Source organism: Paenalcaligenes hominis, assembly GCF_041359055.1.
Classification (GTDB): domain Bacteria; phylum Pseudomonadota; class Gammaproteobacteria; order Burkholderiales; family Burkholderiaceae_B; genus Paenalcaligenes; species Paenalcaligenes hominis_A.
In genome coordinates, this window is record NZ_JBGJKZ010000002.1 from 403,157 (window position 1) to 460,827 (window position 57,671).

General features: G+C 46.6%; 60 protein-coding genes (2 of these 60 running past the window's edge). 19 read left to right on the forward strand and 41 right to left on the reverse strand.

Annotated elements, in window-relative coordinates; genetic code table 11:
• Positions 1-7: the start of a cytochrome b gene (locus ACBP46_RS05815; protein WP_371015793.1), read on the reverse strand. Its footprint begins 515 nt before the window's first position; 7 of the gene's 522 nt are visible here — the first part of the coding sequence; the start codon lies at positions 5-7; its stop codon lies beyond the left edge, outside the window.
• A 100-nt stretch (positions 8-107) separates the two neighbouring features.
• Here ACBP46_RS05815 and ACBP46_RS05820 point away from each other — a divergent pair, with 100 nt between their 5' ends.
• Complete coding sequence (locus ACBP46_RS05820; protein WP_371015794.1) at positions 108-1,010, forward strand: LysR family transcriptional regulator; 903 nt, start codon at positions 108-110, stop codon at positions 1,008-1,010.
• Between the two features lie 9 nt (positions 1,011-1,019).
• Here the strand turns inward: ACBP46_RS05820 and ACBP46_RS05825 are convergent, their stop codons facing one another.
• Entirely contained in the window at positions 1,020-2,009 is a 990-nt protein-coding gene (locus ACBP46_RS05825; protein ID WP_371015795.1) for a DNA-binding protein, read from the reverse strand.
• A gap of 298 nt (positions 2,010-2,307) precedes the next feature.
• Here ACBP46_RS05825 and ACBP46_RS05830 point away from each other — a divergent pair, with 298 nt between their 5' ends.
• The 4 genes from ACBP46_RS05830 to modD all read left to right on the forward strand — a co-directional run bounded on the left by ACBP46_RS05830 (position 2,308) and on the right by modD (position 5,857).
• Positions 2,308-3,486, forward strand: a complete 1,179-nt coding sequence (locus ACBP46_RS05830; RefSeq protein ID WP_371015796.1) for a tyrosine-type recombinase/integrase — start codon at positions 2,308-2,310, stop codon at positions 3,484-3,486.
• 140 nt (positions 3,487-3,626) lie between these two features.
• Entirely contained in the window at positions 3,627-4,340 is a 714-nt protein-coding gene (modA, locus tag ACBP46_RS05835; RefSeq protein ID WP_371015797.1) for a molybdate ABC transporter substrate-binding protein, read from the forward strand.
• Complete coding sequence (modB, locus tag ACBP46_RS05840) at positions 4,341-5,003, forward strand: molybdate ABC transporter permease subunit (protein ID WP_371015798.1); 663 nt, start codon at positions 4,341-4,343, stop codon at positions 5,001-5,003.
• Positions 5,000-5,857: a ModD protein gene (gene modD, locus ACBP46_RS05845; RefSeq protein ID WP_371015799.1), complete on the forward strand. Its 858-nt coding sequence runs from the start codon at positions 5,000-5,002 to the stop codon at positions 5,855-5,857. The genes modB and modD overlap by 4 nt, the downstream gene beginning before the upstream one ends.
• A gap of 50 nt (positions 5,858-5,907) precedes the next feature.
• Here the strand turns inward: modD and ACBP46_RS05850 are convergent, their stop codons facing one another.
• Positions 5,908-6,243, reverse strand: a complete 336-nt coding sequence (locus ACBP46_RS05850) for a c-type cytochrome (protein ID WP_371015800.1) — start codon at positions 6,241-6,243, stop codon at positions 5,908-5,910.
• A gap of 120 nt (positions 6,244-6,363) precedes the next feature.
• Between ACBP46_RS05850 and ACBP46_RS05855 the strand changes: the two genes are divergently transcribed.
• Positions 6,364-6,792 carry a universal stress protein gene (locus tag ACBP46_RS05855; protein ID WP_371015801.1) on the forward strand — a complete coding sequence of 143 codons (429 nt, stop codon included), beginning with the start codon at positions 6,364-6,366 and terminating at the stop codon, positions 6,790-6,792.
• A gap of 1 nt (position 6,793) precedes the next feature.
• Here ACBP46_RS05855 and fumC read toward each other — a convergent pair whose 3' ends face one another.
• The 3 genes from fumC to ACBP46_RS05870 are packed head-to-tail and all read right to left on the reverse strand — an operon-like array spanning position 6,794 to position 10,065.
• A complete protein-coding gene (fumC, locus tag ACBP46_RS05860; protein ID WP_371015802.1) occupies positions 6,794-8,197 on the reverse strand; it encodes a class II fumarate hydratase in 1,404 nt (467 codons plus the stop codon).
• A gap of 49 nt (positions 8,198-8,246) precedes the next feature.
• Positions 8,247-9,278 carry a type I glyceraldehyde-3-phosphate dehydrogenase gene (locus ACBP46_RS05865; protein ID WP_371015803.1) on the reverse strand — a complete coding sequence of 344 codons (1,032 nt, stop codon included), beginning with the start codon at positions 9,276-9,278 and terminating at the stop codon, positions 8,247-8,249.
• Positions 9,279-9,288: 10 nt separating this feature from the next.
• Positions 9,289-10,065: an SDR family oxidoreductase gene (locus ACBP46_RS05870; RefSeq protein ID WP_371015804.1), complete on the reverse strand. Its 777-nt coding sequence runs from the start codon at positions 10,063-10,065 to the stop codon at positions 9,289-9,291.
• Positions 10,066-10,439: 374 nt separating this feature from the next.
• Between ACBP46_RS05870 and ACBP46_RS05875 the strand changes: the two genes are divergently transcribed.
• Positions 10,440-12,335, forward strand: coding sequence for a S9 family peptidase (locus tag ACBP46_RS05875; RefSeq protein WP_371015805.1), 1,896 nt, complete (start codon positions 10,440-10,442; stop codon positions 12,333-12,335).
• Complete coding sequence (locus tag ACBP46_RS05880) at positions 12,332-12,934, forward strand: glutathione S-transferase family protein (RefSeq protein ID WP_371015806.1); 603 nt, start codon at positions 12,332-12,334, stop codon at positions 12,932-12,934. The genes ACBP46_RS05875 and ACBP46_RS05880 overlap by 4 nt, the downstream gene beginning before the upstream one ends.
• A 47-nt stretch (positions 12,935-12,981) precedes the next feature.
• Here ACBP46_RS05880 and ACBP46_RS05885 read toward each other — a convergent pair whose 3' ends face one another.
• The 6 genes from ACBP46_RS05885 to proC form a co-directional block, all read right to left on the reverse strand.
• The gene (locus tag ACBP46_RS05885) at positions 12,982-13,683 is read right to left on the reverse strand and encodes an ABC transporter ATP-binding protein (RefSeq protein ID WP_371015807.1); all 702 of its coding nucleotides are present in this window, start codon (positions 13,681-13,683) and stop codon (positions 12,982-12,984) included.
• Complete coding sequence (gene livG, locus ACBP46_RS05890) at positions 13,684-14,451, reverse strand: high-affinity branched-chain amino acid ABC transporter ATP-binding protein LivG (protein WP_371015808.1); 768 nt, start codon at positions 14,449-14,451, stop codon at positions 13,684-13,686.
• Positions 14,452-15,672, reverse strand: coding sequence for a high-affinity branched-chain amino acid ABC transporter permease LivM (gene livM / locus ACBP46_RS05895; RefSeq protein ID WP_371015809.1), 1,221 nt, complete (start codon positions 15,670-15,672; stop codon positions 14,452-14,454).
• Positions 15,672-16,598: an ABC transporter permease subunit gene (locus tag ACBP46_RS05900; protein ID WP_077733162.1), complete on the reverse strand. Its 927-nt coding sequence runs from the start codon at positions 16,596-16,598 to the stop codon at positions 15,672-15,674. Before ACBP46_RS05900 ends, livM begins: the two co-directional genes overlap by 1 nt.
• Before the next feature lie 186 nt (positions 16,599-16,784).
• Complete coding sequence (locus tag ACBP46_RS05905; RefSeq protein ID WP_371015810.1) at positions 16,785-17,333, reverse strand: queuosine precursor transporter; 549 nt, start codon at positions 17,331-17,333, stop codon at positions 16,785-16,787.
• An 11-nt stretch (positions 17,334-17,344) separates the two neighbouring features.
• Positions 17,345-18,184, reverse strand: a complete 840-nt coding sequence (proC, locus tag ACBP46_RS05910; protein ID WP_371015811.1) for a pyrroline-5-carboxylate reductase — start codon at positions 18,182-18,184, stop codon at positions 17,345-17,347.
• A gap of 170 nt (positions 18,185-18,354) precedes the next feature.
• Here proC and ugpB point away from each other — a divergent pair, with 170 nt between their 5' ends.
• The 4 genes from ugpB to ACBP46_RS05930 all read left to right on the forward strand — a co-directional run bounded on the left by ugpB (position 18,355) and on the right by ACBP46_RS05930 (position 22,646).
• Positions 18,355-19,662, forward strand: coding sequence for a sn-glycerol-3-phosphate ABC transporter substrate-binding protein UgpB (gene ugpB, locus ACBP46_RS05915; RefSeq protein ID WP_371015812.1), 1,308 nt, complete (start codon positions 18,355-18,357; stop codon positions 19,660-19,662).
• Positions 19,663-19,800: 138 nt separating this feature from the next.
• Positions 19,801-20,682 carry a sn-glycerol-3-phosphate ABC transporter permease UgpA gene (ugpA, locus tag ACBP46_RS05920; protein WP_371015813.1) on the forward strand — a complete coding sequence of 294 codons (882 nt, stop codon included), beginning with the start codon at positions 19,801-19,803 and terminating at the stop codon, positions 20,680-20,682.
• Positions 20,683-20,690: 8 nt separating this feature from the next.
• On the forward strand, positions 20,691-21,536 hold the full coding sequence (gene ugpE, locus ACBP46_RS05925; protein ID WP_371015814.1) for a sn-glycerol-3-phosphate ABC transporter permease UgpE: 846 nt from the start codon (positions 20,691-20,693) through the stop codon (positions 21,534-21,536).
• A 24-nt stretch (positions 21,537-21,560) separates the two neighbouring features.
• Positions 21,561-22,646: a sn-glycerol-3-phosphate import ATP-binding protein UgpC gene (locus tag ACBP46_RS05930; RefSeq protein ID WP_371015815.1), complete on the forward strand. Its 1,086-nt coding sequence runs from the start codon at positions 21,561-21,563 to the stop codon at positions 22,644-22,646.
• Positions 22,647-22,706: 60 nt separating this feature from the next.
• Here ACBP46_RS05930 and ACBP46_RS05935 read toward each other — a convergent pair whose 3' ends face one another.
• From ACBP46_RS05935 to mltG, 5 genes are read right to left on the reverse strand one after another with little or no spacing between them, the layout of a single operon-like run.
• Positions 22,707-23,480 carry an ankyrin repeat domain-containing protein gene (locus tag ACBP46_RS05935; RefSeq protein ID WP_371015816.1) on the reverse strand — a complete coding sequence of 258 codons (774 nt, stop codon included), beginning with the start codon at positions 23,478-23,480 and terminating at the stop codon, positions 22,707-22,709.
• An 11-nt stretch (positions 23,481-23,491) separates the two neighbouring features.
• A complete protein-coding gene (locus ACBP46_RS05940; RefSeq protein WP_371015817.1) occupies positions 23,492-24,262 on the reverse strand; it encodes a TatD family hydrolase in 771 nt (256 codons plus the stop codon).
• A gap of 13 nt (positions 24,263-24,275) precedes the next feature.
• A complete protein-coding gene (holB, locus tag ACBP46_RS05945; RefSeq protein ID WP_371015818.1) occupies positions 24,276-25,292 on the reverse strand; it encodes a DNA polymerase III subunit delta' in 1,017 nt (338 codons plus the stop codon).
• A gap of 7 nt (positions 25,293-25,299) precedes the next feature.
• Entirely contained in the window at positions 25,300-25,923 is a 624-nt protein-coding gene (gene tmk / locus ACBP46_RS05950) for a dTMP kinase (protein WP_371015819.1), read from the reverse strand.
• Between the two features lie 4 nt (positions 25,924-25,927).
• Complete coding sequence (gene mltG / locus ACBP46_RS05955; protein WP_371015820.1) at positions 25,928-26,929, reverse strand: endolytic transglycosylase MltG; 1,002 nt, start codon at positions 26,927-26,929, stop codon at positions 25,928-25,930.
• A 121-nt stretch (positions 26,930-27,050) separates the two neighbouring features.
• On the opposite strand from mltG, the gene ygfZ reads away from it, so the two are divergent.
• A complete protein-coding gene (ygfZ, locus tag ACBP46_RS05960; protein ID WP_371015821.1) occupies positions 27,051-27,989 on the forward strand; it encodes a CAF17-like 4Fe-4S cluster assembly/insertion protein YgfZ in 939 nt (312 codons plus the stop codon).
• Positions 27,990-27,991: 2 nt separating this feature from the next.
• Here ygfZ and ACBP46_RS05965 read toward each other — a convergent pair whose 3' ends face one another.
• Positions 27,992-28,330, reverse strand: coding sequence for an RnfH family protein (locus tag ACBP46_RS05965; RefSeq protein WP_371015822.1), 339 nt, complete (start codon positions 28,328-28,330; stop codon positions 27,992-27,994).
• 26 nt (positions 28,331-28,356) lie between these two features.
• The gene (locus ACBP46_RS05970; RefSeq protein WP_371015823.1) at positions 28,357-28,788 is read right to left on the reverse strand and encodes a type II toxin-antitoxin system RatA family toxin; all 432 of its coding nucleotides are present in this window, start codon (positions 28,786-28,788) and stop codon (positions 28,357-28,359) included.
• 56 nt (positions 28,789-28,844) lie between these two features.
• On the opposite strand from ACBP46_RS05970, the gene smpB reads away from it, so the two are divergent.
• Positions 28,845-29,303, forward strand: a complete 459-nt coding sequence (gene smpB / locus ACBP46_RS05975) for an SsrA-binding protein SmpB (protein ID WP_371015824.1) — start codon at positions 28,845-28,847, stop codon at positions 29,301-29,303.
• Here smpB and ACBP46_RS05980 read toward each other — a convergent pair whose 3' ends face one another.
• Both ACBP46_RS05980 and ppsA read right to left on the reverse strand, forming a co-directional pair.
• Positions 29,304-30,608, reverse strand: coding sequence for an NAD(P)/FAD-dependent oxidoreductase (locus tag ACBP46_RS05980; protein ID WP_371015825.1), 1,305 nt, complete (start codon positions 30,606-30,608; stop codon positions 29,304-29,306). It lies immediately after the preceding gene.
• 128 nt (positions 30,609-30,736) lie between these two features.
• Entirely contained in the window at positions 30,737-33,100 is a 2,364-nt protein-coding gene (gene ppsA / locus ACBP46_RS05985; RefSeq protein WP_371015826.1) for a phosphoenolpyruvate synthase, read from the reverse strand.
• Between the two features lie 143 nt (positions 33,101-33,243).
• Between ppsA and ppsR the strand changes: the two genes are divergently transcribed.
• Entirely contained in the window at positions 33,244-34,077 is an 834-nt protein-coding gene (ppsR, locus tag ACBP46_RS05990) for a posphoenolpyruvate synthetase regulatory kinase/phosphorylase PpsR (protein WP_371015827.1), read from the forward strand.
• Here ppsR and ACBP46_RS05995 read toward each other — a convergent pair.
• From ACBP46_RS05995 to rpsB, 16 genes are all read right to left on the reverse strand, one after another.
• On the reverse strand, positions 34,074-34,862 hold the full coding sequence (locus tag ACBP46_RS05995; RefSeq protein WP_371015828.1) for a TrmH family RNA methyltransferase: 789 nt from the start codon (positions 34,860-34,862) through the stop codon (positions 34,074-34,076). The two genes, ppsR and ACBP46_RS05995, sit on opposite strands and share 4 nt — an antisense overlap.
• Positions 34,862-35,467 (reverse strand): ribonuclease HII, encoded by a 606-nt coding sequence (rnhB, locus tag ACBP46_RS06000; protein WP_371015829.1) that lies wholly within the window; start codon positions 35,465-35,467, stop codon positions 34,862-34,864. Before rnhB ends, ACBP46_RS05995 begins: the two co-directional genes overlap by 1 nt.
• On the reverse strand, positions 35,457-36,635 hold the full coding sequence (lpxB, locus tag ACBP46_RS06005; protein ID WP_371015830.1) for a lipid-A-disaccharide synthase: 1,179 nt from the start codon (positions 36,633-36,635) through the stop codon (positions 35,457-35,459). Before lpxB ends, rnhB begins: the two co-directional genes overlap by 11 nt.
• Complete coding sequence (gene lpxA / locus ACBP46_RS06010) at positions 36,632-37,420, reverse strand: acyl-ACP--UDP-N-acetylglucosamine O-acyltransferase (RefSeq protein ID WP_371015831.1); 789 nt, start codon at positions 37,418-37,420, stop codon at positions 36,632-36,634. Before lpxA ends, lpxB begins: the two co-directional genes overlap by 4 nt.
• Before the next feature lie 3 nt (positions 37,421-37,423).
• Positions 37,424-37,876, reverse strand: a complete 453-nt coding sequence (gene fabZ, locus ACBP46_RS06015; protein WP_371015832.1) for a 3-hydroxyacyl-ACP dehydratase FabZ — start codon at positions 37,874-37,876, stop codon at positions 37,424-37,426.
• A 2-nt stretch (positions 37,877-37,878) separates the two neighbouring features.
• Positions 37,879-38,979, reverse strand: coding sequence for a UDP-3-O-(3-hydroxymyristoyl)glucosamine N-acyltransferase (lpxD, locus tag ACBP46_RS06020; RefSeq protein WP_371015833.1), 1,101 nt, complete (start codon positions 38,977-38,979; stop codon positions 37,879-37,881).
• 3 nt (positions 38,980-38,982) lie between these two features.
• Positions 38,983-39,534, reverse strand: coding sequence for an OmpH family outer membrane protein (locus tag ACBP46_RS06025; protein ID WP_371015834.1), 552 nt, complete (start codon positions 39,532-39,534; stop codon positions 38,983-38,985).
• 44 nt (positions 39,535-39,578) lie between these two features.
• Positions 39,579-41,918, reverse strand: a complete 2,340-nt coding sequence (bamA, locus tag ACBP46_RS06030; RefSeq protein ID WP_371015835.1) for an outer membrane protein assembly factor BamA — start codon at positions 41,916-41,918, stop codon at positions 39,579-39,581.
• Between the two features lie 50 nt (positions 41,919-41,968).
• Complete coding sequence (gene rseP / locus ACBP46_RS06035) at positions 41,969-43,300, reverse strand: RIP metalloprotease RseP (protein ID WP_371015836.1); 1,332 nt, start codon at positions 43,298-43,300, stop codon at positions 41,969-41,971.
• Positions 43,301-43,303: 3 nt separating this feature from the next.
• Positions 43,304-44,509 carry a 1-deoxy-D-xylulose-5-phosphate reductoisomerase gene (gene ispC / locus ACBP46_RS06040; protein WP_371015837.1) on the reverse strand — a complete coding sequence of 402 codons (1,206 nt, stop codon included), beginning with the start codon at positions 44,507-44,509 and terminating at the stop codon, positions 43,304-43,306.
• 24 nt (positions 44,510-44,533) lie between these two features.
• Positions 44,534-45,397, reverse strand: coding sequence for a phosphatidate cytidylyltransferase (locus tag ACBP46_RS06045; protein ID WP_371015838.1), 864 nt, complete (start codon positions 45,395-45,397; stop codon positions 44,534-44,536).
• A gap of 18 nt (positions 45,398-45,415) precedes the next feature.
• Positions 45,416-46,162, reverse strand: a complete 747-nt coding sequence (locus tag ACBP46_RS06050; protein ID WP_371015839.1) for an isoprenyl transferase — start codon at positions 46,160-46,162, stop codon at positions 45,416-45,418.
• 19 nt (positions 46,163-46,181) lie between these two features.
• Positions 46,182-46,742 carry a ribosome recycling factor gene (frr, locus tag ACBP46_RS06055; protein ID WP_371015840.1) on the reverse strand — a complete coding sequence of 187 codons (561 nt, stop codon included), beginning with the start codon at positions 46,740-46,742 and terminating at the stop codon, positions 46,182-46,184.
• 13 nt (positions 46,743-46,755) lie between these two features.
• Positions 46,756-47,472, reverse strand: coding sequence for a UMP kinase (pyrH, locus tag ACBP46_RS06060; RefSeq protein WP_371015841.1), 717 nt, complete (start codon positions 47,470-47,472; stop codon positions 46,756-46,758).
• 102 nt (positions 47,473-47,574) lie between these two features.
• Entirely contained in the window at positions 47,575-48,447 is an 873-nt protein-coding gene (tsf, locus tag ACBP46_RS06065; protein ID WP_371015842.1) for a translation elongation factor Ts, read from the reverse strand.
• Positions 48,448-48,549: 102 nt separating this feature from the next.
• Positions 48,550-49,314: a 30S ribosomal protein S2 gene (gene rpsB / locus ACBP46_RS06070; RefSeq protein ID WP_371015843.1), complete on the reverse strand. Its 765-nt coding sequence runs from the start codon at positions 49,312-49,314 to the stop codon at positions 48,550-48,552.
• Positions 49,315-49,686: 372 nt separating this feature from the next.
• Here rpsB and map point away from each other — a divergent pair, with 372 nt between their 5' ends.
• Genes map through ACBP46_RS06090 form a run of 4 tightly spaced genes read left to right on the forward strand, consistent with a single transcriptional unit; the run spans position 49,687 to position 54,281 of the window.
• Complete coding sequence (gene map, locus ACBP46_RS06075) at positions 49,687-50,502, forward strand: type I methionyl aminopeptidase (RefSeq protein ID WP_371015844.1); 816 nt, start codon at positions 49,687-49,689, stop codon at positions 50,500-50,502.
• Between the two features lie 2 nt (positions 50,503-50,504).
• Positions 50,505-53,066 carry a [protein-PII] uridylyltransferase gene (locus tag ACBP46_RS06080; RefSeq protein WP_371015845.1) on the forward strand — a complete coding sequence of 854 codons (2,562 nt, stop codon included), beginning with the start codon at positions 50,505-50,507 and terminating at the stop codon, positions 53,064-53,066.
• Positions 53,067-53,085: 19 nt separating this feature from the next.
• The gene (locus tag ACBP46_RS06085) at positions 53,086-53,799 is read left to right on the forward strand and encodes a MarC family protein (protein ID WP_371015846.1); all 714 of its coding nucleotides are present in this window, start codon (positions 53,086-53,088) and stop codon (positions 53,797-53,799) included.
• Between the two features lie 5 nt (positions 53,800-53,804).
• Positions 53,805-54,281, forward strand: coding sequence for a disulfide bond formation protein B (locus tag ACBP46_RS06090; protein ID WP_371015847.1), 477 nt, complete (start codon positions 53,805-53,807; stop codon positions 54,279-54,281).
• Positions 54,282-54,347: 66 nt separating this feature from the next.
• On the opposite strand, the gene purF is transcribed toward ACBP46_RS06090, so the two are convergent.
• The 4 genes from purF to folC form a co-directional block, all read right to left on the reverse strand.
• Positions 54,348-55,787: an amidophosphoribosyltransferase gene (purF, locus tag ACBP46_RS06095; RefSeq protein WP_371015848.1), complete on the reverse strand. Its 1,440-nt coding sequence runs from the start codon at positions 55,785-55,787 to the stop codon at positions 54,348-54,350.
• Between the two features lie 20 nt (positions 55,788-55,807).
• A complete protein-coding gene (locus tag ACBP46_RS06100; RefSeq protein ID WP_371015849.1) occupies positions 55,808-56,296 on the reverse strand; it encodes a CvpA family protein in 489 nt (162 codons plus the stop codon).
• Positions 56,293-57,093: an SPOR domain-containing protein gene (locus ACBP46_RS06105; RefSeq protein WP_371015850.1), complete on the reverse strand. Its 801-nt coding sequence runs from the start codon at positions 57,091-57,093 to the stop codon at positions 56,293-56,295. The genes ACBP46_RS06100 and ACBP46_RS06105 overlap by 4 nt, the downstream gene beginning before the upstream one ends.
• 66 nt (positions 57,094-57,159) lie before the next feature.
• On the reverse strand, positions 57,160-57,671 hold the 3' portion of the coding sequence (gene folC / locus ACBP46_RS06110; protein ID WP_371015851.1) for a bifunctional tetrahydrofolate synthase/dihydrofolate synthase. Its footprint extends 859 nt past the window's final position; only the last 512 of its 1,371 coding nucleotides appear in the window; the start codon falls outside the window, past its right edge — the gene reads right to left on this strand; its stop codon occupies positions 57,160-57,162.

Genomic DNA, 57,671 nt, shown 5'->3' on the forward strand with positions numbered 1-57,671 from the left:
GCGACATAAAAAATCTTGCTCAAGTCCAAATAAGTTATTACTGTACCCATTTTAACTGGTGCTAAATAGATCTAGGTAAGCAATTAACTATTGTTAAAAAAAGAACAATGAATCAATTTGAAATGATGTCACTTTTTATTCTCGTAGCCGAACTAGGTAGTTTTGCGGCTGCGGCACATCAACGTGGTGTAGCGCGCTCGGTGGTTACACGTCAAATTGCAGCACTAGAAGAACACCTAGGCGTACAGCTCATAGCTCGCAGTACACGCCGCCAGGCCTTGACCTCGGCGGGAAAAAAATACCTTGAGCACAGCAAAGCTATTATCGATTTAGTGCAACGCAGCGAGGCCGAGCTTAACGAAGAGCAAATTAAACCCACCGGAAATTTGCGTATTAGCTTACCTTTAAGTTTTGGCTTGCGCCATCTTTCTGACTTATTGATGCAATTTGCTCAACGCTACCCAGAGATCCATCTCGATCTAGAGTACAGCGATCGCATGGTTGACGTTGCTGCCGAGGGCTTTGATATAGCGGTGCGCATTGCAAGCGAATTAGCATTAAGCGATATTGTGCGCAAAATAGGTGAGTGCCAATTAGTGTTTGTGGCATCACCTAGTTATATTGCGCGCGCAGGCGAACCCACATGCCTTGAAGACTTATCAGAGCATGAATGCTTGCAGTATTCGCATTACAGCCGTTGGATGTTTTCTGAAAATGGTAGAAATATCAGCATTCAATTAAAAGGGCGCATTAAAGCCAATAATGGCGATGCTTTAGCCAAAGCCGCTGCTGCGGGCATGGGCATCAGCCTAATGCCTCTTTTTATTGCTAGAGACTACCTATTAGCCAATACCTTGGTTGAACTCAAACACCTTGAGCCTCAGCCACCGGTGGGGGTGTATGTGGCTTTACCTAGCAACAGCTACATTCCTGAACGTGTTCGTTTATTGGTAGAGTTTCTCTCTAAACAGCTTCCCGACTACTTACAAAACAAGCCCGCTAACCCATAACATTCACTTTTACTGCGATCGCATGGCTTTTCGTTGACGTGCTAGACGGCTAGGTACGGACCGGCGCTCTATAGATTGGTGCGCACCACGTAACTCACGCTCTAAGTGTTGTAGCAATTGATGCAAGTCATGATTTTGTTGCTCGAGCTGCTCTATACGTTTTAGATCTTCATTGCGCTGAGCGCTTTCAAACTGCTGCTTGTGCTGTAGGGCCAAATAAGTCGTTTGCAGCGCGGCATAGTCTTCTTGTAAACGTTGATGCAAAGCCTGCTGTTGTTGTAGACGATTTTGCTCCTGAAGCAAATTTTTCTGTGTTTCTTGACGCACACGCTCAATTTCTAGTCTTGCGTATTTTTCCATATCTGCCGCTCGTTGCTCGCTAAGCTGCAACTGGTCTTTATGATGCTGTGCCGTGCGCTCAAGCTCATTTTCTAACCATTTTTTTTCAGTAGACAGGGCATCGATTCGCTTTTCTAGCTGCTCATAGTCTGTTTTTTGCTTTTGAATAATTTCATCTTTGTGCGCTAAATCTTGCGTTAAAGCTTCGATTTGAAGCAGGGCGTGTTCGTAAGATTCGCTTAGCGTGCGTAATTGGTTTGCTTGCTGCTGTGACTCCTGCTGAATAAGGGCAATCTGGGCATAAATGGCTTGATTATTTTGCTCAGTCAGTTGTTTGGCGTGCTGCAGTGATTCTTCCCACATTTGAGCGAAAAGAGTGCCTGCAGTCTGTTTTAACCCCAAAGGGATATCGGCTTCCTCCATACGGACTTGGCTACGGTCTCTGAGTTCTTGCCAAAACAGTCGCAGTGCCTCGGCAGGCGCGCTCATACTGCCTTTACGAACTAACTGGTACATGCGGTTAGTGGTAGGCGTGCTGTCGTATTGAAAAAACAGCAAAGCAGCGACGGCTTTGTATAAATCGAGTGTATTGCTGTGCTCGGAGCGTAGCTTTTCTACAGCCACATAGAGCTCTGATTCCGTTAAGACCGTTTGATTCATTATCTATCCATTTCATTGCAATAAAGCTAAGCATAACCGCTAACTGAGCGATAGCTAAGTGTAAAACCGTATTATGCCCACAACAAACCAAACAAATCAATATTTTTACGTATTACGTAAAAAAACAAACAAACCTATACTGTCAATTTGACATTACTGACATAATGTCAACTTTATGTATAATGTCGCAATAGTAAATCGCCCTAGGGTTTAATACGTAATTTATTCACTACTAGACAGACATACAGTCTTTAGTGAAAATGACTGCACCGTTATTGTTTTCTTTTTTCTACTGCCTATGTCTATTCCTGTACCAGCCGCGCTCGAGTTTTATGTGCCTTATTCCATTGAGATCGATGGCTCGCATGGCACTAATCGTGCGCAAACACCTTCAACGCTTTTACACGCTGACAATGACGTAGATGCTTTACAAGCATGGTTGGCTCAATACATAGACAGCCCAAATACGTTTAATAGCTATCGCAAAGAATCCGAACGCTTATTACTTTGGGCAAACTTAGAATGCAATAAAGCCATTTCATCGCTTACACACGAAGACCTATTGCTGTACCAACAGTTTTTACGTGATCCGGCACCCAGATCTCGTTGGGTTTTAAAAAAAGGCGCAAAAGTCGCTCGCTCACACGAAGATTGGCGCCCTTTTGCTGGTCCGTTATCTGCCAGTAGCATTCGACAAGCATTAACCGTGCTAAACAGCATGTACAGCTGGTTAGTTTCAGCTGGGTATTTAGCTGCCAACCCATTGGCTGTATTGCGTGGCGCTCGTACGGCACCCGCCAAGCGTATGCAACGTTATCTCGATATGGATCTCTGGGATCAAGTTAAACAATGTATCGAACACCTACCCCAAGAAACCCAGCGTGAAAAAGAGCATTATTATCGCTACCGTTGGCTGTTTTCTTTGCTGTATATGTGTGGTTTACGCGTTTCCGAACTCAGCCAAAACCGCATGAACTCGCTTTTTTCTCGTCGTGATCGCCACGGCACTTTACGCTGGTGGATGGATATCGAAGGCAAAGGCCAAAAAAGCCGCACCATTCCTATTACTGAAGAGCTTATGGATGAGCTTATCCGCTATAGAAGCTTTAAAGGCTTACCACCCTATCCAACAGCTAACGAAGATTACCCACTGGTGCTGCCTATTGGATACAAACAATCAAAACCGCTAACACGCGCTGCTATTCACACTATTGTGAAGCGTATTTTTACGGATACTGCTGCCTATTTACGTAGTTTGGGTGACGATTACGAAAGCGAGGCTTTGCATGTAGAACAAGCTTCTACTCATTGGCTACGTCATACCGCTGGCACACATATGATTGAGCAAGATATGGATTTACTGCATGTGCGTGATACCTTAGGCCACTCATCCATCAATACGACCAACCGTTACTTGCATACCGCCGATGATGCACGACATGACGCTACCCAAGATAAACACAAACTAAAATGGTAAAAACACAGCCACTATCATAGTGGCGCGTTGGTTTACAGCACTTAACCCCAACACTATTCATCTTCTTATGGATAGCAATTTGCCATAGAACTCGCTACACTTATCGCTATAAATATACCTACCTATATAAAGAGTTCATCATGAAAAAAACAATAGTTGGTTTATTGGCCAGTGTGTTATGTGTGCCTGTACTGGCAGCAAACCTTACTGTCGCTACGGCAGCGGGTTATCGCAAACCATTAAATGATGTTTTTGAGGCGTTTACTACATCCACGGGGATTAAAGTAGACAGCGCGTTTGGCAACATTAAACAAATTGAAGCTCAAGCACGGCAAAACCCTGAAATCCAAATCCTCATCGGCGATTGGTTCTTTATCGAACCTATGCAACTAGCACAAGAACATCTAGTCATAGGTCAAGGCAAATTAGTATTAGTCAGCCCTAAGGACAAACCTCTTGGCTCGTTAAATGAATTAACAAACAGCTCAGTCAAAAAAATAGCAATTGCTGATAGAAAAAACGCTATTTATGGCAAAGCGGCCATCGAATGCTTTACTGCTCAGGGCTTACTAGAAAAAATGGAACCCAAGTTGATCGAGGTCACCACATTACCTCAAGTCAGCACCTATGTAATCACTAACGAAGTCGATGCTGGCTTTGTTAATCTTAGCGAAGCACAAGCGCATCAAGATAAATTTGCCACCCCTATAGAAATGCCACAAACCTGCTATCGCCCCATTGAACTAAGCGCTGCCCCATTAACCGGTCATAGCCAAATCAACGAGGTTCAAGCCTTTTTAGATTTTTTAAATACCGAGCAAGCGCGTTCTATTTTGAAACAACATGGCTTGTAAATGCATTTAGATTGCAGTTTTTCTTCACTGTGGCTCAGTATAGAAGTACTGTTTTGGTCATTACTCTGGCAGTGCATCATCGGCACCGCCTTGGCTTGGCTTTTAGCTCGTAAAGATTTTTGGGGTAAAGGGGCTCTAGATGGTGTTGTTACCTTGCCTTTGATCTTTCCTCCGATTGTGATCGGCTATGGCTTGCTTTTAACTTGGGGGCAAAATGGTTGGCTCAGCACCCTTCTGCCAGAGCTATTACGCCCTGCCCTTATTTTTACGACCAAAGGTTTGATCGTTGCCGCATTTATTGCAGGTTTACCACTGATGGTTAAACCTCTACAAACAGCATTCAGTAATGTACCCAGGCGCTTACACGAGGCTGCTGCCACATTGGGCTATTCCAAATGGCGTATTTTTTTGTTTGTTGATTTGCCTTTAATACGCAAGGGTTTAGCTGCTGGTTTAATTTTGGCTGGTGGTCGTGCTTTAGGGGAAGTGGGTATCTCATTGATGCTAGGCGGTAATATTGCGGGGCGTACTGAAACCTTATCGTTAGCAATTTTTAATCACGTAATGGATGCTAATTTTGCTTGTGCAAATACCTTATCTTTATTGCTAGCGGCTTTTGCGGGTTTATCTTTTTACGTATTACGACGTTTTGGTGCTTTATGATGAGTTCTGTTTTTTTTGATAATGCTACGATTGATCGGTGGATTAACGAGGATGCACCCCTACTGGATCTAACCAGTCATATGCTTGGGCTTGGGGCTGCCCATGCTCATATTGAGTTTAAAATTCGACACGAAGGTGTGGCTGCATGCACAGAAGAGGTAAGCAGAGTTCTGGCTCATTGTGGCGCTGGCACATTGGAAATCAAAGCCTCCGGCACGCCTGTACAAGCAGGTGAATTACTTATCCGCGGTGAAGGGCCAGCGCATTCTGTACTACGTGCTTGGAAGCTAAGCCAAAATATATTGGAGTACAGTTGTGGCGTAGCACGTCAAGCTGCCCGCATGTACCAAACAATACAACAACACAATCCAAATATGGCTTTACTCACTACACGTAAACATGCTCCCGGCTTACGCGCCTTAGCGCTTAAATCCACTTTATGTGTGGGGGCGCTACCTCACCGACTAGGCCTAAGCGAAACCATATTAATTTTCCCTCAGCATATTGAGTTACTAGGAGGCTGGGAAGCACTAAAGAACAAAATCACAGCGCAAAAAGCCGGATTTGCAGAAAAGAAAATAGTCATTGAAGCGGAAAACCAAACACAAGCACTCTTAGCTATAGAAGCTGGTGCAGATGTAGTGCAATTTGATAAAGCCACCCCAAATCAATTACGTGAATGGCTACCTATGCTGCGTCAACATTGGCCAAAAGCTATATTTTTAGCAGCAGGCGGTATTAAACCAGAGAATGTGGAAGATTACGCCCAAACTGGGGTTAATGCATTGGTCACTAGCGCGTTGCATTATGCCCCACCTGCAGATATTGGTGTAAACATTTACCCAAGTCTGTAATCATTATGTATAAAAAAAGCGCTATAAAACAGCGCTTTTTTTATACATAATTAGTTGGGCGCACCAGCCATTAGCCAGTCAACCACAACTGTTAGATCTTCGTCAGTAATACCAACGTTTGGTGGCATTGGAATAGCACCCCATATGCCTTGACTACCTTCTTTGATGTGTTTTGTTAATAGCTCTGCATTGGCTGGGTCACCTTTGTATTTTTCTGCCACTTCCTTGTAAGCAGGGCCAACGACTTTGTTATCAACTTGGTGACAGGCTAAACAGGCATTTTTTTGCAAGATATCTTGCACTTTCTCAAAAGAAGGTGCTTCTGCTTTTGCTACACTTGCCCCAAACACAAGTGGTAAGCATAAAGCTAAATGTTTGATTTTCATAAAAACTCCAAAAACATATACTATGCTAGTAGTATATTTTACTAATGTCAGACCCTATTTGAGTTACTTGCCTGCACAAAATACATGTGTGACCAATACACTACCAATATAGAGAAACGTATGAGAAATATTTTAGTCCCAACCGACGGTTCAAAGCCAGCACTAAGAGCACTTGAGCTTGCTATCTCTATGGCTAAACAACAATCTGAAGCTTGTACCGTACACGTAGTTAACGTACAAAGCCCTATTGTTTCCAACAACGTAAGCCGCTTTTTTAGCGCAGAAGTACTAAATAGTTATTACGATGACGAGGGCAAAGCTATCTTAGATACTCTAGAGCCCACCCTTTCTAATGCTGGCGTGCCCTACCAAACACATGTTGTTGTAGGAGCCATTGATGAAGTGGTGAAACGCTTTATTAATGAAAATCAGTGTGACCATCTTATTATGGGAACACGAGGCCTAAGCCCCGTTCCCGGTTTGTTATTAGGCTCTTCGGCCACAAAAATTATTCATGCTGTTGATGTGCCTGTTACTTTAGTTAAATAGATTATTCTTTTAATGGTGCTGTCATTGCCAAAGGATCAATCCATGTATCGTATTGGTCCTCTGTTAAATGGCCCAACTCAATAGCAGCTTCTTTCAGATTTAACTGATTTTTATGGGCATGCTTGGCAATTGCAGCCGCATTATCATACCCTATGTGTCGATTTAATGCTGTAACTAACATCAAATTTTGCTCTAGGTAGAAATCTATTTTCTCTAGATCGGGCACAATGCCCACGGCGCAGTGCTCATTAAATGCTGCGCAAGCATCACCCAACAATTGAATGCTCTCGAGCACGTTATGCACCATAACAGGCTTGTAGACATTCAACTGAAAATTGCCTTGGCTACCTGCGAATGCCACGGCTGCATCATTGCCAAAAACTTGTACACATACCATGGTTAAGGCTTCTGCCTGTGTTGGGTTCACTTTACCTGGCATAATCGACGAGCCAGGTTCGTTTTCGGGAATATGAATTTCACCTATACCGCAACGAGGGCCACTAGCTAACCAACGCACATCATTGGCCATTTTAAAAAGCCCACCCGCCAAAGTACGTAAGGTAGCTGAAAAATTCACTAATGCATCGTGGGCAGATAAAGCAAAGAATTTATTTTCAGCGCTTTTAAACGGCATGCCAGTGTGCTGCGCAATATAGGAAGCGGTTAAGTCACCAAATTTAGGGTGTGCATTTAAACCCGTGCCAACCGCAGTACCACCAATAGCCAAATCATAAATACCAGGCAACTGATTACGTACGCTGTCTAGACCAAAGTCAATCTGAGCTACCCAGCTACCTATTTCCTGACCAAGCGTAATAGGCGTTGCATCTTGCAAGTGAGTACGACCGGTTTTTACAATTGCACTGTATTTTTTTGCCAAACCCGCCAACGTATCACGTAACGCCTCAACATGAGGGAAAAGATGTCGATGCGCTGCTAAGGCCACGGCAATGTGCATAGCCGTTGGAAAAGTATCGTTAGATGACTGGCCCCGGTTAACGTGATCATTGGGATGGACGGGGCTTTTAGTGCCCATGGTTCCGCCCGCTAGCTCGATGGCTCGGTTCGAGATGACCTCGTTGCTGTTCATATTGCTTTGCGTACCCGAGCCGGTTTGAAACACCACCAGAGGGAACTCATCGTTTAGCTTGCCAGTAATCACATCATCAGCGGCCTGAATAATGAGCTCAGCCACTTCTGTGGGGATCTGCCCTAAATCTCGATTGGCTTTGGCTGCGGACTGCTTTAGTATACCCAGCGACTCAATCAACACTGGCGTTAATTTAAAGCGTTTTACTCCAATAGGGAAATTCATTATGGATCGCTGTGTTTGAGCACCCCAATAATGATTAGCTGGTACATCAATAGCGCCCATCGAGTCGGTTTCAACACGTGTATTTTGCATGACTAGCTCCTTGTTTGGTTACACCAGATTGATACGAACTGCAGCAATATTAAGAGTCTTGGAAGCGTTGAGCCCACAGTAGACTAATGTCCACCATGCGATTCGCAAAACCCCATTCATTATCAAACCAAATAAATAAATTCACTAGACCGTCCTCGTTGGTGCACGTTTGGCTACCATCTACCACAGCAGAATGTGCATCATGATTAAAATCAATTGAAGCATGGGGACGGTCTGAATAGGCCATAATTTCTGGGTGACGCTGTGCTGCTTGAATGAATAAGCTATTAATTTCACTTACAGAAGTTGGGCGTCGTAACTGCACCATTAAATCAATAGCAGAAACGTTTAAAATAGGAACCCGTATGGCTTTGGCCTGCACTTTATGCTGTAGCTGCGGCAATAAACGCTCTACGCCTCGGGCTAAGCCTGTTGCTACTGGAACCATAGACTGCATGGCAGAACGGGTACGACGCAAATCACTATGGTGATAACCATCAATCATAGGCTGGTCGTTCATAACTGAATGCAAAGTAGTCAAAAATGTGTAATCCACACCATACGATGCATCAAGCTCTGCTAACACAGGGATCACCGCATTCGTTGTGCAGGAGGCATTTGAAACAATGCGTTGTGCTCCGTTTAGCTCATGGTCATTAATGCTTAAAACCACGGTGTGATCTACCTCGTCTGCACCGTCAGCAGGTTGTGACACAAGCACTCGGGGGCAGCCCGAGTCAATAAACTGTTGCAACTGCTTACGTTTGCCATAGACACCTGAGCACTCCAGAACCATGTCCAGTTGATAATCAGCCCAAGGCACATCTGTTATTTTTGAAGCATGTGTGACGGCGATTTGTTTGCCGTTAATTAACAAGCAGTTGTCACTGCGCCCTACTTTGCCCGGAAAAACACCATGGGTGGAGTCAAACTGCGTTAAGTACGCCATAGTTTCTAAATCAGATGGCTCGTTGATCGCCACAATTTCAATTTTTTGGTGTAGATCTCTTTCATAAATAGAGCGCAATACACACCGACCAATTCGGCCATACCCATTAATTGCAATTCGTATAGGACGCATAACTAATTTGTTAAAATGTAATTGAAAAACCACCATCTACAACCATAACATGACCATTTACATAGGATGCAGCAGGAGAAGCTAAAAATACTGCGGCCCCTGCTATTTCATGTGGTTGTGCCCAGCGCTGCATGGGGTTGCGCCCTAATACCTGCGGGCCTTTAATCGGGTCCGCTGCAAGCGTTTGATTGGATTCGGTTGCAAAAGTACCTGGCGCAATGCCATTGCTTGTAATACCATATGCGCCGAACTCTACCGCCAAAGCACGCACCATACCCTCTATGCCTTGTTTAGCTATTGGATAAATACTGTCTCCAGGTCGAGCAATACGCCCTGCTATAGAAGACAAGCTAATAATACGCCCAAACTTTTGTGACTGTTGCATCGCCATGGCAGCAAGGCGTGAAAGTTGCACCGTTGTGGTTAAATTGGTTTGGATATGCTCTATGATTTCTGTAGGGCTGCACTCAGCAAACCCTTTACGCAATCGTTGTCCTACGCAATTGACATGAATACTTGGTACACCATGCTCTTTACATAATATATTATGATTATGCGTATACGATTCTAAATCATTGATATCTTGAACAAAAGCATACGCTGCATAGCCCGCATTACGAATACGTTGCACCGCAGTTTCTACCATTGTTTGATTGCGGCCATTAATTAACACGGTGGCCCCACTAGCTGCATAGGCTTGCGCAATAGCTAACCCAAGCCCCTGACTTGAACCGGTAATCAAAGCAAGCTGCCCTGTGAGGGAAAAATTAGGCAAAAACGATGTCATTCTGTCACTACCTCGTGGAGTCCTGTGTCCTCGTTATAAACATTCATAATAGGAATCATTACCTGTGCAACGCGTAGTCTGGTTTAAAACCCAATTTACATGCAGGGTCTATTGGCATCCCCCCACCCTAACGAGTGAGGATTCCTACGGTGCTTAGGTACGGCATTACGCACCCTAAGTCGCTTAGGTATGGATATCTGTCACCAAGCCAAGGGCACCGCTGATCTTAATGCCTCTTTATCTAAAAAGACGATTTTCATAAGGATAAAGTGGCAATCAGAGCCCGTCATACCTGCTGTTTTCAATAAGCAGCGTGTATGATAGAACGTATAGCGTGCAATTTTTATCTATCGTAACGTATTTAGGATATCTGTATGAGTTTTAGTTTGGTAGCACCCCAAGACAGCCCAGCCCCACATTATGAATTAAGGGATTTTTTCCAAAATCCTCAACGTAGCGCGTATGCCTTGTCAGATGACGGGTCCATGATAGGTTTTTTACAACCCGTGGCGGTAGAGCAAAGCACACGTTTGAATGTGTTTGTGCAAACATTGGAAAAAGGCAAACCTGTAGGTGTCCCCAAACAAATTAGCTTTGAAACCGAGCGCGATGTAGACGGCTTTTTTTGGAAAGGCCCCAATACGGTTGTGTATGCCAAAGATTTTCATGGTGATGAAAACTACCATGTACTAGCAGTGAATGCAGACACGGGGGCAGTTAAAGACCTAACCCCTTTCGAGGGCGCACGGGCTGGTATTCAAGACGACCTTGAAGACGACCCCGACCATTTGCTGATTGCACATAATGCACGCAACCCCGAGGCTTTCGATGTTTACCGCGTAAATATCCATAGCGGAGAACAAACCCAAGTTGCTGAAAATCCAGGTAATATTGTTGGCTGGCAAACCGACCACGCCGGACACGTTCGTCTCGCTATCATGAGCGATGGCCTTCATACTGTACTTTTACACAGGTCAGATGAGGCTGCCACGTTTACGCCCATTATCCAAACAGATTTCCGTACCGATGTTAGCCCCCAGTTTTTTGATAAAGATAATCATAAATTTTACGCATTAAGCAACCGAGGGCGCGATACCTCAGCATTGGTCTTGATTGATCCAGATCACCCCGATGATGAGCAGCTTATTTTTGAAAATACAAAATACGACTTATTAGGTGCCGGATATTCACGCTTGCGCCATGTGCTAACTGCTGCATTTTTTGAAGCAGATAAATTGCACTATCATTTTTTTGATGAAATCAGCGCCATTCGCAACGAGCGCCTTAAACAACTGCTGCCCGGTTATGAAATCAGCTTACAAAGCGCCACACGTGATGAAAAAACCTTTGTGGTCGCTGCATACAGCGACCGTACTCAAGGCCATCGTTTTATCTATAACGATGACACACAAAGTCTTTATCATTTAGGTGAAATTAATCCACACCTGAATCCCGCTCACATGGCACCCATGAAGCCTATCCGCTTCATGTCCCGAGACGGTTTAGAAATTCACGGTTATTTAACCTTGCCCATTGGCACTGAAGCCCGCGATTTACCCGTTGTAGTAAATCCTCATGGTGGGCCTTGGGCACGCGACAGCTGGGGCTTTAATCCAGAGGTGCAGTTTTTAGCCAACCGCGGCTATGCCGTATTACAAATTAATTTCCGCGGCTCCACCGGCTATGGGCGTCAGTTTTGGGAAGCCAGCTTTGGTCAGTGGGGTCTAAGCATGCAGGACGACATCAGTGATGGAGTGGCTTGGTTACTAAAACAACGCATTGCTGACCCAAATAAACTCGCAATTTATGGCGGCAGTTATGGAGGTTATGCAACATTAATGGCCTTGTGCAAAACACCCGATGTGTATGCGGCCGCGATTGATTATGTGGGGGTATCCAACTTACTCACTTTCATGGACACCATTCCGCCCTACTGGCGTCCACTACTCGAAAAAATGTACACCATGGTGGGGCATCCAGAGCAAGACAAAGAACGTCTAGAGGCCACCTCACCCGCTTTGAATGCACAACATATTAAAACCCCCTTATTCATAGCTCAAGGTGCTCAAGACCCACGGGTTAACAAGGCCGAAAGCGATCAAATGGTAAATGCACTAAAAGCCCGCGGTGTTGAGGTCGAATACATGGTTAAAGACAACGAAGGCCATGGTTTTCACAATGAAGAAAATAAGTTTGAATTTTACGAACGCATGGAGCAATTCCTAGAACAGCACTTACAACCCAAACCAAAAAGGAAAACGCACAAATGAAACTCTATTACTTACAAGGCGCATGCTCTTTGGCAATACATATCGTCTTAGAATGGATTGGCGAACCTTACGAGTCTGAATCCATTGCACGCACAGAGCTCAAATCAGAGAGATTTTTAAACTTAAACCCTGCGGGCTCAGTACCTGTATTAAGCGATAATGATTTGGTTTTGACGCAAAGTACGGCCATTTTGCAATATTTAGGCGAAAAATACCCCCACGCCGATTTAGTCGGCACAGACTTACGTTCGCATGCTGAAACACGCCGCTGGCTGGGTGTGGTTAATTCCGATGTACACCGTGTGTTCGGGTTAATTTTTGGTTGGAAAAACTATGTGGATGAAGGCTGCAAAGACGAGCTTATTGCGGGGGCCAAAACGCAGCTAGACCGTTACTTTGTTATTTTAGACAAGCAGCTTCAAAACAAGGACTACTTAACCGGCACACGCTCTGTGGCCGATGCCTATTTATGGGTTACGTTACGTTGGGCACATCTTGTCCAAGTGGATCTTAGCCCATACCCAGAGCTACGACGTTTTTACGAGCAGTTAGCTCTCGACTCAGGGGTGCAAGCAGCGCTTAAACAGGAAGGGCTCTAAAGCATCAAGCAAAATAAAAATCCCAGACCGTCAGGCTGGGATTTTTACTAAGCGCCCAGATAGGCTTGGCGTACCGCGTCATTGCTAAGTAAATTGGCCCCGGTGTCTTCTAGCACCACTTTACCGGTTTCAAGTACATAGGCTCGATCAGCAATTTGCAAGGCTTTATTAGCATTTTGCTCGACCAAAAACACGGTCACACCTTCGCTGCGAATGGTTTGAATAATTTCAAAGATTTGATTAATGATTAATGGTGCAAGCCCCAGAGTAGGCTCATCCAATAAGAGCAACCGTGGACGCGTCATCAAAGCACGCCCAATGGCTAGCATTTGTTGCTCGCCCCCAGACATAGTGCCTGCACGCTGCATTGCACGCTCTTTTAGGCGGGGGAAAAGCTCATATACATGCTCTTCACCGTCCTCAATATCGGCTTTGCTAAGAAAAAACCCACCCATCTTTAGGTTTTCAGCCACGGTTAAATCGGGGAAAACACGCCGCCCTTCGGGTGACAACGCCATACCACTGCGCATGATCATGTGAGTGGCCTGCTGTGTAATGTCTATGCCTTCAAAAAAAATAGACCCTGAACTAGCACGTGGCGAGCCACAGACCGTCATCAACAAAGTGGTTTTACCAGCCCCGTTAGCACCAATGAGCGTCACTATCTCGCCTTTGTTAACCTTTACACTTACCTGATCTAAGGCCTGAATAGCACCGTAATAGGTACTGACCGCATTGAGCTCTAACACTTACTCTTCTCCTAGGTAGGCTTTAATTACACGGGGATCGTTTTGGATAGCGGTTGGTTTTCCTACAGCAATGGGCTTGCCGTACTCCATGACAAGAATCTCATCGGAAATCCCCATAACCAGACTCATATCGTGTTCGATAAGTAAAACGGCCACCCCTTTTTCGCTACGCAATTGATTAATTAATAACTGTAGGTCTCGTTTTTCTTGGGGATTTAATCCGGCTGCGGGTTCATCTAATAACAATAAACGCGGTTGTGTAATCATACACCGAGCAATTTCTAGACGACGCTGATGACCATAGGCCAAATTCCCTGCTTCTCGGTTCGCATACGGACGTAAATCCATATAGTCCAACCACCACGCCGCTTCGACCTTGGCCTCTTCCTCGGCCCGTCTGTAAGCAGGCGTTTTAAGCAACCCAGCTAAGAGTCCTGTGTTTAAGCGTTGGTGCTGTGCAACCAATAAGTTTTCAAGAACGGTCAGGTTTTTAAAAAGACGCACGTTTTGAAACGTACGCACCAGACCCATTTGAGCTACTTTATGGCTGGGCAAAGCATGAATAGGCTTATCACCTAATTGAACATGTCCGGCAGTGGGCTTATAAAAGCCGCCAATACAGTTAAATACCGTGGTTTTACCGGCTCCGTTGGGCCCAATGATGGCAAACACCTGATCGGTTTTTACTTCAAAGCTGACATGATCCACCGCCAACAGCCCGCCAAAACGCATGCATAAATCATTAACAGTTAATAGAGGTTGACTCATTTATAGCTCCACATGCGGCCGTTTTACAGGTAGTAGACCTTGGGGTCGCCACGCCATCATTACCACCATGACTAAACCAAATATCAGCATGCGGTACTCCGCAAATTGACGCGCAATCTCGGGGACGACTGTTAATAAAATAGCGGCGAGAATAACCCCGAGCTGTGACCCCATACCCCCTAGGACCACTACGGCTAGAATTAAAGCGGACTCAATAAAAGTAAAAGATTCGGGATTAACAATGCCTTGGCGAGCGGCAAAAAAAGCGCCCCCAAACCCGGCAAACATAGCACCAATTGTAAAAGCGGACAGTTTAATACCGGTGGGGTTAAGACCTAATGAACGGCAAGCAATTTCGTCCTCGCGCAGGGCTTCCCATGCACGCCCCACAGGCATACGTACTAAACGATTTGAAACAAATAGCGTAATTAAGGCAAGAATTAGGGCCAATATATACAGATAAATAATGACATCAACGTTATTAAACTTCCACCCCATTAGGTCATGAAACGTGGTTTCTCCTTGGGGAGCACGACGCGCCATAACATAACCAAACACAGTCGGTTTAGGTATGCCAGCAATCCCATCGGGGCCACCCGTGACCGGATATAAATTAATCAGTAACAAACGAATAATTTCACCAAAGCCTAGGGTGACAATTGCAAGGTAATCGCCCCGTAAACGTAATACAGGAAACCCAAGCAAATAGCCAAATAAGGCAGCCATAGCACCTGCCATGGGTAATGACGACCAAAAGCCCCAGCCTGCCCAATGATAAAGCAATGCATAGGTATAAGCGCCCACCGCATAAAACCCAACAAAGCCTAGGTCTAACAGCCCTGCAAAGCCCACCACGATGTTCAGTCCCAAGCCCAACATCACATAAATAAGCACCAAGGTGGCAATATCAATTTCGGCACGCCCTGCAAAGAAGGGCCAAACCATGGCTAATGCCACAATCAAAAACAAAGCGCCTTGACGCGTTTTATCGTTTAACGTGGGCAAGGTGATGCGGCCTTTACGCTGTGTGAATAAGCGCAACAGATAAGGCCGAATGAGCTGAAATACAAAAACTATCGCCATGCCCCAACCTATCATGGGCCAATCGGGTTTTAATGTGGTTTCTGCACCCACCCGAAGAATTTGAAAGCCAAAAATAGGCGCGATAATCACACCAGCTAAAATAGCGGCAAAGAATGCATTTTGGAATTGTTTGGCCATTAGACTTTTTCCACCTCTGGTTTACCAAGCAAGCCCGTAGGACGAAATAGCAGGATTAAAACCAATAACGCAAACGCTACGATGTCTTTGTATTGCGAAGAGATATAGGCTGCAGCAAACGTTTCTGCTAGCCCAAGAATCACCCCACCCAACATGGCCCCCGGAATACTGCCTATTCCACCCAGCACAGCTGCGGTAAATGCTTTGATGCCAGCGATAAAACCAATAAAAGGTGTCAGCTTTCCTATAGCTAATGCAATTAATACGCCCCCCACGGCCGCCAACATTGCCCCCACAATGAACGTAAAAGAAATGATTCGGCTTGTATCAATACCAAGTAAGTTGGCCATGCCTAGGTCTTGGGAACACGCCCGCGAGGCTCGCCCCATGCGGGAGTACTTAATGTAAAGACTAAGTAGCGTCATTAAGATGACTGTGGTGACAATAATCAAAATACGGGAATACGGGGCATTGAAGACAAAATCATCGCCCAATTGAATTTGTAATGCACCTGAGACTAGGTTAGGCACTGCCATATCACGTGCCCCTTGGCCTAAAGCCACCCAGTTTTGTAAAAAGATAGACATCCCAATAGCGGAAATTAAAGGCACCAATCGTGGACTACCACGCAAAGGGGCATAAGCCACTTTTTCTACTGCATACCCATAGACTGCGGTGACCAATGCAGCCACAATCAGCATAATAAGCACGATGAGCATAACGGGAATGCCTGACCCGACCCCAATGGCAGACAAGGTGACTAAACCGGTATATGCCCCAATCATGTAAATTTCGCCATGAGCAAAATTAATCATGCCGATGATGCCATACACCATCGTGTACCCAATAGCTATCAAGGCATAAATAGCGCCTAACGACAGCCCATTAAATAGCTGCTGCACGAGCTGCGGAAGAATATCGGCCATAATAAAATTCCAAAAAGCGAATTAGGACAGCTTGGTAAGCAACCTAATCGCCCATAAACAAAGGGCTGTTGATCTTGTAAAGAGCCAACAGCCTAAAAAATTAAGTATTGCGTATTCTGTAACAGTCCTCAAGAATTGTCACTACGTAATAGCCCTAGAACCAGGGCGTTTATTTTTGATTAAGAATTACATATTTGTAGGGCGTGCAATATTCCACATAAGCGCTCGAAAAGGTGCCAACATAAAAGTGTTTAAGCACAATTTCACTGCTAAATCCCCTAGCATTAAGGTCTGCCAGGGCATATCTGTACCAGCAAATGCAATACTAAAGAAAATAAAAGTATCAACCATTGCGCCAGCAATACCACCCACTAAGGGTGCTTGCCACCAAGAACGATTGCGTAGACGATCAAAAAGATAAATATCGCATAGCTGTGCGACAAGAAATGCGGAACCGGAAGCCAATGCAATACGCGGAGTTGCCACAAAAACAGAAATAATCAGTGCAGCAACAAAACCAAAGTACGCAACACGCCGTGCTGACTGAGGGCCAAAACGACGGTTCAATACATCGGCTACCAAAAAAGCAATGGGATAACTCACTGCACCCCATGTAAGCCAATTATTAATGGGATACTGAACCAATACATTAGAGGCCACCACAATCACAATCATGGTACCAATAGCAGTAGCTAGTTGTCCTATGCGCATAGGATCAAAACGAGAAATAGACATAAGTAAATGAATTAAGAGAACTCTTGGGCTAATTCAGCAGCTCGTTGTTGGGCTGCATCCATTGCTTTCTGAACCAATTCAGAAAAGCCGTTCTGATTAAATACATCTAATGCTGCTGCAGTCGTTCCGCCTTTAGAGGTCACATTATCGCGCAGATGGCTTAAAGGCAATGGAGAGAGTGCGGCCAGCTCGGTAGCACCGCTTAATGTAGCAAAAGCCAACTTGCGAGCTTGCTCGGGGCTAAGCCCTTGATGCACAGCGCCCGCAATTAAGGCTTCGAGAAATAAGAACACATAAGCAGGGCCACTACCTGACAGAGCTGTTACCGCATCAATAGCTTGGTCGTTTTCCACCCACACAAACTCACCCACTGTTTTAAATACAGTTTCTGCAATGAGTTTGTCGTTGGGCTCAACCGCTGCTAACGCCATTAAGCCTGTAGCGCCACATCCGATAAAAGCAGGTGTGTTGGGCATTGCGCGTATAACACGATTGTGGGGATTGCCATGAGACGACAACCACTGTGCAATGCTTTGTGCTGCAATACCTGCAGCCACACTGATAATTAACGTATCGTCCTTTACATAAGGCTGACACTGCAACAGCACCTCTTTCATTTGCTGCGGTTTGACCGCCACAATCCAAATGCGCTGTTGAGCTAATTGCTCGGTTACAGTAGCGGCCGTTTGAGCGCCTAGATCTTGCCAGCGTTGGCGCACGGCTTCGACTGGGTCAATGACTAAGACATCGCTAGCGGCGCAACGTTTACCAATTAAGCCCGCAGATAAAGCCGAGGCCATATTGCCACCACCAATAAAGGCGAAAGTTAATGTATGCTTTTCATTAATCATTTTGCTATTGTAATCCGAGAAAGAAAGGTTGTCGTGTTTGGGTTATTTTATATTGACCAAACAGCTGATTAGTGGGTACAGTCACGCCATTGTAATAAACAAGTCATATGCTTAGATCCGTTATCTAAATGACCAATTATTACTTTCATACACTCTACAGGAGAGCGCTAATGCGTACTACGACATTTACTTTGTCTTTGGCAGCTGCAATTGCCATGATGGGTTCAGCTCATGCTGCCACTGAGATCCAGTTTTGGCACTCCATGGAAGGAGCATTAGGAGACCGCGTTAACGAGTTAACCGAAAAATTTAACAAAAGTCAGTCTGACTATGTAGTTAAACCTAGCTACAAAGGCAATTACGGCGAATCCATGAATGCGGGTATTGCTGCATTCCGTGCAGGTAACGCCCCCGATATTCTACAGGTTTTTGAAGTCGGTACCGCCACCATGATGAACGCCAAAGGCGCGATTCAGCCAGTACAAGAAATGTCAGAAAAAGTAGGCAAACCCCTCGATCCTAAAGAGTTTATTGGTGCTGTGGCAGGTTATTACTCCTCCGGAGATGGCAAGCTCATTTCTATGCCTTTCAATAGCTCCACTCCTGTTTTGTATTACAACAAGGATGCATTCAAGAAAGCAGGTCTAGATCCTGAAAACCCACCTAAAACATGGGACGAAGTCGCCGCGGCTGCCAAAAAAATCCGTGATGCCGGCTACGAGTGTGGTTACACCACTTCTTGGCCTTCTTGGATTTTGCTAGAAAACTTTGCCGCTTGGCACAACCTACCCTTTGCAAGTGAAGACAACGGTTTTGGTGGCCTCGGTGCTCGCTTAGAAAGCGATAAGCCTCAGTTTATCGAACACCTCACTTTCTTAACCGATATGTCCAAAGCCGGCACCTTCACCTATGGTGGTCGCGGCGATACCTCTAATGCCCTATTTACTAGTGGCAACTGTGGTATGTTTACTGGTTCAAGCGGAAACCGTGCCAACATCATCAAAACCGGTAAGTTTGAGTTTGGCACCAGCACTCTGCCCTACTACGAAAACATCCCAGATGCACCACAAAACTCCATTATTGGTGGCGCATCCCTATGGGTATTTGCCAACAAATCCGACGATACCTATAAAGGCATTACGGAATTCTTCCACTTCTTATCTAGCCCAGAGCAATCCGCTGCATGGCATCAGGCAACCGGTTATGTACCTGTTACTACCGAAGGCTACCGCTTAACCCAAGAAGCCGGCTATTACGATGAAAACGTAGGGGCAGATGTAGCCGTTAAGCAGCTTGACGCGCTGACTACAGAAAACTCACGTGGTGTACGTTTAGGCTACCTCCCACAAATTCGTGATATTGAAGATGGCGAAATGGAAAAAATCTTCTCAGGTCAGGTCAGCCCAGAACAAGGTTTAAAAACCATGGTTCAGCGTGGCAACGAGCTGCTTGAGCGTTTTGAGAAAAGCGTTAAATAATACGTTAATATAAAAAGCAGTCTTATCGACGAATTTCGTCTACAATTTATGCCGGAATAGGGCTTTACTCCTATTCCGGTCTTTATTTTTCTCTTTTTTCAATGTGGCTGATCCCACCCTCTTCTTATATTTAATCTTATGGAAAAGCGTGTCGTTTTTAACCATAAAACGCTGCCTTATCTGTTGCTGGCACCACAACTTGCCATTACGGTAATTTTTTTCTTTCTTCCCGCCGGCCAAGCACTATGGCAATCGTTTCACCTAGAAGACCCTTTTGGTCTTAGCTCTGCTTTTGTTGGTTTGGACAACTTCAAAGAGCTATTTGCGCAAAGCGCGTATTTGGAATCGTTCAAAATCACAGCCCAGTTCTCATTACTGGTCGCTGTTGCTGGTTTAGCTATCTCATTGTTGTTGGCCGTGTTAGCTAACCGCGTCATCCGAGGCGCTAATTTCTATAAGACCATGCTCATTTGGCCGTATGCTGTCGCAGCAGCGGTAGCAGGGGTACTGTGGTTATTCATGTTTTCCCCTTCAGTGGGCGTAATTGCCGTCTTTCTTTTTGAGATGGGCATTAAATGGAACCCACGCTTAGATGGCAATGACGCCATGCTCTTAGTTGTCATGGCTGCCGTTTGGAAGCAAATCTCCTATAACTTTCTGTTTTTCTTAGCTGGCCTACAAGCCATCCCGCGTTCGCTTATTGAGGCTGCAGCTATAGACGGAGCAGGCCCCATGCGACGCTTTTGGTCCATTGTGTTTCCGCTCTTATCCCCCACTACCTTTTTCTTGCTTGTGGTCAACGTCATTTATGCGTTTTTTGACACCTTTGCCATTATCGATATTATGACGCAAGGGGGCCCAGGTGAAAGCACTTCCATTTTAGTTTATAAAGTCTATAGCGTAGGGTTTAAAGGCTTAGATCTTGGCGCTTCAGCTGCCCAGTCTGTGGTACTCATGTTTATCGTTATTGCGCTCACTGTGGTCCAGTTCCGCTTTATTGATCGCCGCGTTAACTATTAGGTCTCGTAATGATTGAACGTCGTCCTCTATTAGACTTTTTTAGTCACTTTATTTTATTACTTGGCGTAGCGGTCATTGCATTTCCTTTGTATTTGACCTTTATTGCCTCCACTCAAACCTCGGCCGAGGTCGCTCAGGCTCCTATGTCGTTGCTGCCTGGCAGTCATTTTTTTGAAAATTATCACCAAGCTCTGTTTGGTGCACCAGGCACTAGCGCACCCCCTGTGTTGCGTATGCTGTGGGTCAGTACCGTCATGGCATTGGTAATTGCCATCGGCAAAATTGCTATCTCTATGATCTCTGCATTTGCTGTGGTGTATTTTCGCTTTCCTTTGCGGATGCTGTTTTTCTGGATGATTTTTGTCACCCTGATGCTACCGGTCGAGGTGCGTATTGCTCCTACCTTTAAAGTGGTGTCTGACTTAGGTATGTTAAACAGCTATGCCGGTTTAACTCTGCCGCTTATTGCGTCCGCTACGGCTACTTTTTTGTTTAGGCAGTTCTTTTTAACCATTCCCGATGAACTGGTAGAGGCTGCGCGTATCGATGGTGCGGGACCAATGCGCTTTTTTAAAGACGTGTTGCTGCCCTTATCAAAAACCAGTATTGCAGCTTTATTTGTAATTCAATTTATTTATGGTTGGAACCAATACCTTTGGCCCTTAATCATCACCACCAACGAGAACATGTACCCCATTGTGATCGGTATTAAGCGTCTCATTTCGGGCGGTGATAGTGTCACCGAATGGAATATTGTGATGGCCACAGCCATGCTCGCTATGATCCCACCTGCCTTAGTGGTCATGCTGATGCAAAAATGGTTTGTAAAAGGTTTAGTGGACTCAGAAAAATAAGCCACGACTCAGGATTTAAAAATTATGGCAACTCTTACATTAAATAATGTCACCAAAGTGTATCCCGGTAATATTGAAGTCATCCATGGCATCGACATGGAGGTCCAAGACGGCGAGTTTGTGGTGATTGTAGGCCCTTCGGGTTGTGGTAAATCAACGCTGATGCGTATGGTTGCAGGCTTAGAAAGTATTACTGGTGGCTCGATTGCTATTGACGACAAAGTCGTAAATCAACTCGAGCCAGCTGAGCGCGACATTGCGATGGTGTTTCAAAACTATGCTCTGTATCCGCACATGACCGTCTACGACAACATGGCGTATGGGTTAAAAATTCGTAAATTTAGCAAAGAAGAAATTCGTGAGCGCGTTAATGTGGCTGCACAAATTCTCGAACTATCGCAATTGCTTGACCGCCGCCCCCGTCAGCTCTCTGGGGGCCAGCGTCAGCGGGTAGCCATGGGACGTGCTATTGTACGCGAGCCCAAGGTGTTCTTGTTTGATGAACCGCTTTCTAACCTAGACGCCAAGCTTCGAGTTCAAATGCGTTTGGAAATTCAACGCTTACACCAGCGTTTAAAAACCACTAGCTTGTATGTAACGCATGATCAGGTCGAAGCCATGACGCTGGCACAACGCATGATTGTGATGAATAAAGGCGTGGCGGAACAAATTGGTACCCCTATGGAGGTTTTTGAAAAACCTGCCTCTACCTTTGTGGCAAGTTTTATTGGTTCCCCCCCTATGAACTTAATCCCTGTTCGTGTGGGTCAAGACGGCACCGTTTACAACGACCGTGATATGGCGCTATTTATTCCAAAGCATTTGGTACACCCCGAGCTATACGGTAGAAACGTTATTATGGGTTTACGCCCCGAGCACGCCTTGCTGCATCAAGACGGTTTGACCATAGAAGTAGAAATGATTGAAATTTTGGGTTCAGAGCAGTTGATTCATGGTCGCAATGGTGAGCATGGTGTTGTTATTCGCACCTCTACTGAAACCAGTAAAACCAATCCTATCGAGGTAGGGGAATCCATCCAAGTAGGATTAAATGAAGAGTATCGTTTGCATTGGTTTGATGCAGAAACAACCAAACGCATCGATGTCTAATCTGTTCTAACAAAAAACGATCGCTCTAGAGCGATCGTTTTTTATTGTGCTAGCAGCGATTTATTCAAACCGCTTCAAATCAAAATACTTTGATGTGCCACTGTCTGTAGTAGAACTAGGCGCAGCAGGTTCAGGTACACGTGCTGAGGGCGCTGAAGGGCTCTGGTCTAAACCGATCGCATTAGGTTGGCTATGATCATAGCGTTGCTCTAACTCGCGCAGCTGAGAGGCTAAGCGGGTGTTTTGATTGGCCTCAGCCCAATCGGCTGCTGTGAGTTGATTTAAGCTACGTACCGTAGGGTCAGCCCCTTTTTGCAATAATAAATCCACCATAGAACGACTTCCTGAGCGTGCCGCCATCATGAGCGCGGTGGAGCCATCTGGAGCAGGTGCATTAACAAGTGCCCCATGGTTAAGCAACAACTGCGCCGTGCTTAGGTGACCTTTGGATGCTGCATAATGCAATGGCGTCCACCCTAGGCGTTGTACCTGCGCACCTTTTGCAATTAATTGCTCTGCCTTTTGGTCTTCCCCCAAGATAGCTAAATACATTAATGGCGTTTCATTGTTGGCATTAACCACATTAGGATCAAACTGACGATGAGCAATCAATAGGTCGTAAACAGCCCAAGATTGATTTTGAATGGCCCACATCACAGCCGGCAACTCTTCACGACTTTTAATGTTCGGGTCTGCACCTTGAGCTAGGTAGTTTAGTACCGCTTTAGCCCGATTATTTTCCACATCAAGCCAAAATTCATCATCCACCGCATGACTTGTACTGACTAAACCAACACTTAAACCTAAAGCAATAACCCATGATGTAATGCGCATTGTGTAATCCTTTATAGCGTTTTGGCTTTGGTGAATAATTGATAGAAATTATCAGTACTTGCGTTAGCGATTGCACTGGCGGGCAGGCCTTTAAGCTGTGCAATACGTTCGGCCACATGAACTACCCACGCTGGCTGATTGGTTTTGCCCCGATAAGGCACAGGAGCCAAATAAGGGGAATCGGTTTCAATTAACAACCGATCTAAAGGTACTTTTTGTGCCACCTCGTGCACCTGATGCGCGCTTTTAAAGGTAACAATGCCTGATAATGAAATATAAAACCCTAAATCCAGTGCTTGTTTGGCCGCCTCCCAGTCTTCACTAAAGCAATGCATAACACCACCCACTGCAGAGTCAGCCTCACGCATAATGGCAAGCGTATCTGCATAAGCGTTACGTGTATGAATAATGCTGGGCAAGCCACTTTGCTTGCTGACCTCTAGATGCAAAGCAAAACGTTGGCGCTGCCAATCTAAGGGTTCTTCAAGGCGAAAATAATCCAAACCGGTTTCACCAATAGCAATCACTTTTGGATGTTGGGCGCGCTTTGACAGGTCATCAAAAGTAGGCTCTGGCACTGTATCGTAGCCTGGGTGTACCCCCACGGATGCATACAAAGCATCGTGTGCTTCGACCAGCTGTATTAAACGAGGCCAGTCTTCTAAGCACACACTAACCACCAGGGCCTTATCTACCTGATGTTGGTGCATGGAAGCAAGCACTGAATCAATGTTTGCAGCCAAGTCAGGAAAATCAATATGACAATGAGAATCTATATACATAATAAGTAAACAACTAGGAGCTAAAGCGATGGTGGGCGATACGCTCTAAAACGGTGTGTATTAATAGTTTAGCGTTTAAAGGGTGCTCTGCTTGCTTTTTTTGTGTAGCCAGCCATTTCCATTGCTGTTGTATGGCATTTAAAGGAATACGAGCACCGAGTTGCGCATAGGCTTTGCCCAGTCCCGGATAATAACGCGGCGCTAAGCCTTGAGCACAAAACTGCAGATCTACGTAAAAACGCTGCAAGGTATCAAGCCAACGCGCTGTGGGTTCGGCCTCAATCTGATCCGCCAAGGCAATAATCGCCTTGGGCTGACCTTGAGCTAAATGCTCGGTTAATGTTATTAGCCATACTGGATACGGTTGATCTTGTTTTTGTGCTAACTGCCATGCTGCTACGGGTGCCCCACCCGCTGCGGCCAGCCAATCTTCTGGCTGCTCAAGCTGTTGCGCTTTTAGCCAATCCAAACCCTGTTCAGTAGTCGGTGTAACCAAACCCAATCGCCTACAACGAGAAATAATAGTGGGCAACAAAGCCTCATAATTATGACTTACGAGTAAAAACACCGTATTTGCTACGGGCTCCTCGAGGATTTTTAATAAAGCATTCGCCGATACATGATTTAGGCTTTCAGCTGGATACAAAACCGCCACCCTAAAACCGCCTCGATGCGTGGCCGTATGAAACCAGTCTGCTACTGTACGCAGTTGCTCAATACGAATATGTTTAGAAGGGCTTTTGGTGGTGACAGCCTCTGGGTCTTCCTCGAGCTGATACGTCTCGGGACGAATCCAACGCAAATCAGGATGATTACCAGAGCGTACCCACTGACATGAGGTGCATTGCCCACACGCCTGCCCTGCATGAGGCTGTTCACACAATAACGCTGCGGCTCCGGCTTTAGCAAACTGAACCTTGCCAATACCAGGAGCACCATGGAGTAACCAAGCATGGGCAAAGCGCTGGGTATCGTGTAACCATTGCTGCGCTGTAGCCAATTGCCACGGGTAATACTCTAAGGGAGACATAACTTTCCTAAATTAACGCATCAATATGTTGGGCTAATTGCTGCTCAATCGAGTCAATAGACTGGCTACTATCAATAATACTAAACCGTTGCGGAAAACGTTGTGCGCGCAAATGATAAAACTGCTGTGTGCGTTTAAAAAAATCCTCGGCTTCGTTTTCAAAACGGTCCATATCACGTGTACGACGTAACCGTTCTTGCGCTAAATGCAAGTCCAAATCAAACAACCACGTATGATCGGGCTGCAAAGTCGGATGTGTCCATTGCTCAAGTAATTCGATGGGCTCTGCCCCTAACTGACGCCCGCCCCCTTGATAGGCAAAGCTGGCATCCGTAAAACGATCACAAAGCACCCAATGCCCTGCTGTCAAAGCAGGCTCAATAACCTGTTCAATATGCTCATTGCGCGCAGCAAACATCAAAAGTGCTTCTGTTTTTAAGCTCATGGGTGTGTGCAAAAGCAGCTCTCGTAGTTGCTCTCCTAATTGGGTCCCTCCAGGCTCGCGAGTCACAATGACCGTGATGCCTTTATCTTCTAGATAACGTTTGATAAACGGGATATGCGTACTTTTACCGGCTCCGTCTACCCCTTCAAGAGTTAAAAACAGGCCGCGTTGTGATGTGGAGTGCATAAACTTAACTTCTATTTAAAATGTATTTACGTACAGCTCGGTTGTGGTCGTTTAAGTTACGAGAAAACTCACTGGTACCATCGCCTCTGGACACAAAATATAAAAAATTATGCTGCTCTGGATGTAAAGTAGCCTGCAAAGCTGCCTTGCTAGGCGTGGCAATGGGCGTAGGCGGCAAGCCTGAGCGCATATAAGTGTTCCAAGGCGTATCGGTTTGCAAATCACGCTTGCGAATGCGGCCCTCGTAGGCCTCGCCCATACCATAAATAACTGTTGGGTCGGTTTGCAATAGCATGCCACGGCGCAAGCGATTAATAAAGACACCCGCCACACGCTCTCTATCAGCACTATGACCCGTTTCTTTTTCTACGATTGAAGCCAAAATTAATGCCTCATACGGCGTTTTAAGTGGCAAATCGGGGGCACGCTCGGCCCACATTGTTTCAAGTAGCTCGGCTTGGGCATGATAAGCACGACGTAAAATATCGTAATCGGAGGTACCCGGTACAAACACATAAGTATCTGGGTAAAACAACCCTTCGGGATGGGTAGCTTCGGCCCCTAGCTGAGCCAGTAACTCGGTATCACTTAGCCCCGTCAAGGTTTGTTTTACATAGGGGTTTTGACTTAAAACCGCACGAATGCGCTTGTAGTCCCACCCTTCAATCAAGGTGATACGGGTCTGTAACATATCCCCTTGGGCCATGCGCTCAAGTAAAGTCCAGAGCGTATCGCCTTGTACCGCCTCATAGGCCCCAGCCTGCAGTTGTTTATCTTTTTCTGTTAGTCGAGCCAACCAAACAAATTGGTCTTCATCTACGTCAATGCCTGCTTCGCGCATTTGCCGTGCAATGGTTTTAGGACCTGAGCCTGCTTCAATAATGTAATCAATGCGCTCTGCTTGCATTGGTACCACGCGCTGCATCACCCACCACCACACCCCATAGCTGGCCGCAGCGCTTGCCACAATGAGTAAACCTATTAAAAGTAGTGCTTTTCTCTTCATGCCCGACCAACCTCTTTTACCCTGTATTAACAGGTGGAATAGCTATCAATTCAAATCAAGACAGCTATTATATATACAATCCTACGTAATACTTGTTATACCTTTTTACTGTTTTTCTACTATGACTTTTAGCTCTGATCAATTAGCCCCTCTGGATGACTTAGCGCTTTTACACGTAACCGGTGCCGATGCCGTAACGTTTTTGCAATCGCAATTAACTAATGCCGTTGATGAGCTACATGCCAACGAGGCTGTTTTAGCTGGTTTTTGTCAAGCCAAAGGGCGTCTTCAAGCCACCCTTATCGTATGGCCTGACCCATTAGACAACACAGCACGGTATGTCATGGTGCATAGTTCTATTGCTGACACCTTGCGCAAGCGCTTGTCGCTATTTTTATTACGCGCCAAAGCGAAAATCACCTTGTGTGAGGCCCGCATTTATGGCCTAAACAACGCGCCCACGCCAACTTTCACTTTACCTCAAGCACATTTTCCAGTTGAACAGCACGATAGCTATACGCTAATCGGTGCGCCTAACCACTCAGATCAAAACGTAGCCCGCGCTTGGTTTATTGATTACAGCGCTGAGAGCCCACTAGCAGCTAGCGCCAGCTCAGAGTCGTGGCTAGCTCAGGATATTTACGCTGGTTTAGCATGGGTAAACGCGCACAACTACGAAAGCTTTTTACCACAAGACATTAATTTCGATATTGTAGGCGGTGTGAGCTTTAAAAAAGGGTGCTTTCCTGGTCAAGAAGTGGTGGCTCGCTTGCACTATCGCACCACAGCCAAACGCCGCGCTGCTTTAGTGTGGGCTTCTACTGCCAAGGCATTGCCTTTAGTGTCAGGCCAAGATATTTTCACTACTGAAAACCCAGATCGTCCCTTAGGTCGTATTATTAATCACGCCTATGATGCAGCGCTTGAGCGCCATGTGGCCCTAATCGAAATACTGATTGAAAATATCGAGCAGCAATCGCTATATGTGCTCGTTGATGACAAACACGTACCGCTTGAAGTGGGTTCATTGCCCTACGGTTGGGAAATAGCCAAGTACTAACCTTAGTCTCGGTTCAATATCATACTCGCTGCAATGCTGGGCTTGCGGCGAGTTTTGGTTTGAGCTTGTTGCTGACTACGATGGGCCGCTCGCCGACGGCGTGACTCCATTGGGTCAAATACCAAATCACGGTATACCTCGAGTCTGTCGCCATTACGCAGCTCGGTTTGTGCCTGGCACAGCTCGCCAAATAGCCCTATGGCTAGATCTACGGCCTCGGGGTGCTCTTCGTACAAACCACTGCTTTGCAAGGCGTATTGTGCTGTAGAGTGAGCAGGAACGGACAAGGTACGCTGCCAAAGCGTATTTTTTGCCGCAAACACAATTTCAATTGTTATCATAGAGTGTTGTGTGATGTAAAAGAGAGTTAGTCATACAGGTCGTGAGCACGACGCGTAAACGAATCAATAAAACTATTGGCCACGCGATTAAAAATAGGGCCTACGACCATTTCCAGAGCACGATTTGAAAAAGCGTACTCCATGATGAACTCAACTTTACAGCCGTCTTCACCTAAGGCTTTAAAATACCAATCCCCTTTTAAGTCTGAAAACGGGCCATCAACCAATAGCAACTGAATGTGCTCGGGGTATTGATGGGTATTTTGGGTGGTAAAGCTTTGTTTGACTCCAGCAATACTAATGGTGACAGAGGCTTTCATACCGTGCTCGTTATGATCATGTACTTGTGCGCCGCCACACCAAGGCATGAACTCTGGGTAGCGGGCCACATCGGCCACCAGATCAAACATTTGAGAAGCAGAAAAAGGAACTAATACGGATCGTTTAACAGTATGCATCGATTTGGGTTAGTGGATAAAATAGATCGATTTTACCTAAAATAGGTTAGAAATTCATGAGTATTGTTGAAAATCGCAAAGCACGGCACGAGTATTTTATTGAAGAACGCTACGAGGCCGGCTTAGTTTTACAAGGCTGGGAAGTTAAAGCCATACGCAGCGGCCATGTTCAATTGGCTGAAAGTTACATTGTGATCCGCGATGGCGAAATTTGGGTTATTGGTATGCACATCAGTCCATTAGCCCATGCTTCCACCCACATTGTGCCTGATACTACACGCACCCGTAAACTCTTATTAAAATCTGAGGAAATTAATAAGCTAATCGGGCGCGTCGAACAACGCGGCTACACACTTGTTCCTTTGAACTTGCATTACAGCCGTGGTCGCATAAAGATGGATATTGGCCTGGGCAAAGGGAAAAAACAACACGACAAGCGCGACACCACACGTGAACGTGATTGGCAACGTGAACAAGAACGTTGGCTCAAGCACGACACGCGCCGTCGCGATTAATTAATGCAACTTTATACGTGGGGCAGAACGTTTTAATAACAAACGCCCCAATACAATACTAAAGGTACGCATTACCCCCATCACTGCCGCATGATGCATTAAGTGCAAACTCATGTACATGGTGCGTGCGACCAACCCCTCTACAAACCAACTCTTGCCCGACAGAACCCCCATTAAGCTTCCAACCCCTTTAGTGTGGCCTACCGAAACAAGCGACCCATAGTCTTTGTATTTAAATACAGCGGAGTCACTTTGCCCATTAAGGCGCGCCGTCAACACTTTATAAAGATAGCTCGCTTGCTGATGTGCTACTTGTGCACGAGCAGGCAAATACCCTTCAGCGCCTACCCATGGCGCTTGGGCACAATCTCCAATCGCATAAATAGCCGGATCTGCCGTTTCTAAACGCTCGTTAACAATCAGTTGATTAATACGATTAGTCTCTAAGCCCAAGGTAGACAAAAAAGTAGGTGCTTGAATACCGGCAGCCCACACGCATAGATCGGAGGCATAACGTTGACCATTGGCATCCAGAAGCTGATCTGCTTGGACTTCTGTGACGCGCACCCCAGTACAAACTTGAATATCACGGCTTTGTAAAAGCCGTGTTGCCCGCGCTGATAGCTCAGGAGGTAGCGCTGCTAATATGCGATCGGCCCCTTCAAGTAAAGTAATGGCAAGAGGCCGCTCAGGGGTTAGTGTATTAGCACCATAAAAATGAAAACTGGTAACGGCCTCGGTAAGCTCTGCAGCAAGCTCTACGCCGGTGGCTCCGCCCCCTACAATAGTAATATGCAGTGGTTTAGGTGGTGTGTGCTCAGAGTCGGTATGGACGGTTTGTGTTAAGGCATGCAAGAGTTTAAGTCTAAAGTGCTCAGCCTGAGCCGTCGCATCAAGTGTAATCGCATACTGCTCAGCGCCCGTAGTATTAAAAAAATTTGACTTACTGCCCACCGCAATCACCAAGGTGCCATAGTGAATTTGACGTGCTGGAAACAATTGTTGGCCTGCCTCGTTATAGGCAGGTGCAATATGAATACATTGGCTTGTTTTATCTAATGCAGTTAATGCGCCTAGTATAAATGTGAAATTACAATCACGCGCCAGCATAAAGTACGACAAACCTTCACGATGTATATCTAACGTACCAGCAGCCACCTCATGCAAAGAGGGTTTCCAAATATGATCTGTTTCTTTGTCTATTAAATACACATGTTGTGCACCGTGCTTGCGCCCTAGCTTGGCTGCCAATTCAAGGCCTCCAGCACCACCGCCAACAATAACAATGGGAGTGATTGATTTCATTCTGAGCCCCTCTAAAGTTAATCCACTTTATTAGCCGTAGTATGCTGCAATGCAGTATTTTTTATCTAAGACTATAGGAAAAAAATGCCACTTCTTGTGAAGTGGCATTTTATGATTAGATGTGAGACTTATTTAGCTAAACGCTGCCAAGTATCCACAACTGTATCCGGGTTTAATGACAACGAAGCAATCCCCTCGTCACGCAACCATTCAGCTAAATCGGGGTGATCGCTAGGCCCTTGACCGCAAATACCCACATATTTACCTGCTTTGCGACATGCTTGAATAGCACGGCTCAACATAAATTTCACCGCCGCATCACGCTCGTCAAAATCATCTGCTAGCAACTCCATACCCGAGTCGCGATCTAGACCCAAAGTCAGTTGAGTCATATCGTTTGAACCAATCGAGAAGCCATCAAAGTAGTTGAGGAACTCGTCAGCCAAAATAGCATTGGATGGGACTTCGCACATCATGATTAAACGTAAGCCGTTTTTGCCACGCTCTAGGCCATTTTGAGCCAGTAGCGTAGACACTTTTTCGGCTTGAGTCAGCGTACGTACAAATGGAATCATGATTTCCACGTTGCTTAAACCCATTTCATCACGCACTTTGCGTAAGGCTTCGCACTCCATACGGAAGCATTCTTGGAAGTCATCCGAAATATAACGTGCTGCACCACGGAAACCCAACATTGGGTTTTCTTCCTCGGGCTCGTAGCGGGAACCACCAACCAATTTACGGTATTCGTTCGATTTAAAATCGGACATACGTACAATAACGGGTTTGGGGTAAAACGCAGCAGCAAGTGTAGCAACGCCTTCAGCGAGTTTTTCTACAAAGAAAGCGCGTGGGCTAGCATAACCGCGTGCAGCTGACTCGACGGCTTTTTTCAAGTCGGCGTCCACATTGGGGTAATCCAAGACGGCTTTGGGGTGAATAGCAATGTTGTTGTTAATAATGAACTCAAGACGCGCTAAACCAACGCCATCGTTTGGAATTTGAGCAAAGTCAAAAGCCAACTGTGGGTTACCCACGTTCATCATTACCTTCATGCCTATTTCAGGCATTTCGCCCCAGCTAACTTCTTCGATTTCTGTTTCGAGCAAACCGTCGTAAATACGACCCTCGTCACCTTCGGCACACGAAACGGTGACTTCCTGGCCTTCTTTAAGGATATCGGTTGCGTCGGCACACCCGACTACCGCGGGGATACCTAGTTCGCGTGCAATAATTGCAGCGTGACAAGTGCGACCACCACGGTTAGTAACAATAGCAGAAGCCAGTTTCATTACGGGCTCCCAGTTTGGATCAGTCATGTCAGTAACTAAAATATCACCGGCTTGGACATGATGCATTTCGCTGGCATCACCCACCAAACGCACTTTACCTGAACCAATTTTTTGACCAATTGCACGGCCCGTGACTAGAACTTCGCCAGTGGCCTTGAGTTTGTAGCGCTCTTGGACGTCGTTATTGCCTAACTGAGACTTAACTGTTTCAGGACGGGCTTGGAGAATATAAATTTTGCCATCAATACCGTCACGCCCCCACTCGATGTCCATAGGACGTTGGTAGTGATCTTCGATGATCATGGCGTAGCGTGCTAGCTCGTTAACCTCGTCATCAGAGAGGGAGTAGCGATTGCGCTCGGAAACAGGAACCTCTACAGTGCGTACGGCTTCGCCACTTTCACGCTTTTCATCGAACTCCATACGCAATAGCTTTGAACCAATGCGGCGACTAATGATAGCGTCGTGACCGGCAGCCAAGGTAGGTTTGAACACATAAAACTCGTCAGGGTTAACCGCACCCTGCACCACGGTTTCGCCTAGACCATATGCGGAGGTAATAAACACCACATCTTTAAAACCAGACTCGGTGTCTATAGTGAACATAACGCCAGCGCTGCCTTTGTCTGAGCGCACCATGCGTTGCACACCCGCAGAAATAGCAACCTCGGCGTGCTCAAAGCCCTTGTGAACGCGGTAAGAAATAGCCCGGTCGTTGTACAAAGAGGCAAACACAAGGTGAATCTTTTGTAAGACATCATCGATGCCCACTACGTTTAAGTAGCTTTCTTGCTGTCCGGCAAATGAAGCATCTGGCAAGTCTTCAGCCGTAGCGGAAGAGCGCACAGCAAAAGACCCTTTGCCATCCGCGTCTAAAGCAGCAAACGCATCACGAATTTGTTGCTCTAGAGCAGGAGGAAAAGGGGTATCGATGATCCACTGACGAATTTGTGCACCGGCTTCGGCCAATGCACGCACATCATCAGGATCAAAGGTGGTTAAGCGTGCTTCAATACGTTTATCAAGCCCATCTGCTTTAAGAAATTCGCGGAAAGCCTCGGCAGTGGTAGCAAAACCACCCGGTACACGCACACCAGCGTTAGCTAGCTGACTGATCATTTCACCAAGAGACGCGTTTTTCCCACCAACCGTTTCAACGTCGCTCATGCGCAACGTCTCAAAGGGTAATACGTAAGACATAAAAGTCACCTTCAAAAAGTAAAAAGCAAGTTTGTGTAATACATTTAGTGAATTGTATTAGGCAAACCTGCCTTGCTTAGCGCCCCAATGGTTGTTACTCTTTGCGATTGTACCGTTTATCGACCTAGAGTGTGCTATTAAATATGACTAAATCGCCAATTAACCGTACTGTGTTCGTGGTTTCTGACAGCACGGGAATTACTGCTGAAACCTTCAGCCATTCGGTTTTATCACAGTTTCAAGAGTTTGAGTTCCAAGCTGTACGCGTGCCTTTTATCGACACCATTGAAAAAGCCCAAGACGTTAGCTTACGCATTAATCGTTGCTTTGAGGAAACAGGGGAAAAGCCATTGGTGTTTAGCACCTTAGTCGACCCCAAGATGGCGCGCACTATTGGTTCGGCAAACTGCATCTTTATGGATTTGTTTGGCAGCTTTGTGCGTCACATCGAGCGCGCACTAGGCACCAAAGCCGATCGATCCGTTGGCCGCTCTCACAGCAATGTGATGTCCAAGCAATACAGCAATCGTATTGAGGCCATCAATTTCAGCTTAGCGCACGACGACGGACAACTTATCAACGGATTAGAACAAGCCGATGTGATTTTAGTCGGGGTCTCGCGTTGTGGCAAAACGCCAACAAGTTTATATTTAGCCATGCAATATGGTGTTAAGGCGGCAAACTACCCGCTTATTCCTGATGACTTTGAACGAGGCGCTCTGCCTTTATCACTAGCGCCCTATAGAAAAAAACTTTTCGGTCTTTCTATTCATCCCGAGCGTTTAGCCGAGGTCCGTCATGAACGTCGTCCTAACAGCACGTATGCCTCTTTAAAACAATGCATTAACGAGGTCGCTGAAGCCGAACGCTTAATGCGTTTGGAAAATATCCCATGGCTATCCACCACCACTCGCTCTATCGAGGAAATCTCCACCAAAATTCTTGATGAGGTGGGCTTAAATAAACGCATCTACTAAGAACGCATCCAGTCCAATTGGCGGCGCTGCTCAAACAAGCACACGGCAGCGGCCGCAGCCACATTTAATGACTCAACGCTCTCAACCTGAGGAATAAAAACTCGTTGCTGGGCCTGTTTCAACAAGTCGGCATGTACCCCTTGGCCCTCATTCCCAAACACCCATGCAATAGGCTGAGTTAAATCCAATTCATATAAAGGCTGCGCTTGCTCTAGTGCGGTTGCATAAAGAGGTATCTGCACCATTTGCATAAAATCAGTGTGTTCGACCTGTTCGTAAATCTGCAGAGCAAAGTGCGCACCTTGAGCGCTGCGCAATACTTTCTGTGACCAAGCCCAAGCACACCCGGGGGACAAAAAAGCATGCGCTACCCCTGCTGCTGCCATGGTGCGTAATAAGGTACCCACATTGCCAGGGTCTTGAATTCGGTCTAGATAAACACAAGTTTGTGTAATCGTTTTTACTCCCGCTGTATCAGGAGGCCGCACAACCAGCCCTACCCCTTGGCCCTGCTCCACGGAAGACAGCTGACGCATTAAGCTAGGACTCACACTAAGACAAATGCGCTCATCTAGTCGTTGCACCAGTTGCTGTAGCTCGTGTTGTTGACCGAGACGCTCCGCATCAAACACAGCCAACACGACCGTGTAGCCAGCGTCTAGCCAAGCCTGACTAAGGTGGATGCCCTCGAGCCACACGAGCAATTTACCATCTACCTTTTTACCCTGACTGCTACGTATGAGTTGCTTGTATAAGGGGTTATCTTTGGACTGAATATGCCGCATTAATTTACTTTTAATAAATCACGTACCGGTGCAAAGCTACGTCGATGCTCAGGACAAGGGCCGTATTGCAGCAAACGCTCTTTGTGTAGCTTAGTACCATAACCTTTGTGTTGTTCAAACCCATAGTGGGGGTATTGTTCGTGCATGACCATACAGGCTGCATCCCGTGCTGTTTTCGCAAGAATAGACGCCGCCGAAATGGCAGGCACCAGATCATCGCCTTTAATAACTGCACGTGCTGGTGCAGTTAACTCTGTAGGTACCCGGTTACCGTCAATCAAAATCAACTCGGGTTTAAGGGCTAATTGTGCGCATGCGCGCCGCATAGCGAGCATCGTGGCTTGCAAAATATTTAAAGTATCAATTTCTTCGGTACTCGCACTCGCAATACACCATGCCAACGCATGCTCTTTAATTTGTAATGCCAAATCATCACGTTTTTTTGCGCTGAGTTTTTTCGAGTCCATTAATTCAGCAATGGGCTGCTTTGGGTCCAGAATGACGGCCGCAGCAAACACCGGCCCAGCTAGTGGCCCACGACCCGCTTCATCCACGCCTGCCACATAATTATGCTGTTGAAGTAAAGCATCTAAGTCAACCAGCATGGGCTACCTCGAGAATTTTAGCCGCTGCTATCTGTGGCGTATCTAAACGTAAACTATGATGAATGGCTAAAAAACGTTGTGCTACTTGCTGAGACCACGCAGTATCAAACAAAGCACGTTGCGCGGCTTGGGCTAGTTTTTCAGGGGTGGCGTCATCTTGTAATAATTCGGGTACTACAAAATCTTGAGCTAAGATATTAGGTAAACCCACCCAATCGGTTAGCGGCCGTTTTTGTCCCGACTGCCAAGCCATAAGTTTTTTCATCAAGGGCGTTAAAACGTACGAGATCACCATAGGCCGTTTAAAAAGCATGGCTTCTAGGGTAGCCGTACCGCTAGCCACCAAAAGCGCATCAGCCGCCTCCATGGCCTCCCAAGCAATGGGCTTGTCTTGACTGCTTAGAGTCGTTTGGTCGAGCACGTGTAAATTTTTGATGGGGTATTGACGCAATATAGCGTCGAACTCACTACGACGCTGCGCATTTACCATAGGCACCACCACCACTAGCTCTGGATGTTGGCGTTGCAATATCTGCACCGCTTGTAAAAACCGTGGACTCAGTAACTGCACCTCGCTACGGCGACTGCCCGGCAGCACCGCCAACACGGGTCCTTCGGCATTTAAACCCAAGCGCTGTCGTGCCGCCAACCGGTCTGGCACCAACGGAATATTTTGTGCTAAGGGATGGCCCACACAGGTTACGGGCACCCCTTCTTTTTCGTACAAAGGGACCTCGAAAGGGAACAAAACCAACATATGCGAAACCGCTTGGCGTATTTTATGAATACGCTCGTAACGCCAGGCCCAAATTGATGGCCCCACAAACTGCACAGTAGGAATACCTAATTGGCGCAGGCGCAGCTCCATACGTAAATTAAAGTCGGGAGCATCAATACCGACAAACACCTGCGGTTTATTTTTTTTCCAATAGTTCAAGCTGCCATAAAACGTTTGCAACAATGACGGCAGCGTTTTTATGGCATCGGCATAGCCAAAAATACTCAAGGTATCCATAGGATACCTTGAGTTAAAACCCTGACGTATCATTTGAGGCCCACCTATTCCGGTGAAACCTGTCGTTGGGTCTTGGGCCTGAATGCCCGCTATAATACGGCTGGCAAGCAAATCGCCTGAAGGCTCACCTGCCACCATGGCTATTTGCTTCATGGGCGTACAATACCGCGCTGAGAAAGAGCCAAAAACTCTGTAAGCACTTCGATAGCTGCCCGCTCAGTTTCATTATGGGCTAACTCAGGCATTTTCAGCATGGCTTGATCAACCGTTAGCTGACGACGGTATAGCAGTTTATAGGCTTCTTTAATTGCACGTATCGTGCTTTCATCGGCACCACGTCGCTTTAAGCCTTCGGTATTGATGCCGCTTGGCCTAAACGGATCGCCAGTACCAATAACATACGGAGGAATATCCTGACGCACCGAACTGGTTCCTCCCACCATGGCATGAGCGCCAATGCGCACAAACTGATGAAAAGCAGAAGAACCACCTAGCACAGCCCAGTCGCCAATTTGAATATGTCCGGCTAATTGCACATTGTTGGCAATAATGGTGTGGCTGCCGATTTGACAGTCATGCGCTATATGCACATAGGCCATGATCCAGTTATCATCACCAACACGTGTCACACCCACGTCTTGGATGGTACCGGTATTAATAGTGACGTATTCACGCACCATATTGCCATTGCCAATCTCTAGGCGTGTGGGCTCACCCGCGTATTTTTTGTCTTGAGGCATCCCACCAATGGAGCAAAATCGGTAAAAGTGATTTTCTTTACCAATGGTAGTATGCCCATCTATGACGCAGTGGGGTCCAATTTTAGTGCCAGCCCCTATAGAGACGTGCGGCCCAATAATGCTATAAGCCCCCACCTCTACATCGTCCGCCAATACGGCACCATCAGCAATTAAAGCAGTAGGATGGATAAAACTCATTGGCTATTTATCCAAAATGCGAATTGCACACATTAATTTGGCTTCAGCAACTACCTGCCCATCGACTAATGCTTTTGCTGTGTACTTGCATAAAGCACGACTGATACGGTCAGCAACCACCTCGAGACGCAATTGGTCGCCTGGAACCACTGGTTTACGAAAACGCGCTCCATCTACGCCAACCAAGTAATACGCAATTTTTTGACTCGCTGGGTCAATGTTGGCATCGTCCTCAAAGGAAAACAACGCCGCCGCCTGAGCCATAGCCTCGATAATGAGCACACCCGGCATAACGGGATGATGTGGAAAATGCCCCGTAAAAAAAGGCTCGTTCATGCTGACATTTTTCAATGCCACAATGCTTTTCCCGGGTTCCATTTCAATCACACGATCGACTAACAACATCGGATAGCGATGCGGCAAGCGTTCCATGATTTGTTGTATATCGAGTTCCATGCTTATTCCTGCTTAGTATTGGGTAATTCAACGCCACGCTCGAGTGAGCGCAAACGTTTACGTAATTGAGAAAGCTGTGAAATAACAGCTGCGTTGTATTGCCATTGCTTATGTTCAGCGAACGGATAAACACCACTATAACGACCGCTTTTTTTAATGGAAGCCGTCACTGCAGTTCCGCCCGAAATTTGCACATCGTCTGCAATATGTAAGTGACCAGAAATCATCGCGGCACCGCCCACAATGCAACGTGCACCGATATGAGTAGAGCCTGCCACCCCTACACAGGCAGCAATGGCGGTGTGGTCTCCTACATGTACGTTGTGACCAAGCATTATTTGATTATCAAGTTTGACACCATCACCAATGATCGTATTGTCTAAAGCACCGCGATCAATAGTGGTGTTAGCACCGACTTCCACATCGTTACCAATATGCACCCCACCTAGCTGAGCAATTTTAGCCCAACCACCTTGGGGATGAGGCGCAAAACCAAATCCGTCCGCGCCAATTACAGCCCCCGAGTGAATAATGGCTCGATCACCAATTGTGATTTGATGATAAAGCGTGACTCGCGGATAAATCAGGGCATGTTTGCCAATTTGAGTATGCTGACCAATGACACTACCTGCCCCTACTCGGCAATAATCACCAATTTGAGCGTGGGCCTCGATCACACAGAAAGGCCCTATACTGACCCCTTGACCAATTTGGGCGCTAGGATCAATAACTGCACTAGGATGAATAATTTGAGGAAGCGCATTGAGGCGAGACTGGTCAAACCACTGAGCTAGCAGCGCATATAACAAATACGGCTGCTCATGCAGCACCACAGCAAAACGAGGCGATGCCGACAACTGCTCGTAGACCGCTGGAGCCATGATGACAACTGCCGCATTGCACGCTTCAAGCTGATGCTGCAATTGAGGATTGGATAAGAAACTGATTTCTTGGGGGCTAGCATGCTCTAGTGAGCCAATCCCCTGTATCCTCAGCGTAGCTGCGGCCTCTGTCACCAATTGCGCTGGCAAACCTTGTTGCTTTAAAAAGAGTAATAGCTCAGCCAGAGTGGGGGCCTGAGCGGCCTCTAGTAAAACGGGCATGAATTAACCACCTAGCGCTTTTAAAACCTCATCGGTAATATCTACGCGCGGGCTAACTGTAACAGCGTCTTGAATAATGAGGTCGTAACCTTGGGTTTCTGCAATTTTTTGAATTGCTGCATCGGCTTTATCTACAATAGTAGAAAACTCTTCGTTGCGACGACGGTTAAAGTCTTCTTGGAATTCGCGACGTTTACGCTGCAAGTCAGAATCCAAATCGGCTAACTGACGTTGACGCTTGATACGATCCGCTTCGGATAAAGCCGGTGCATCTTTATCAAATTTTTGTGCTTCGGAGCGCAGTTTATTAGTTAGATTTTGCAACTCGTCGTCACGACGTTTGAACTCTGAATCGATCTTTGCTTGAGCAGCTTTAGCGGGTTGCGAGTCGCGTAAAATACGCTCTGTGCTGACAAAACCAATTTTAACTTGAGCTTGTACAACGGGCGTAGCTGCCATGGTCACACCTAATGTAGCAGCCAAAAGTAATGCACGATTGCTACGGCCCAAACAGTGGGCCATGCGGTTAAGTGTTAATGCGAATTTAGACTTCATGAAAATCCACCTTGCGAAAAATGCTGCAAAAATAATAAGTATGACTAGAACCCAGCACCAATCTGGAACTGGAAGGCTTGTTTGTCGTCGCCCGCTTTGGCATTTAGTGCTCGACCGTAGGAGAGCTCAAGAGGACCTAAAGGTGACTGCCAGGAGAAACCCACACCAGCCGCATAACGCCAGCCACATGCATCGCTTACGCGTTCATTAGCACGGCCAGCGCTACACCCACCGCTAGTATTGTCTACACGGCCCACATCACCAAACACAAACCAACGCAGCGTACGATCACGCGTGGCACCAGGGAAAGGCAAATACAGCTGGGCTGTCCCTACCACTCGGCGGGAGCCACCTAGGTAGTCACCTGTGAGGGTATCGCGAGGCCCTAATGAAGCCCCCTCGTAGCCACGTACTGTACCTATACCACCGGCATACACGGTTTTAATTACCGGATAGCTTCTGCCACCGTAGGATTTACCCCAGTCAACCAAGCCATTTAGCGCCAATGTGTAATTGGAGCCTAGCGGCAAATAATACTGCTGCTGAGCGCTTAGGAGGTAATAACGTAAATCCAGAGTGGAGAAGTCGCCAGACAAGCGTGTAAAGCTGCCTTTAGTCGGCGCGATAGCGCTGTCGCGCGTGTCTTTTTCCCAACCTAAGTTAAAAATAACCGCGTTTGTGCTTTTGCCGAACTCTTTGACGAAGTCTTGATAAGCAATGGGTGTGCGTAGCGGATCCATACGATCAAGACGGTTGTACTCGTAACTGGCCCCCATGTAAATCCGATCATTTTCGGAAATAGGCACACCAAAGTTTAGACCCGTACCAATAGCTGTGACCTCGTAATCGCCATCGGAGCTGCTGTTGTCATAAGGTGTGGTACGACGGTAATACAATGAAGTCGTTTTGCTTACGCCGTCTTTGGTCCAGTAGGGATCGGTATGCGCTAACACCGCAGTACGGTTAGATTTACTGGTGTTAAGTTGCAAAGAGAGACTATTTCCACTACCGAAAATATTGTCTTGGCTAATACCCCCTGACAGCATCACTTTATCAGTAGAACCATAACCTACCCCAAGGTTAATTATGCCAGTGGGTTTTTCTTTTACGTCCACATGCACATCGACCTGATCAATAGTGCCTGGTACTGGTTCGGTATTTACGTCGACTTCGTTAAAATAGCCCAAACGATCGACACGATCTCTGGAGTTACTGATGCTGCCTGCATCGTACCAAGCGGCTTCCTGTTGACGCATTTCCCTACGTACTACTTCGTCACGGGTGCGCACGTTCCCACCGACCTCGATACGGCGTACATAAACACGGCGACCTGGATCAATATAGAAGGTTAAGTCAGCGGTTTTGGCCTCGCGATCTAACACAGGATTGGGGTTAATATTTGCAAACGCATAACCCAAGCTACCTAAATAGTTTGTAATTGCATCCACTGTCTGGGTGGTTTTTTCAGCGGAAAACACCTCGTTGGCTTTAATTTCTACCAGCGGTTCAAGCTGATCTTGAAGCCCAAGCAAGTCACCTGCTAGCTTTACGTCTGTAAGCGTGTACTGATTACCCTCATCAATGGTGAGTGTAATAAAAATGTCTTTGCGATCCGGAGAAATAGAGACCTGAGGAGGCTCAATTTGTACTTCTAGATAACCACGATCTAAATAGTAAGAGCGAATCTGCTCGATATCGCCCTCGAGTTTTTCACGAGCGTATTTATTGGTACCGGTATACCACGTCATCATGCCCGACGTGGTAAGTTGCATTTGGTTTAGCAACGTGTTGGTTTTTATATTGTGATTGCCCACAATATTAATTTCTTTGATTTTAGCTAAATCGCCCTCGAACACATCAAAGCTGATGCCAACGCGGTTGCGAGGAAGTGGCGTAATAATTGGGCTAATCTCGACGCCATATTTGCCTTTAGTGAGGTATTGTTGTTTAAGCTCGAATTCAGCTCGTTCCAACATAGAACGGTCAAATACTCGACCCTCGCTAAAGCCCACCTGCGACAAGGCCTGAGTGATGTTTTTATCGTTAAACTCACGCATGCCATTGAAGGTAATTGAAGCAATAGTGGGACGCTCTTGGACGGTAATGACTAATACATTGTTTTCCACATCGATTTTTACATCGTTGAAGAAACCACTGGAATACAAGCGCTGCACGGCCTCGCTGGCTTTGCCCTCGTCAAAAGTTTCGCCTACTTTTACAGGCAAAAACCCAAATACAGCACCGGGGTCAACACGTTGAACACCATTAACTTGAATATCCTGAATCACAAAGGGCGTGAAAGCATGGACTAATGGCGCAAGCATAGCGGCTAATGTAGCCGACACAGCACGCAAAGCAAATGGTTTTTTTCGACTAAATGACATCCTTTGTAGTCCCTGCGTAATCAAAGAAATGAATATTATAAGACATGAGCTTAGTTTAATAACCGATTAAAGTCATTAAAAAATGCCAAAAACGTAAGCGCAGCCAAGAGACTTAGCCCAATACGCTGCCCTATGAGTTTTACCCCATCAGAGACTGGCCGTCCAGTTACTGCTTCGATGGCATAATACAGCAAATGCCCCCCGTCTAACATAGGTATAGGTAAAAGATTAAGTAAACCAATACTAATACTAATCAACGCAAGAAAATGCAAATACGCACTGAACCCAATACGTGCGGTCTGTCCGGCATAATCAGCAATTGATACAGGCCCACTTATGTTTTTCACGGACACATCTCCCGTGATCATGCGGCCTACCATCTTTAATGAGAGCCAAAAGGTCTCGGCGGTACGACTTAAACCCTGTTCAATACTGGCAACAGGACCGTAACGTACTGTCACCATTTCGATATCAGCGCCCAACATAATACCAATCCGTCCAATTACCTGCCCCTGTCTATCCACGTGCGACGAGACCTGCACAGGCACCTCAATGCGCTGTCCTTGGCGCTCAATCTCAAGCGTTATGGTTTGATCGGCTTGGTTTTTTATTTGCTCAACAAAATAGGCCGCGTTCACAATGGGCTGACCATTTAAAGCGATAAGCAAATCATTGGCCTGCAAGCCCGCCTGATCGGCCGCAGAGCCATCGACTAAATCACGTATTTTAGGAGAAGGCGTTGCCAAGTTTAGACCAGTTGCTAATAACGGATCTATGTCTGGGCTTAAAGAGGAGGGTATAAATTGTAAGTAACGTTCGGCTGGCGCACCAAAAGTATCAGTAATGGTTAAGTGCACCTCTCCCCCAGTCTGCACCTTTTCCATGAGCTGCCAACGCAATTGTGACCAGGACTTAATCGGCTTTTGGTCTACGGCTAACACGCGATCCCCCGCCTGCATGCCGGCCTGCGCTGCTGGGGTATTTACTGCCGGCGGCCCCAAGAGCGGTGCGGGCTCATTGGTGCCAAGCACACCAATTAATGCATAAAGCACAACCGCTAATAACAAATTAGCCAAAGGCCCAGCTACCGTGATAGCAGCACGTTGTCCTAGTGTTTTAGAATCGAATGTCGTGGCTTTGTATTCCTTGGAGGCGTACTCAGAGGTTTGACTACGCATCATCACATAAGCACCAATAGGCAAAGCCGAGACCGCCCATTCGCAACCATTTTTATCAGTGCGCTTATAAAGTATTTTCCCTAGGCCCAAGGAAAAGCGCTCAACATGTACACCATAATACCGTGCTACCAAATAGTGCCCGAGCTCGTGCACTATCATTAACAAGCCTATAGCAACAGCAAAAGCAAGCAGAGTCAATAACATAAATTAATGCACAAAGAATAAAGAATGAGCGTAATGCTCGGCCACACGGCGCGCCTGCGCATCCAAAGCAAGCACAGAGTCGATGGAAGCCAAATCATGACTGTGTTTTTCGACTTGATTTATGGTGTGCTCAATAATAGAGGCAATTGCGGTATAACGAACTTTTTCGTGTAAGAAAAAATCCACTGCGATTTCATTCGCGGCATTTAGCGCAATACACGCTGCCTGCGAGCTATTTAGGGCATCAAATGCCAGTTTCAAACAGGGAAAACGCGCAAAGTCGGGGGGAGTGAAATCCAAACGCCCTAATTGCAAAAGATCCATCACCCCTACCCCACTAGTAATACGATCTGGGTACGCTAAACCGTAGGCAATGGGCGTGCGCATATCAGGCTGCCCTAACTGAGCCAAAATTGACCCATCCGTGTACTCAACCATAGAATGCACCACACTTTGCGGATGAATCATTACCTGTATACGATCGGCAGGCATGGCAAAAAGCCAGTGCGCTTCTATAACCTCTAGCCCTTTGTTTAACATTGTGGCTGAATCCACTGAGATTTTACGCCCCATTGACCAATTCGGGTGGTTACAGGCCTGTTCAGGAGTTACATTATCAAGCAGCCTAGGATCCACCTCACGAAAGGGCCCTCCTGATGCGGTTAGGATTAGTCGCTCAATGGTTTTATAGGGGGCCAATGGTGCACTGATTTGCGCCTCGGTGGGCAGGCATTGGTACATAGCATTGTGTTCGCTATCAATAGGAAGCAGCACAGCGCCGTGATCACGTACTGCTTGCATAAAAATATGCCCTGCCGTGACCAGTGATTCTTTATTGGCTAATAAAATACGCTTGCCGGCTTGGGCTGCCGCTAGCGCAGGCTCTAGACAGGCCGCACCCACTATAGCTGCCATTACTGTAGTCACCTCTGAGTCGGTAGCCACACTAATTAAGCCCTCTCTACCTAGACGAATCTCGGGACAACGCGTTTTGTAATGCCATGCCTTTTCAAATTGATCGCGTGCCGCACAATCTGGTACCACGACCACAGCTGCCTGAGAGGCATAGGCTTGTTGTGCCAGCTCTGCCATGCGACTAAATGCCGTCAGCGCATACACTTGCATCTTATCGGGGTGGCGAGCAATCACATCTAAGGTACTTTGACCTATAGACCCAGTTGAGCCTAGTATGCAAACAGATTGAATCATGAAAAAAAGTAAATAGTTGAGGGCTTATTTTAATAGCGCCTGAAGCCAAGGCCCAGCCACAAACGCAGCCAACGGTGCCACCGGAATCAGAGCGTCGATACGATCTAACACCCCACCGTGTCCAGGCAAAAGCTGACTTGAGTCTTTTACCCCAGCTCGACGCTTTAGTAAAGACTCAAACAAATCACCAGCAATAGAGAAGAAAGTCAAAAATACGGCCAGTACTGCAGCGCCAAACCACGACCAATTATGGATAAGCTCAGCCCCAAACGAACCAGACCAACTCGCACTGATAAAGATCCAAAGTATTACGCCAACGACTGCACCGCCTACCCCTGCCCAAGTTTTACCCGGACTAACTTTGGGGGCTAATTTGCGTTTACCAAAGGCTTTACCTGTAAAGTAGGCCGCAATATCAGCCACCCACACTACAGCCATCATTGAAAGCAAATACCAAGCACCACGGTATAGCCACATATCCACTAATGCTAGCCAAGCTACGGCAATACTAAGCACACCAAACAAAGACAAGCCAAGACGATTTTGGCGCTGTTGGGTTTGAGCTAAGACCAGCATTAACCCCACCCCAAGAATCCAATACGCAATAACGGCTGGACTAATTAAAACAAGGGGATTTTTTTGAATAAGGTTTAGGCTGGGGTCAGCTATACGCTGCTGCGCAAGCACAAGAGAAAACACCCCAAATGCGCTAGCCGCTACTACAGGAAGCCAAGACTGATTGCTATAGCTAAGCCGCAGCCATTCCCATAATGCAAAACTAGCCATCAGACATAAAATAAGCACCAGCAACCACGGCGTGGGTGCCAAGATAGCGCCTACTAACAGCGCAATCAAAACGACGGCTGTAATTACGCGTTGTCGTAACATAAAAAACCTAATTAAGCATTAAAGCTGCGCACTAGTGCGCCCAAAACGACGCTCGCGTTGGGCATACCATTCAAAGGCAGTCTGTAAATGATCTGAGCCAAAGTCTGGCCAATAGACCTCGGTAAAATATAGCTCAGTATACGCCAATTGCCACATTAAAAAATTAGAAAGACGTTGTTCGCCGCCTGTACGTATAAATAAATCTGGCTCAGGGGCGAAAGCCATAGATAAATACGGAGCAAAGGTTTGCTCTTCGATTGCTGCTGGGTTGAGGGCCAGTTCGGGCTGATGCTGAAGCAACTGCTTTGTTGCGTTTAAAATATCCCAGCGCCCGCCGTAATTGGCAGCAATAGTAAGGTGTAGGTGATCGTTCTGGGCAGTCTTGGCCTCTGCCTCGTGGATTAGTTGACGCAACTGATCATCAAAGCGGCTTAGGTCACCAATAACACGCAAGCGCACCCCTTTTTTTTGTAGCTTGTGGACCTCTTTTTCAAGGGCTTGCACAAACAAGCGCATGAGCAAAGAGACCTCGTCTTGGGGGCGACGCCAATTTTCTGAGCTAAAAGCGAAAAGAGTTAAGTATTTCACACCAGCTTGGCCACAGCTTTCCACAATACGGCGCACGGTCTGTACGCCCTTCATATGACCTGCTGTGCGTGGCAATAGACGTCGGGTGGCCCAACGGCCATTGCCATCCATGATAATGGCTAGGTGGCGAGGTACGCCGCTGGTTTCGGGTATAGTCTGAGTAGAACTAAGTTGCATCGCCACCATCCAGACGGTATTAAACCGTCATAACCTCTGCTTCTTTTTCAGCAACTAACTTGTCAATTTCCGCAACAAATTTGTCTGTTAAACGCTGAATCTCATCCTGAAAACGACGATCATCATCTTCAGAGATTTCTTTATCTTTAAGCAAACGTTTGGATGACTCGTTTGCATCACGGCGTAAGTTACGTACAGCTACCTTTGAATCTTCGCCTTCGGAGCGCACTAAACGTGTTAAATCACGACGACGCTCTTCGGTCAAAGCAGGCATAGGGACTCGGATGTTCTCGCCCATAAGAATAGGGTTTAAACCCAAGTCGGAATCGCGAATGGCTTTGTCCACAATAGGAGCCATGTGCTTTTCCCAGACCTGAACGCTAAGCGTACGCGCATCTGCCACTGTAATGTTTGCCACTTGGCTAACAGGAACGTCTGAGCCGTAGTACTCTACACTGACATGATCCAAGATACCGGGCGTAGCACGACCAGTACGGATTTTAGCCAAGCTTGTTACTAATGCTTCGATCGACTTTTTCATTCGATCATCTACTGATGCTTTAATCTCTGAAAGACTCATAACAATTCCTATATTAAACGTGCACTAATGTGCCTTCGTCTTCACCGCACACTGCGCGACTGAGCGCACCGAGTTTATTAATAGAAAACACTTTAATGGGAAGCTTTTGATCTCGACACAGTGCAAAAGCAGTCGCATCCATGACCTCGAGGCGGCGCACAATGGCCTCGTCAAAGCTGATGCGGGCATAGCGTGTTGCACTGGGGTCTTTGTTTGGGTCGGCACTATAAATGCCATCAACCTTGGTCGCTTTTAAAACAATCTCTGCGCCCATTTCAGCACCACGCAATGCAGCGGCGGTATCCGTAGTGAAGAAAGGGTTGCCTGTACCAGCAGCAAAAATCACTACCTTGCCCTCTTCGAGGTAACGCAAGGCTTTAGGGCGAATATACGGTTCTACAACTTGCTCGATATTTAGAGCCGATTGGACGCGAGCATCCAATCCGCGATTTTTTAAAGCGTCTTGTAAAGCAAGCGAGTTCATTACGGTAGCCATCATACCCATATAGTCAGCAGTGGCACGATCCATGCCCTGGGCACCGGGCGCAATGCCACGGAAAATATTACCCCCACCGATCACAATGGCAACTTGAACACCAAGACTAGCGACTTCGGAGATTTCTTCAGTCATACGCATAATGGTTGCGCGGTTAATTCCAAAGGCGTCATCGCCCATTAGCGCTTCGCCAGACAATTTAAGCAAAACGCGCTTATACAAGGGGGTGTTCATGTCTAATTTTCCGAGAGTGAAAACACTAAAAGTATAAAACAGAGCGCAAGGTATTGCCTAGTGGCAACACGCCTGCGCTTTGTTAATTGCAACTAAAGTAAATTAGGCGCCAGTTACAGCAGCTACTTCGGCAGCAAAGTCTTCGTTACGACGCTCAATACCCTCGCCTACTACGTAGATAGCGTAGGAGCTAACCGCTGCGTTGTTCTCTTTTAGCATTTGCTCAACGCTTTGTTTGTCGTTTTTAACAAATGGTTGCGATAATAAAGTGACTTCCTTGAGGAATTTGTTTACTGCACCCTCAACCATTTTCTCGACAATGTTTTCAGGTTTGCCAGACTCTGCAGCTTTTTGGGCAGCTACAGAACGCTCGGCTTCGATTTCCTCGGCAGCTACCTGCTCGGCCGATAAAGCGCGAGGCTTCATGGCAGCAACGTGCATAGCCACGTCTTTACCGACTTCTTCGTCACCGGAGAAGTCAACGATTACGCCGATCTTGCCACCATGAACATATTGGGCAAGCTTGGCATCTGTAGCGTACTGCTGGAAGCGACGTACAGTGATGTTTTCACCGATTTTACCTACTAGAGCGGTACGCACGCTTTCTACGGTACCATCACGGAAAGGTAGCTCTGCTAAAGCGGCCAAATCAGCAGGCGCTTTTTCAGCAACTAATTTTGCAATGTCATCAACAAAGTTAATGAAATCTTCGTTTTTCGCTACGAAGTCAGTTTCACAGTTTACTTCTACGATAGAACCAGTTTTAGCGTCGTCAGCGATGTAAACCGTTACTAGACCTTCAGCAGTAATGCGGGAAGCTGCTTTGCTCGCTTTGCTACCCAATTTTACGCGTAAGATTTCTTCGGCACGAGCCATATCGCCATCTGCTTCCACTAGAGCGCTTTTGCACTCCATCATTGGCGCGTCGGTTTTCTCACGCAGTTCTTTAACCATCGATGCTGTAATTTGAGCCACGATTTTCTCCAATTCTATAAAACATGCCCCAGTCAAGACTGGGGCAAGTGTGATATTTAGTAGCGCTAAATACTATAGCGCTTTGCCCCCTAGAAGTAGGGATTACTCTTCGCTGCTGCTTTCTGTCTCTTCGACTTCGACTTCAACGAACTCTTCTTCGCCACGGATCTCTTCAACCAAACCGCTTAGGGCTTTGTTGCGACCTTCGAGAACAGCGTCAGCCATACCACGAGCGTAAAGAGCAATGGCTTTAGCAGAGTCATCGTTACCAGGAATAACTTTTGCAATACCATCAGGTGAGTGATTAGTATCGACCACACCTACTACAGGGATACCTAGTGTTTGAGCTTCGGCGATAGCAATTTTGTGGTAACCCACATCAATTACAAACAAAGCGTCAGGCAATTTAGCCATATCTTTGATACCACCGATGGATTTGTTGAGCTTTTCCATTTCACGCTCGAACAATAGACCTTCTTTTTTGGTCATGCGCTCTAGAGCGCCATCAGCCAACTGGGCTTCCATGTCTTTTAGACGTTTGATAGAAGCTTTTACAGTTTTAAAGTTGGTCATCATGCCACCTAACCAACGGCTGTTTACGTAAGGCATACCGCAACGCTCGGCTTCGGCTGCTACGATCTCACGAGCAGCACGTTTAGTGCCTACGAATAGGATATTGCCGCCACGTGCAGCTAAATCGCTAAGGTATTTTTGAGCCTCAACGAACTGAACTACCGTTTTCTCCAAGTTAATAATATGGATACGGTTACGTTGACCGAAAATGTACTGCTCCATTTTCGGGTTCCAGAAACGGGTTTGGTGACCAAAGTGTACACCAGCCTCTAGCATTTCACGCATTAAAGACATGAGATTTCTCCAAGGGTTAGTTCTTGCATTTAATCAGTATCTAGTAAGGACTACAGCTTTAACGCTACGGTTCCAGACACCCTGAGACGATTAAATGCGCGATTTACTGCAAATAAAATAAGACGCAGTCAAAATTAAGGTCTGATAAAACAAGACACCTACGGTGCAACGTATTAAACTAAAGACTTAGGTTATTAGCTGACTAAAGCGATATAGCAAAGCCACAATACAAAAAGCAAAATAGACCCAACAAATACAGGCACCTATTGTGCTTTAAGGCATAAACACCAAAGCATCTTTTGCTATAGCGCAAATAATGACATACGATAGCCCGTAATTATATTCTCTTTTTACTATTAAACTCAAGCTATTATGAGCAAACTTGTTACCGATCCAACAGATTTGGATAAAATGCGTGCTGCTTGCCAAGCTGCAGCTCAAACTTTGGACTATTTAGGTCAATTTATTAAAGCAGGTGTAACCACTGCTGAAATTGACCAACTGTGTAAAGATTATATTCGCGACGTACTGCATGTAGAGTCTGCTACGGTAGGGTATGCGCCTCCCGGTCACCCACCCTATCCAGGCGCGGTTTGCACCTCAGTCAACCATGTAATCTGCCACGGCATACCCAGTGACAAAAAACTCAAAAATGGCGATATTATTAATCTAGATGTCACTGTTATTAAAGACGGTTGGTTTGGTGATACAAGCCGTATGTTTTACGTAGGCGAACCATCAATTCTTGCACGCCGTTTGACCGAAGTGACTTACGAGTGCATGTGGTTAGGCATTGAACAAGTTAAACCCGGGGCAACCTTAGGGGATATTGGTCATGCCATTCAACAGCATGCGGAAAAAAACAATTACTCTGTAGTACGCGAATATTGCGGCCACGGTATTGGTCAGGTGTTTCATCAAGACCCACAAGTCTTACATTATGGAAAACCGGGCACTGGCTTAACATTAAAAGCCGGCATGATCTTTACCATCGAACCAATGATCAACGCTGGCAAACGCGATCTAAAACTTCTGCCTGACCAATGGACCGTAGTAACGCGCGACCGCAGCCTATCTGCCCAATGGGAACACTCTATTTTAGTCACTGATACAGGCTACGAAGTGCTCACCGTATCACCAGAAATGCCTGCGCCCCCCGCTTTTGTTAAAGGCTTTACTAAAGCATAAATATGCGCTCAGACTTAGACCGGATTCGCAATAGCTACACACTGCGACGTCGCAAAGCAATCGCTCGTTTTAGAGCAAGACCTAAGCCTGAGCACTTATTACGGCGTCTAAGCACCTACACCGATCATTGCCTCAATGAGCTCTATGCTCTGCTGCCCTTACCTACGCACTGCACTCTGGTAGCCGTAGGCGGCTATGGACGCCAAGAACTTTATCCATTTTCTGATGTGGATATCTTGCTATTACTAGCACAGCCGCCCAGCTCCCAAGATACTTTACAGATAGAAAGCTTTATTGCCGCATTATGGGATAGCGGCCTGAAGGTCGCCACTAGCGTACGCACGATTGACCAATGCCTTGAGGTAGCAGAAACAGACATAGCGACCCAAACAGCTCAACTAGAGGCCCGCTTTGTTGCGGGGCATAATGCACTTTTTACTCAGTTACAACGTGCGTTAGCCACCCAATTAAATGCAAAAAACTTCTACGAGGCCAAACTGGCCGAGATGCGGCAACGCCACGCTCGCTATAGAAACACGCCTTATGCACTAGAGCCAAATTGCAAAGAGTCGCCTGGCGCTTTACGTGACTTACAAGTGCTATTATGGCTGGCTAAAGCCATGAACCTAGGGCAAACTTGGCGGGAAATAGCTCAAAGTGACTTATTAAGTCAGGCAGAGGTACGGGCTCTTCAACAGGCGAACCAAGCTTTTATGCGTTTGCGTATCGAGCTGCACTTACTCACTAAACGTGCCGAAGACCGCCTGCTGTTTGAGTACCAACCTGCTCTTGCCACCATTTATGGTTTCACCCAATTAAACGCACAACGCGCTAGTGAAAAACTCATGCAGCGCTACTACTGGGCTGCCCGACTGGTGCATCAAATGAACATGATTTTGATGCAGGGGCTTGAGGAATTACTTTTTAGCGCTAACCCCACCCATATTACCGAACTAGACCACGCCTTTTTAATTCGCAATCAACGATTGCATTTACGCGACGCAGATCTCTTAATACAAGACCCAACGTTAATCCTGCGTTGCTTTACGCTTTTACAACAGCATCCAAACGTTCAAAGTTTAAGTGCCTATACTCTACGCGCACTTTGGCATCATCGGAAACTAATCGATCAAAAGTTTCGCTTAAACCCCATCAACCAAAGCGCTTTTCTAGCTATTTTGCAAGCACCTCGTGCCGTGCTACAAAGCATAAAGCTCATGAATTTACTTGGCTTACTGCCACGCTACATCCCTGAGTTTCGCCATATTGTTGGGCAGATGCAGCACGATCTTTTCCACGTCTATACGGTCGACCAGCACACCTTGATGGTGTTGCGCAATTTACGCCGATTTACTTTGGCCGAGTACGCCGAAGAGCACCCACTCGCTAGCGAGCTCATGGCACAATTTGAACGCCCATGGGTGTTATACGTGGCCGCCTTATTTCATGATATAGCCAAAGGGCGCGGTGGCAATCACTCTGAGCTCGGTGCCAAAGATGCACGTGCATTTTGCGAACGCCATCAAATTCATACCGAGGACACAGAGCTCATCTGCTTTTTAGTTCAAGAGCACCTCAGCATGTCTACCGTGGCTCAAAAACGTGATATTAGTGATCCCGTAATTGTGCAAGCTTTTACCCAGCTCACGCAAAGTTTACGCCGCTTACAGGCCCTGTATTTGCTTACCGTAGCGGATATCAAGGGCACCAACCCCGTTATTTGGAACTCTTGGAAAGCAAAGCTATTACAACAGCTCTATAAACAAAGCAGCGCTGCTTTACAAGGACATCATCCTGCTACCTCCGAGGTCTTAGCACAACGCAAAGCACAAGCGCTAAGTCAGCTATTAAGCCAAGGAATTAGCGCAGACGCTGTGCATGCGTTATGGGATGTATTGGATATTAGTTATTTTTTGCGTCATGAGAGCGATGAGATAGTTTGGCACGGCAGTGCTTTACACAGCGCTCTTTTATACCCAGAGCCTGTGGTCGAATTACGCCCTGTAGGTGCAGGCGAGACGGTTCAGCTCATGATTTATACGCCTGATCGTGACGATTTATTTATGCACATTTGTGCATTTTTCGATCAACATCAACTCAGTGTACAAGACGCACGTATCTACACCACCCTACACGGCTGGGCCTTAGATAGTTTTGTCTTACTACTGCCTGCTTACACGCAGTATTCCACACAGTGGGCTCAATCTATTCAGCAGGCTTTAATTTGGCATCTACAACATGCAGCCAACAACACGCTGACCAACGAATCCATTTATGTACAAGCCCAATCACGCCGAGCTCGCGTTTTTCCTATCCCTGCCACAGTAGATATCCAAGCCATGAGTGAAGCCAACAAATGGCGCATTTCGATTGTTTGCGCGGATCGCAGAGGGCTACTCTATAGTATCGCTCAGGTGTTTACGGCTGAACGTATTCGTTTAAAATCGGCTAAGATCATGACACTAGGCGAACGTGTGGAAGATACCTTTATTGTCCATAGCGAAGACCTACATCACAATACCTTTTATAAACATCTAGAGCGCACCCTTCGAGCCGCTCTTTAATGGATCTGAGCCCGACCCCATGGACTTGAGCCCCTTACTTTCTGATTTCAGCCGTAGTTTTTTATTTACGGTGGCGACCGTGTTGCCCATTATTAACCCCCCTGCTATTGCACCTATTTTTTTGGCACTTACCAAGGGCGTAAGTAATGCCGATCGCCAAAAACTCGCAAGCAAATTAGGCGTAAATATTTTCTTTATGCTGTTAGCTGCCATGCTATCGGGCAATTTAGTGTTGGAGTTTTTTGGCATCTCGTTACCTATTATCCGTATTGGTGGCGGATTACTCGTTATTGCTACCGCATGGAACTTAGTCAATGCGACTAGCTCTGATACAGAGCAAGCAAAGGATATGGCAGAGGGGTACTCATGGGCACGCGTGCAGTCTCAAGCCTTTTACCCCTTAACTTTTCCCATGCTATGCGGACCCGGCTCCATCGCCGCCACCATTACAGTCGGTGCCACCCTAAGCGACAGCAGTACTATTGGCAGCATCACAAAGCTAACTGCTGCAATCTTGGCCTTAGCCGTCGTAGCGCTCATTGTGCTTTTTTGTTTGCGCTATGCCGCCCCTATTTTGACTCGCTTGGGCAGCAATGGCACCGCGGTCTTGATGCGCCTTTCCGCTTTTATTTTATTATGCTTAGGCGTACAGATTGTGTGGGATGGTTTTTCTGAGGTGACGATTAATCTTTTGGTTGAAGCCGCCAAACATACAACCCAACTTTTTCTATAAACCTTATGTCAACTCGTTTCTTTTCATATAGTATTTTTCTTAGCCTAGGTGCCCTAATCATCGCTCTGGTGTCTCAGCACGTATTTGCTATGCGGCCCTGCGCTTGGTGCGTATTTCAACGCCTGCTTTTAATCGTTGTGCTTGCGTTTTCTATTTTTGGCTATTTGGTTGCTAGCTTAAAGCTGCGCTTTTTAAGTCAATTGTTTGGGTTATTAAGTGCTCTGACAGCAATAGGAGGAGTGCTATCCGCCTGGTATCAATATAACGTAGCCGCTAAATTGTTTTCCTGCGATATGACCTTCGCCGATCGGTTTATGACTCAATCTGGTCTGGAGTCTGCTTTACCTTGGTTGTTTGGAATTTACAGCACCTGCATGGACGCTACTGTGCATGTGTTTGGACTTGAGTACGCCTTATGGGCACTCTTGCTGTTTGTTATTATAGGCGCTGTGATGCTGTATGGACTTGTGCGCAGCAAATAGCTTTATGGTTACCGCAATAAAACAGCCACTGCAATACACTGCAGTGGCTGTTTTTTTAGGCTTTATTTAGTCTTCAAGCAATGGAGAGTGGTTGATATCCCCTGTGACATAATCACCATCAAAACAAGAGGACTCAAAGCGATTGAAATCAGGGTTTAAGTCCCACAGCGCTTGCTCTAAGTCGGCTAAGTCTTGGTAAATTAAACCATCTACCCCTATTTCCTCGGCTACTTGATCTATGCTTTTGCCATACGCAATTAGTTCCTCGCTAGATGGCATATCAATGCCATAGACATTTGGATAACGCACAGGAGGAGCTGCAGAAGCAAAAAACACCTTGTTCGCACCGGCTGAACGCGCCATTTCTACAATTTCACGGCTAGTCGTGCCACGCACAATGGAGTCATCCACCAACAACACATTTTTACCTTTAAACTCCATGGGGATGGCGCTGAGTTTTTGCCGTACAGAACGCTTGCGTACGGCTTGGCCCGGCATAATAAAAGTACGCCCAATGTAGCGATTTTTAATAAACCCTTCACGGTAGTTCAAGTTTAACTGAGCGGCCAACTGCATAGCGGATGGACGCGCAGAATCCGGAATGGGCATCACCACATCAATATCTGCCAAGCGTAAATTTTTAGCGAGCTTATCACCCAAGTACTCACCCATTTTTAAACGAGCATCATAAACCGATACCCCATCAATGGTTGAATCAGGGCGCGCAAAATACACATATTCGAACACACAGGGTGATAGCTGGGTTTGTGCTGAGCACTGCTGACGCAAGACCTGACCAGACAAATCAATCACAATTGCCTCGCCAGGCGCCACATCACCAATTAACTCAAAACCACAGCCTGTAATCGCCACAGACTCGGATGCAAGCATCCACTCTGGACCAGCGGCCCCTTTATTTTCACCTAGGCAAAGAGGTCGAATCCCATTGGGATCACGAAAAGCCACTAAGCCATAATGCGCAATTTGCAAAATAACAGCATAAGCCCCCTTAACACGACGATGAACGGCACGTACCGTATTAAAAATAATTTCAGCGTTGAGCTGCTCGCCTTCGGCGGCGCGCTGCAGCTCGTGCGCAAACACATTAAGCAGCACTTCGGAGTCAGAGTTAGTATTGATGTGACGGCGATCAATACTGAAAAGCTCTTGGCGCAACTGACGCCAGTTGCTTAGATTGCCATCGTGTACCAAGCTAATGCCAAACGGTGCGCTGACATAAAACGGCTGCATTTCGTCTGCATTTTCAGCGCTGCCTACAGACGGGTAACGCGTATGACCTATGCCACTAGTACCGATTAAATTACGCATATTCCGGGTACGGAATACATCTCGGACTAGGCCTGGGCCACGATGTGTATGAAAAAAAGATTGGTTGTAGGTAGTAATTCCTGCTGCATCTTGGCCGCGGTGCTGTAATAGCAACAAACTATCGTAAATCAGCTGATTCACAGGCCCTTGGGCCACGACCCCTACTACTCCTGACATAATTGTTCAACCCATAAGATTTAATAAGGTAACCACGCAGCGATATCGGGTGGCAAATACAATTTTATACGCATTATGAGCTGGATGGCAGTTTTTACAAAACTGGACTCATGCCACCATGGTTCGGTAGGCATTTGTGTATAGCCTGCTGCCGTTACCAAGACTAGCACCAGTACAATCCCGCGTAGTACCCCAAACAGCATACCGAAGCCATGATCCGCAGTACTTAAACCTGTGCGCTCAATCAATGCACTTAAAGCCATATTGATCAAACCCACCCCTAGCAGTGCCATTATAAAAACAAGAAGGTAAGCAACAGCGGAGCGAATCAATGGATTGGTGATCCAAGTTTCAATCCAAGTACTGGCCTGCGGCCCCCACCACACAGCTGCAGCCGCAGCCACCAGATAGGCCACTAACGACATGAGCTCTTTAATAAGCCCACGAAATAGTCCCAATATGCCTGAAAACCCAACAATGGCTAGGATTAAATAATCAAACTGATTCACTGGCCCGACACAAAGCTGTTCTCATAACCTAAAGAGCGTAAACGCGCTTGAGCAGCTTGAGCGGCTTGGCGGCTAGGAAAAGGCCCAACACGTAAACGGTAAGCAGGCTTGCCTGAAACCGTAGCAGTTTCCACAAAGGCATTAGACACCCCAGAGCTAGCTAGCTTGGCACGACGTGCCTCGGCATCACTTTGCGATGAGTAAGCACCAACCTGAACCACAACTGAACCCTGTTGAGCGCGCTCTGTAGGGGTAGGTTTACTTGGGGGCACGCGCCCTTCGAGTAAGGCCAACGCAACAGAACCATCGTCAGTTCGTTGCGAAGGAGTAGGCTTGGGTTCCGATTTAGGCTTGGGCTTGGGCTCGGGTTTGGGTTCCGGTTTAGGTTCCTTCTCGACCGTAGCAGGCGGCGTAGGCTCGGGCTCGACCGGGTTGATGGTGTCGCCAACAGCTAAAGGTAGCTCTTCTACGGGTTCTGGCTGGGACTCTATAAGCCCAGGATCGTTACTGTGGTCGATACGATCTGTAAAAACGGGCTGCTCTAAACTTTCCGACAAACGATATTGCTCTTCGGAGGGCGGGATAATAGAGGGTATAACACTAACTTGCTGCTCTACCTTAGGTTCGGAATGATCCGTTAATAAAATAGGTACTACCACAATAGCGGTAAGCACAAGCACAACAGCACCAATTAGTCGGTGCCGCGCTTTAGTGCGCATTTCAACCAATTGATCATCGCTAGAAGATCTACCCGTTTTTCTAGGCGTAGCAGTTTCTTTGCGTGAAAACAGTCCCATGTGTAACCTTATGTAAACAAAACTGTAGTTATTGTAATCACACGACACGAGATGGTCGCATGTATGTTATAGGCGTCCTAAATGCTCTAGCACTGGCCCAACTGCAAAAAACGAACCAAACACTAAAATTCTATCATTAAGTGTGGCCAGACTCTGAGCTTTTACAAACCCTTGCACCATGGAATCTGCAGTTAGAACTTCAATTTTCGTTAAGTCCACCTGATTTAACACTGGTCGCACTTTAGGGCTGCTTGAGCTCTCGACGGGAAGATCTGGTAGACCGGCCTCAGCCACAGCCTGTACCATGCCTGCCAATTGCTCTGCTGACAAGGCTCGCGCCCCGGCTAACTCTGCACAAATCCAAATATCAACCGAAGGTAATAAACGCTGCAATACCGCTTTGACGTCCTTGTCTTTAAACATGCCCACCACGGCAATGGTTTTAGACCCAGGCGAAGTCGGCATTTGTTGTAAGTTTTGGGCTAAGGCGCCGGCGGCATGCGGATTGTGGGCCACATCCAAAATAACGGTTGGCTCACCCGGCAAAATCTGCATTCGGCCTGGCACCACCGCACGCA

Coding starts and splice junctions, on each gene's coding strand:
- ACBP46_RS05820 (WP_371015794.1), top strand. CDS start 108: ATGAATCAATTTGAAATGATGTCACTTTTTATTCTCGTAGCCGAACTA.
- ACBP46_RS05825 (WP_371015795.1), bottom strand. CDS start 2,009: ATGAATCAAACGGTCTTAACGGAATCAGAGCTCTATGTGGCTGTAGAA.
- ACBP46_RS05830 (WP_371015796.1), top strand. CDS start 2,308: ATGTCTATTCCTGTACCAGCCGCGCTCGAGTTTTATGTGCCTTATTCC.
- modA (WP_371015797.1), top strand. CDS start 3,627: ATGAAAAAAACAATAGTTGGTTTATTGGCCAGTGTGTTATGTGTGCCT.
- modB (WP_371015798.1), top strand. CDS start 4,341: ATGCATTTAGATTGCAGTTTTTCTTCACTGTGGCTCAGTATAGAAGTA.
- modD (WP_371015799.1), top strand. CDS start 5,000: ATGATGAGTTCTGTTTTTTTTGATAATGCTACGATTGATCGGTGGATT.
- ACBP46_RS05850 (WP_371015800.1), bottom strand. CDS start 6,243: ATGAAAATCAAACATTTAGCTTTATGCTTACCACTTGTGTTTGGGGCA.
- ACBP46_RS05855 (WP_371015801.1), top strand. CDS start 6,364: ATGAGAAATATTTTAGTCCCAACCGACGGTTCAAAGCCAGCACTAAGA.
- fumC (WP_371015802.1), bottom strand. CDS start 8,197: ATGCAAAATACACGTGTTGAAACCGACTCGATGGGCGCTATTGATGTA.
- ACBP46_RS05865 (WP_371015803.1), bottom strand. CDS start 9,278: ATGCGTCCTATACGAATTGCAATTAATGGGTATGGCCGAATTGGTCGG.
- ACBP46_RS05870 (WP_371015804.1), bottom strand. CDS start 10,065: ATGACATCGTTTTTGCCTAATTTTTCCCTCACAGGGCAGCTTGCTTTG.
- ACBP46_RS05875 (WP_371015805.1), top strand. CDS start 10,440: ATGAGTTTTAGTTTGGTAGCACCCCAAGACAGCCCAGCCCCACATTAT.
- ACBP46_RS05880 (WP_371015806.1), top strand. CDS start 12,332: ATGAAACTCTATTACTTACAAGGCGCATGCTCTTTGGCAATACATATC.
- livG (WP_371015808.1), bottom strand. CDS start 14,451: ATGAGTCAACCTCTATTAACTGTTAATGATTTATGCATGCGTTTTGGC.
- livM (WP_371015809.1), bottom strand. CDS start 15,672: ATGGCCAAACAATTCCAAAATGCATTCTTTGCCGCTATTTTAGCTGGT.
- ACBP46_RS05900 (WP_077733162.1), bottom strand. CDS start 16,598: ATGGCCGATATTCTTCCGCAGCTCGTGCAGCAGCTATTTAATGGGCTG.
- ACBP46_RS05905 (WP_371015810.1), bottom strand. CDS start 17,333: ATGTCTATTTCTCGTTTTGATCCTATGCGCATAGGACAACTAGCTACT.
- proC (WP_371015811.1), bottom strand. CDS start 18,184: ATGATTAATGAAAAGCATACATTAACTTTCGCCTTTATTGGTGGTGGC.
- ugpB (WP_371015812.1), top strand. CDS start 18,355: ATGCGTACTACGACATTTACTTTGTCTTTGGCAGCTGCAATTGCCATG.
- ugpA (WP_371015813.1), top strand. CDS start 19,801: ATGGAAAAGCGTGTCGTTTTTAACCATAAAACGCTGCCTTATCTGTTG.
- ugpE (WP_371015814.1), top strand. CDS start 20,691: ATGATTGAACGTCGTCCTCTATTAGACTTTTTTAGTCACTTTATTTTA.
- ACBP46_RS05930 (WP_371015815.1), top strand. CDS start 21,561: ATGGCAACTCTTACATTAAATAATGTCACCAAAGTGTATCCCGGTAAT.
- ACBP46_RS05935 (WP_371015816.1), bottom strand. CDS start 23,480: ATGCGCATTACATCATGGGTTATTGCTTTAGGTTTAAGTGTTGGTTTA.
- ACBP46_RS05940 (WP_371015817.1), bottom strand. CDS start 24,262: ATGTATATAGATTCTCATTGTCATATTGATTTTCCTGACTTGGCTGCA.
- holB (WP_371015818.1), bottom strand. CDS start 25,292: ATGTCTCCCTTAGAGTATTACCCGTGGCAATTGGCTACAGCGCAGCAA.
- tmk (WP_371015819.1), bottom strand. CDS start 25,923: ATGCACTCCACATCACAACGCGGCCTGTTTTTAACTCTTGAAGGGGTA.
- mltG (WP_371015820.1), bottom strand. CDS start 26,929: ATGAAGAGAAAAGCACTACTTTTAATAGGTTTACTCATTGTGGCAAGC.
- ygfZ (WP_371015821.1), top strand. CDS start 27,051: ATGACTTTTAGCTCTGATCAATTAGCCCCTCTGGATGACTTAGCGCTT.
- ACBP46_RS05965 (WP_371015822.1), bottom strand. CDS start 28,330: ATGATAACAATTGAAATTGTGTTTGCGGCAAAAAATACGCTTTGGCAG.
- ACBP46_RS05970 (WP_371015823.1), bottom strand. CDS start 28,788: ATGCATACTGTTAAACGATCCGTATTAGTTCCTTTTTCTGCTTCTCAA.
- smpB (WP_371015824.1), top strand. CDS start 28,845: ATGAGTATTGTTGAAAATCGCAAAGCACGGCACGAGTATTTTATTGAA.
- ACBP46_RS05980 (WP_371015825.1), bottom strand. CDS start 30,608: ATGAAATCAATCACTCCCATTGTTATTGTTGGCGGTGGTGCTGGAGGC.
- ppsA (WP_371015826.1), bottom strand. CDS start 33,100: ATGTCTTACGTATTACCCTTTGAGACGTTGCGCATGAGCGACGTTGAA.
- ppsR (WP_371015827.1), top strand. CDS start 33,244: ATGACTAAATCGCCAATTAACCGTACTGTGTTCGTGGTTTCTGACAGC.
- ACBP46_RS05995 (WP_371015828.1), bottom strand. CDS start 34,862: ATGCGGCATATTCAGTCCAAAGATAACCCCTTATACAAGCAACTCATA.
- rnhB (WP_371015829.1), bottom strand. CDS start 35,467: ATGCTGGTTGACTTAGATGCTTTACTTCAACAGCATAATTATGTGGCA.
- lpxB (WP_371015830.1), bottom strand. CDS start 36,635: ATGAAGCAAATAGCCATGGTGGCAGGTGAGCCTTCAGGCGATTTGCTT.
- lpxA (WP_371015831.1), bottom strand. CDS start 37,420: ATGAGTTTTATCCATCCTACTGCTTTAATTGCTGATGGTGCCGTATTG.
- fabZ (WP_371015832.1), bottom strand. CDS start 37,876: ATGGAACTCGATATACAACAAATCATGGAACGCTTGCCGCATCGCTAT.
- lpxD (WP_371015833.1), bottom strand. CDS start 38,979: ATGCCCGTTTTACTAGAGGCCGCTCAGGCCCCCACTCTGGCTGAGCTA.
- ACBP46_RS06025 (WP_371015834.1), bottom strand. CDS start 39,534: ATGAAGTCTAAATTCGCATTAACACTTAACCGCATGGCCCACTGTTTG.
- bamA (WP_371015835.1), bottom strand. CDS start 41,918: ATGTCATTTAGTCGAAAAAAACCATTTGCTTTGCGTGCTGTGTCGGCT.
- rseP (WP_371015836.1), bottom strand. CDS start 43,300: ATGTTATTGACTCTGCTTGCTTTTGCTGTTGCTATAGGCTTGTTAATG.
- ispC (WP_371015837.1), bottom strand. CDS start 44,509: ATGATTCAATCTGTTTGCATACTAGGCTCAACTGGGTCTATAGGTCAA.
- ACBP46_RS06045 (WP_371015838.1), bottom strand. CDS start 45,397: ATGTTACGACAACGCGTAATTACAGCCGTCGTTTTGATTGCGCTGTTA.
- ACBP46_RS06050 (WP_371015839.1), bottom strand. CDS start 46,162: ATGCAACTTAGTTCTACTCAGACTATACCCGAAACCAGCGGCGTACCT.
- frr (WP_371015840.1), bottom strand. CDS start 46,742: ATGAGTCTTTCAGAGATTAAAGCATCAGTAGATGATCGAATGAAAAAG.
- pyrH (WP_371015841.1), bottom strand. CDS start 47,472: ATGAACACCCCCTTGTATAAGCGCGTTTTGCTTAAATTGTCTGGCGAA.
- rpsB (WP_371015843.1), bottom strand. CDS start 49,314: ATGTCTTTAATGCGTGAAATGCTAGAGGCTGGTGTACACTTTGGTCAC.
- map (WP_371015844.1), top strand. CDS start 49,687: ATGAGCAAACTTGTTACCGATCCAACAGATTTGGATAAAATGCGTGCT.
- ACBP46_RS06080 (WP_371015845.1), top strand. CDS start 50,505: ATGCGCTCAGACTTAGACCGGATTCGCAATAGCTACACACTGCGACGT.
- ACBP46_RS06085 (WP_371015846.1), top strand. CDS start 53,086: ATGGACTTGAGCCCCTTACTTTCTGATTTCAGCCGTAGTTTTTTATTT.
- ACBP46_RS06090 (WP_371015847.1), top strand. CDS start 53,805: ATGTCAACTCGTTTCTTTTCATATAGTATTTTTCTTAGCCTAGGTGCC.
- purF (WP_371015848.1), bottom strand. CDS start 55,787: ATGTCAGGAGTAGTAGGGGTCGTGGCCCAAGGGCCTGTGAATCAGCTG.
- ACBP46_RS06105 (WP_371015850.1), bottom strand. CDS start 57,093: ATGGGACTGTTTTCACGCAAAGAAACTGCTACGCCTAGAAAAACGGGT.